This is a genomic window from Kitasatospora sp. RG8, from assembly GCF_017813315.1.
Lineage (GTDB): Bacteria > Actinomycetota > Actinomycetes > Streptomycetales > Streptomycetaceae > Kitasatospora.
This window is the reverse complement of record NZ_JAGIYX010000013.1, coordinates 55,790-113,460: the sequence shown is the minus strand read 5'-3', so window position 1 is coordinate 113,460 and position 57,671 is coordinate 55,790. Positions and strand designations below refer to the sequence as shown.

The window sequence follows — 57,671 nt, the reverse complement described above, 5'->3', positions numbered from 1 at the left end:
GGTCGCCGCGCGCGGCCGGCTGATGCAGGCGCTGCCGGCCGGCGGCGTGATGGTCGCCGTCCGCGCCTCCGAGGCCGATGTGCTGCCGCTGCTGAAGGGCCACGAGGCCCAGGCGGGCATCGCGGCCGTCAACGGGCCTTCCTCCGTGGTGGTTTCGGGCGCAGAGAAGGCGGTCGGCGAGGTGGTCGCGCAGCTCACGGAGCGCGGCATCGCCTCCGTGCAGCTGACCGTCTCGCACGCGTTCCACTCGCCGCTGATGGAGCCGATGCTGGAGGAGTTCCGGGCGGTCGTCACCGGTCTGGAGTTCGCCGAGCCCAAGCTGGCGGTCGTCTCCAACGTGACCGGCCGGATCGCGGCCGGCGAGGAGCTGCGCGACCCCGAGTACTGGGTGCGTCACGTCCGCCAGGCCGTGCGCTTCGCCGACGGCGTCCGCGCCCTCGAAGAGGCGGGCGTGACCCGCTTCCTGGAGCTCGGCCCGGACGGAATCCTCACCGGCATGGCGCTGGGCTCCCTGGCCGAGCCCGACGACGCCCTGCTCGTGCCCGCCCTGCGCAAGGGCCGTGACGAGGTCCCGGCCCTGCTGGCCGCCCTGGCGGGCGTGTTCGAGGCCGGCGCGGACGTCGACTGGACGGCGCTGTTCACCGGCACCGGCGCCCGCCGCGTCGACCTGCCGACCTACGCGTTCCAGCACGAGCGCTTCTGGCTCGACGCCGGCCCCGCGACCGCCGGGGACGCGGCGGCCCACGGTCTGGCGGCGACCACGCACCCGCTGCTCAGCGCCGTGGTCGAACTCCCGGACTCCGACGGCGTGGTGCTCACCGGCCGGCTCGGACTGGACAGCCACCCCTGGCTGGCCGACCACGCGGTGTTCGGCACCGTCCTGCTGCCCGGCTCGGCCTTCGTGGAGATGGCCCTGCGGGGTGCCCAGGAGGTCGGTCGCGGGGTGGTCGAGGAGCTGACGATCGGCGCGCCGCTGGTGATCCCGGAGCGCGGTGGGATGCGGGTCCGGGTGGTCATCGGCGGGTCGGACGAGGCCGGCAAGCACACGCTGTCGGTGTACTCGCAGTCCGAGGACGCCGGGCCCGACTCCGCGTGGACCCGGCACGCCGAGGGCATCGTCGGGGACGAGGTCGAGGAGGGTGAGCTCTACGACCTGACGGCCTGGCCGCCGGAGGGCGCCGAGGAGGTGCCCGTCGAGGGCGCCTACGAGGGCCTGGTCGGCCGGGGCTACGGCTACGGACCGGTCTTCCAGGGCCTGCGGCGCGCCTGGATGCGCAACGGCCGCGAGGTCTTCGCCGAGATCACCCTGCCGCGCCAGTCCCGTGCGGACGGCGAGGTGTTCGGGCTCCACCCGGCGCTGCTGGACGCCTCGTTCCACGCCTCGCTGTTCATCGAGCCGGGCGGTCCGAGCGTGCCCCGGCTGCCGTTCTCCTGGCACGGCATCCGGCTGTTCGCCCCCGGGGTCACCACGATCCGGGTGCGCTGCGACTCCAACGGCCCGGACACCGCCCAGGTCGACATCGCCGACGCGACGGGTGCCCCGATCGCCGCGGTGCACCACCTGCTCGCGCCGCCGATCTCGGACGAGCAGCTGCGCGTCGCCCAGGCCGAGAACGTGGAGAACCTCTTCCGGCTGGGCTGGCAGTCGGCCGTGTTCGGCACCCCCGCCACCGGCGCCGTGCAGAACTGGGCGGTCGCCGGCCAGGTCGGCGACGCCTGGGCGCCGGTGGCCGGGCGGGCCGCCACCGGCTACCCGTCGGTGGCCGCGCTGGCCGCCGCCGTCGAGGACGGCGCGCCCGTCCCGGACGTGGTGCTGCTGCCCTGCCTGCCCGACCCGGCCGCCGAGGCCGGGGACGTGCCGGCCGAGCTGCGGGCCGTGGCCGGGCGGGTCCTGGCCGAGGTGCAGGCCTGGCTGGCCGAGGAGCGCTTCGCCTCCTCCCGCCTGGTCGTGGTGACCTCGGGCGCGGTGAGCGCGGGCGACACCGCGGTGGACGTGGTGACCGGGCCGGTCTGGGGCCTGGTCCGGTCCGTCCAGGCGGAGAGCCCGGACCGGCTGACGCTCATCGACTGGGACGGCCGGCGCGGCACGCTGGCCGCGCTGCGGTCCGCCGTCGAGTCGGGCGAGCCCGAGGCGGCCGTGCGGGCCGGGGCGGTCCTGCTGCCGCGGCTCGGACGCACCCCGGTGCCGGCCGAGGACGCCGGGACCGGCATCTTCGGGCCCGACGGCACGGTGCTGGTCACCGGCGGCACCGGCGGGCTCGGCGCCCTGGTGGCCCGTCACCTCGTGGTGCGGCACGGGGTGCGGCACCTGCTGCTGCTCAGCCGGCGCGGCGCCGCCGCCCCCGGCGCGGAGGAGCTGCGGGCGGCCCTGACCGAGGCGGGCGCCGAGACCGTCGCCATCGAGGCCTGCGACGTCTCGGACCGGGACGCCCTGGCGGCGGTGCTCGCCGCGGCCCCGGCCGGCCGGCCGCCGCTCAGCGGGGTCGTCCACACCGCGGGCATCGCGGACAACGGGACGATCGGCACCCAGACCCCCGAGCGGTTCGACGGGGTGCTGCGGCCGAAGGCCGACGCCGCGTGGCACCTGCACGAGCTGACCCGGGACCTCGGACTGAGCGCGTTCGTCCTGTTCTCCTCCTCGGCCGGGCTGCTGGTCGGCGGCGGGCAGGCCAACTACGCGACGGCGAACGTCTTCCTGGACGCGCTCGCCGAGCACCGGCGGGCGGCCGGACTGCCCGCCGTGTCGCTGGCCTGGGGGCTGTGGGCGTCCACGGACGGCATGGCCGGCCAGATGGGCGACGCCGACCTCCAGCGGATGAACCGGCTGGGCATGCCGCCCCTGGAGACCGAGGACGCGCTGCGCCTGTTCGACGCGGCGATCGCCTCCGGCGACCCGGTCCTGGTCCCGATCCGGCTGGACTTCGCGACCCTCGCCAACCGGACCGACGACCTGCCCACCGCCCTGCGCGGCATGGGCCGGGCCCCGACGCGCCGCCGCAACCGGCGGGCCGCCGCCGCGGTGGCCGCCCCCGACCGGGGCTTCGCCGCACGGCTGGCCGAGCTCTCCGAGGCCGACCGGGCCCGCCAGATCTCGGCGCTGGTGCGCGAGCACGTCGCCGGGGTGCTGGGCCACGCGTCCGCCGACTCGGTGGACCCGGACCGGGCGTTCAAGGACATGGGCTTCGACTCGCTGGCCGCGGTCGAGCTGCGCAACCTGCTGAACAAGGCCACCGGCCTGCGGCTGCCGACCACCCTGGTGTTCGACTTCCCCACGCCGGCCACCCTGGTCCAGCACCTGGGCGCCGCGCTGGCCCCGGCCGACGCCGCCCCCAAGTCGCTGGACGCGCAGCTCGAACTGCTGGAGGTCGCGCTGGCGCAGGCCGGTCCGGACGAGGACCATGCCGCCGTCACCGCCCGGCTCAAGGGCCTGCTGCGCCGCTGGACGGAGCAGCAGCCCGACGGGGACGGGACGGCCCAGCGGTTCGACGAGGCCACCGACGACGAGCTGTTCGACTTCCTCGACAACGAGCTCGGCATCGGCTGACCGGCTCCACCTCCCCTCCGGGCGTCCCCGGCCGCCACCCGGCGGCCGGGGACCCGGTCCGCCGCCCGCACGCCGGGACCCGGCCCGGGCCCCGGCCCCTCCCGTTCGCCCCTCCCGACCCCTCCCAGAAGGCTGAGACAGCGATGGCGCACGACGACAAGCTCCGCGAGTACCTCAGGCGGGCGACGGCAGACCTCCAGGAGACCCGTCGCCGGCTGCGGGAGGCGGAGGACGCCCGGCACGAACCCATAGCGATCATCGGCATGAGCGGCCGCTACCCCGGCGGGGTGACCACCCCCGAGGACCTCTGGCAGCTGGTGTCCGACGGCGCCGACGTGGTGTCCGACTTCCCCACCGACCGCGGCTGGAACACCGAGGCGGTGTACGACCCGGAGCCGGGTAAGCCGGGTCGGACGTACGTCCGCCGCGGCGGCTTCCTGCACGACGCCGCCGAGTTCGACGCCGGCTTCTTCGGGCTCAGCCCGCGCGAGGCGCCGGAGGCCGACCCGCAGCAGCGGCTGCTGCTGGAGGTGTCCTGGGAGGCGCTCGAACGGGCCGGCATCGACCCGCAGACGCTGCGCGGCAGCCGGACGGGCGTCTTCGCCGGGCTGATGCACCACGACTACCCGCGCAGCACCACGGCGGGCAGCATCGTCTCCGGCATCGTCTCCTACACCTTCGGGCTGGAGGGGCCCGCCGTCACCACGGACACCGCCTGCTCGTCCTCGCTGGTGGCGCTGCACCTGGCCTGCCAGTCGCTGCGCGCCGGGGACTCCTCGCTCGCCCTCGCCGGCGGCGTCTGCGTGATGGCGACCCCGCAGCTGTTCATCGAGTTCAGCCGGCAGCGGGCGCTCTCCCCGGACGGCCGCTGCCGGTCCTTCGCCGCCGACGCCGACGGCGCGGGCTGGTCGGAGGGCGCGGGGATGCTCGTCCTGGAGCGGCTCTCGGACGCGCGCCGCAACGGCCACCCCGTCCTCGCGGTGGTGCGCGGCTCCGCGGTGAACCAGGACGGCGCCAGCAACGGCCTGATGGCGCCCAACGGGCCCGCGCAGCAGCGGGTGATCCGGGCCGCGCTGAAGAACGCCGGGCTGGTCGCCGCCGACGTGGACGCGGTGGAGGCGCACGGCACCGGCACGACGCTGGGCGACCCGATCGAGGCGCAGGCGCTGCTCGCCACCTACGGCCAGGACCGGCCGGAGGACCGGCCGCTCTGGCTCGGCTCGATCAAGTCGAACATGGGGCACCCGCAGGCCGCGGCCGGTGTCGCGGGCGTGATGAAGATGGTCCTCGCGCTCCAGCACGAGACCCTGCCGCGGACCATCCACGCCGGGGAGCCGACCCCGCACGTCGACTGGTCGGCCGGCCGGGTGCAGCTGCTGAACGACGAGGTGCCGTGGCCGAGGGGCGAGCGGCCCCGGCGGTTCGGCATCTCCTCCTTCGGGATCAGCGGGACCAACGCGCACGCCATCATCGAGGAGTCCCTCCCCGACGCCGAGGACGCCGCCGACGAGCCGCGGCCCGCCCCCGCGCCGTACCTGGCCTGGCCGGTCTCCGCCCGGGGCGAGGACGCGCTGCGGGCCCAGGCCGCGCGGCTGCACGCCGACCTGCTCGACCGCGCCGGCCTGGACGCCGCCGACGTCGCGTACTCCCTGGCCACCACCCGCTCGCTGTTCGAGAACCGGGCCGTGGCGGCAGGTGCGGACCGCGGCGAACTCCTCGCCGCGCTGGAGCGGATCGCCACCGGCGAGGACGCGGGTGGCGCGGTGCGCGGCGGCGGCCGGACGGCCTTCCTCTTCACCGGCCAGGGGGCCCAGCGCCCCGGCATGGGCCGCGAGGCGTACGAGGCCTTCCCCGTCTTCGCGGAGGCCTTCGACGCGGTCTGCGCCGAGCTGGACGCCCGGCTGCCCAGACCCCTGCGCGAGGTGGTGTTCGCCCCCGAGGGCTCGCCCGAGGCCGCGCTGCTCGACCGCACGGTCTTCACCCAGGCGGCGCTCTTCGCGACCGAGGTCGCCCTCTACCGGCTGGTCGAGTCCTTCGGGGTCCGCCCCGACGTGCTCATCGGCCACTCGGTGGGCGAGATCGCCGCGGCCCACGTCGCCGGGGTGCTCTCGACGGCCGACGCGGCGGCCCTGGTCGCCGCCCGCGGCCGGCTGATGGAGGCCCTGCCCGAGGGCGGTGCGATGACCGCCGTCCAGGCCGCCGAGCAGGACGTGCTGCCGCTGCTGGAGGGCCGCGCGGAGCGGCTCGGCATCGCGGCGGTCAACGGGCCGTCCGCCGTCGTCCTCTCCGGCGACGAGGACGCCGTCGCCGAGGTCGCCGGCCTGCTGGCCGACCGCGGCGCCCGCACCCGCCGGTTGCGGGTCAGCCACGCCTTCCACTCCCCGCGGATGGACGGCATGCTGGCCGACTTCGCCGGGGTGCTGGCCGGGCTGACCTTCCGTGAGCCCGCCGTGCCCGTCGTCTCCAACGTGACCGGCGCGCTCGCCGAGGGCGAGGACCTGCGCACCCCCGACTACTGGCTGCGCCACGTCCGCGGCACCGTCCGCTTCCACGACGGGCTGCGCGCACTGGCCGCCCTGGGCGTCTCCACCTGCCTGGAGATCGGCCCCGGCGCCACCCTCACCGCGATGGCGGGCGAGACCCTCGACGAGGACGTCCTCACCGTCCCGCTGCTGCGCGCCGGGACCCCCGAGCCGCGCGCCCTGACCGCGGCGCTCACCGCCCTGCACCTGCGCGGCGTCGACGTGGACTGGGCTGCGCCGCTCGCCGGCACCGGGCGGCGCCGGGTCGGCCTGCCCACCTACCCGTTCCAGCGCCGGCGGTACTGGGCCGAGCCCGAGGACGGCGCCGACGGCGCCCGCCCGGGCCCGGGGGCGGGCGACGGCGCCTTCTGGTCCGCCGTCGAGCACCGGGACCTCGACCACCTCGCCACCGTCCTCGACGCGGACGGCGACAGCCGCTCCTCCCTGGAGACGCTGCTGCCGTTGCTCGCCGACTGGCGCACCCGCAGCGTCGAGCACGCCACCGTCGAGGGCTGGCGCTACCGGATCGGCTGGCGGCCCCACACCGGCGGCACCGGTGGCGCGCTCACCGGCGGCTGGCTGCTCGTCCTGCCCGCCGAGGGCGTGGACGAGGAGTGGGCCGGCGCCGTCGCGCGGACCCTTGAGGCGCGTGGCGCCCGGCTCCTGACGCTGCGCGTCGCCGGGGCCGGCGCCGACCGGGAGGCGCTGACCGCGCAGCTCACCGGGGTACTCGCCGGTGCGGCGCCGCTGAACGGCGTGGTGTCGCTGCTCGGCCAGGACGCGGAGCCGGACGCCGGCGCCCCCGCCGCCCCGCGCGGCCTCACCACCACCGTGGCGCTCGTCCAGGCCCTCGCCGACCTGGACACGGCCGCGCCGGTGTGGAGCGTGACGCGCGGCGCCGTCGCGGCGGGCCGCTCCGAGCAGCTGCCGAACCCCGGGCAGGCCCTGGTCTGGGGCCTCGGCCGGGTCGTCGCCCTGGAGAACCCCGGCCTCTGGGGCGGTCTGGTCGACCTCCCCGCCACCGGGGCCCCCGACGCCGCGCTGCTGGCCCGCCTCGCCGACGTCCTCGCCGACCCGGCGGGCGAGGACCAGCTCGCGGTACGGGCCTCCGGCACCTTCGTCCGCCGCCTGGAGCGGGCCACCGCCGACACCAGCCCGCCGCGCGTCGCCTGGCGGCCCACCGGCACGGTGCTCGTGACCGGCGGCACCGGCGCCGTCGGCGCGCACGTCGCCCGCTGGCTGGCCCGGGCCGGTGCCGAGCACCTGCTGCTCACCAGCCGGCGCGGCATCGAGGCCCCCGGCGCCGGCGAGCTCGCCCAGGAGCTCACCCGCCTGGGTGCCCGCGTCACGGTGGCCGCCTGCGACGCCGCCGACCGCGACTCCCTCGCCGTGCTGCTGAAGGAGCTGCCCGCCGACGCCCCGCTGACCGCCGTCATGCACGCGGCCGGCGTGCTCGACGACGGGACGGTCGGTTCGCTCACCCCGGAGCGGATCGCCGGGGTGCTGCGGCCCAAGATCGAGGCCGCCCGCAACCTGCACGACCTCACGCGGGACCTCGACCTGACCGCCTTCGTGTCGTTCTCCTCGATCGCCGGCCTGCTCGGCGGCGCCGGCCAGGCCTCGTACGCCGCGGCCAACGCCTACCTCGACGCGCTGGCGGAGCACCGCAGGGCGCAGGGCCTGCCGGCGGCCTCCGTCGCCTGGGGCCCGTGGGGCGGCGGCGGCATGGCCACCCAGGAGGAGATCCAGGAGCGCGCCTGGTGGCGCGGCCTGACCGAGCTGGACCCGGAGCTCGCCGTGAACGCCCTGCACGAGGTGCTGGAGCGCGGCGAGGCCGTCATCGGCGTGGTCGACGCCGACTGGGCGGAACTGGCACCCGCCTTCACCGCCGGCCGGCCCAGCCCGCTGATCGGCGCGCTGCCCGAGGTCAAGGCCGCGACGGCCGGTCCGGCGGGCGGCCCGGCGGCGGGCGGCCCGGCCGACGCCTCCGCGCTGGCCCGCGAGCTGGCCGCGCTCACCGGCGGCGAGCAGCGCAGCACCATCCTCGGGCTGGTCCGCGGCCAGGTGGCCACGGTGCTCGGCCACGACGGCCCCGACGCCGTCCAACCGGGCCGCGCCTTCAAGGACATGGGATTCGACTCGCTGACCGCCGTCGAGTTCCGCAACCGGATGAACGCGGCCACCGGGCTGAAACTCCCGGCGACGCTGCTCTTCGACTACGCCAACCCCACCACCCTGGCCGAGCACCTGCACGGCGAGCTGGCACCGGCGGGCAGCGGCGGCGGAGCCGGCGTCGCGGCGGAACTCGACCGGCTGGAGGCCGTGGTGGCCTCCCTCGCCCCGGAGGAGATCGAGCGGACGCAGGTCCTCTCCCGCCTCCAGGCCCTGGTGGCCCGGGTGAACGAGGCCCAGGGCACCCGAGGGGCCGGCACGGTCGCGGACCAGCTGGAGGACGCCTCGGCCGACGAACTCTTCGACTTCATCGACAAAGAACTCGGGATCGCGTGACCAGGTTCCTGGACTCTTTCTCAACAGAATTGGTGAGGCCCTGATGGGGAACGAAAAGAAGCTGCTCGACTACCTCAAGCGGACGACCGCCGACCTCGCCCAGACGCGGGAGCGGCTGCGCGACATCGAGGCGGAGCCGATCGCGATCGTGGGGATGGCCTGCCGCTTCCCGGGTGACACGCGTTCCCCGGAAGACCTCTGGGACCTGGTCCTCAACGAGACGGACGCCATCGGCGGGTTCCCCCAGGACCGTGGCTGGGACGTCGGCGGCATGTACGACGCGGACGCCGAGCAGGCGGCCAGCGGTTACACCCGAAGCGGCGGCTTCCTGCACGGTGCCGCCCGGTTCGACGCCGAGTTCTTCGGCATCAGCCCGCGTGAGGCCATTGCCATGGACCCGCAGCAGCGGCTGCTGCTGGAGGCGTCCTGGGAGGCGTTCGAGCGGGCCGGGATCTCGCCGGACTCGCTCAAGGGCGGCCCGGTCGGTGTGTACGTCGGGACCAACGGCCAGTCCTACTTCGGCATGAAGCTGCCGGAGGAGTCGGCGGCCTACATGACCACCGGGACCAACGGCGCGGTGCTGTCCGGCCGGGTCTCCTACGCGTTCGGCTTCGAGGGCCCGGCGGTGTCGGTGGACACCGCGTGCTCGTCCTCGCTGGTCGCACTGCACCTGGCCGTGCAGGCGCTGCGCCGGGGCGAGTGCACGATCGCGCTCGCGGGCGGTGTCACCGTGATGGCGACCCCCGACCCGTTCATCGCCTTCGGCAAGGCGCGCGGGCTGGCGGCCGACGGCCGCTGCAAGGCGTTCGCCGACGCCGCCGACGGCACCGGCTGGAGCGAGGGTGCCGGCGTCCTGCTGGTGGAGCGGCTCTCGGCCGCCCGCCGCAACGGCCACCCCGTCCTCGCCGTGGTGCGGGGCTCGGCGGTGAACCAGGACGGTGCGAGCAACGGCATCACCGCCCCGAACGGCCCGTCGCAGCAGCGGGTGATCCGGGCGGCGCTGGCCAACGCGGGCCTGTCCACGGCGGACGTGGACGTGGTGGAGGCGCACGGCACGGGCACCACGCTGGGCGACCCGATCGAGGCGCAGGCGCTGCTGGCCACCTACGGCCAGGGCCGTACCGCCGAACACCCGCTCCGGCTGGGCTCGGTGAAGTCGAACCTGGGCCACACCCAGGCCGCCGCCGGCGTCGCCGGGATCATCAAGATGGTGCAGGCGCTGCAGCACGAGGTGCTGCCGAAGACCCTGCACGTCGACACCCCGTCCACGCACGTCGACTGGTCGGCCGGGCACGTGGAGCTGCTGCTGGCCCGCACCCCCTGGGAGCGCGGCGAGCGGCCGCGCCGGGCGGGTGTCTCCTCCTTCGGCCTGAGCGGCACCAATGCGCACGTGATCATCGAGGAGGCCCCGGCGGCGGAGGACGTCGTCGAGGAGCCGGGTACGGGCTGGCCGTCGGGTGTGCCGGTGCCGTGGGTGGTGTCGGGCCGCACGGAGGCCGCGCTGCGGGCGCAGGCCGAGCGCCTGCGGGAGTTCGCGGCGGCCGGTTCGGCGTCGGTGCTGGACACCGGGTTCTCGCTGGCGTCTTCGCGGGCGGTGTTCGACCGCCGGGCGGTGGTGCTGGGCTCGAGCCTGGAGGAGCTGACGGCCGCCCTGGAGGGCGTGCAGGCCGGGCGCCGGCTGGAGGGCAAGACGGCGTTCCTGTTCACCGGCCAGGGTGCGCAGCGCGTCGGCATGGGCGCCGAGTTGGCGTCGGTGTTCCCGGTGTTCGCGTCCGCGCTGGACGAGGTGTGCGGGCTGCTGGACGCCGAGTTGGGTGTTTCGCTGCGCGGGGTGATCGCGGGCGAGGGCGGTTCGCTGGACGACACGGTGTACACGCAGTCGGCGTTGTTCGCCGTCGAGGTGGCGCTGTACCGCCTGGTCGAGTCGCTGGGGGTGCGGGCGGACTTCCTGGCCGGGCACTCGGTGGGTGAGATCGCGGCCGCGCATGTGGCCGGGGTGTTGTCGCTGGCCGACGCCTGCAAGCTGGTCGCCGCGCGCGGCCGGTTGATGCAGGCGCTGCCGGCCGGCGGCGTGATGGTCGCCGTCCGTGCGTCCGAGGCCGAGGTGCTGCCGCTGCTGAAGGGCCACGAGGCCCAGGCGGGCATCGCGGCCGTCAACGGCCCCGCCTCCGTGGTGGTTTCGGGTGCCGAGGCGGCGGTGCGCGAGGTCGTGGCGAAGCTGGAGGCGGCGGGTACCGGCGTCAAGCAGCTCACGGTGTCGCACGCGTTCCACTCGCCGTTGATGGAGCCGATGCTGGAGGAGTTCCGGGCGGTCGTCACCGGTCTGGAGTTCGCCGAGCCCAAGCTGGCGGTCGTCTCCAACGTGACCGGCCGGATCGCGGCCGGCGAGGAGCTGCGCGACCCGGAGTACTGGGTGCGTCACGTCCGCCAGGCCGTGCGCTTCGCCGACGGCGTCCGCGCCCTCGAAGAGGCGGGCGTGACCCGGTTCCTGGAGCTGGGCCCGGACGGTGTGCTGACCGGCATGGCCCAGGCCTGCCTGGCCAAGGCCGACGACGCCCTGCTCGTGCCCGCCCTGCGCAAGGGCCGTGACGAGGTCCCGGCCCTGCTGGCCGCCCTGGCGGGCGTGTTCGAGGCCGGCGCGGACGTCGACTGGACGGCGCTGTTCACCGGCACCGGCGCCCGCCGCGTCGACCTGCCGACCTACGCCTTCCAGCACGAGCACTACTGGCTCAGCGCCACGCAGGACACGGGCGACGTGTCGGCGTTCGGGCTCGTCGCCACCGAGCACCCGCTGCTCGGTGCGGCCGTCGAACTGCCCGACTCCGGCGGCACCGTGCTGAGCGGCCGGCTCTCCCTCGACACCCACGGCTGGCTGGCCGACCACGTGGTGTCCGGCTCCGTCGTGGTCCCGGGCACGGCACTGATCGAGATGGTGCTCCGCGCGGGCCGGCAGGCCGGCTGCGACCGGGTGGAGGAGCTGGTCCTCGAAGCGCCGCTGGTGCTCGCGGAGCGCGGCGCCGTCCAGGTGCTCGTCCTGCTCGCAGCGGCGGGCGACGGCGGCGTCCGGAACGTGCGGATCTACTCCCGCGACGCCGACGCCGACACCGAGACGGCCTGGACCGGCCACGCCACCGGCGTCCTCGCCCCCGGCCGGGGCACCGCCGCCTTCGACTTCGCGGCGTGGCCGCCCAAGGGCGCCGAGCCGGTCGCGATCGACTCCGTCTACGACGACTTCGCCGCCGGCGGCCTGGCCTACGGGCCGCTGTTCCGGGGGCTGACGGCCGCCTGGAGCCGCGACGGCGAGGTGTTCGCCGAGGTCGTCCTCCCGGACGGCGCGCAGGCCGACGCCGAACTGTTCGCCCTCCACCCGGCCGCCTTCGACGCGGCCCTGCACGCGGTGAGCGTCTCCGACGCGGTCTCGGAGGGCGGCCTGCCGTTCGCCTGGTCCGAGGTCGAGGTCTTCGCGACCGGTGCGACGCACCTGCGGGTCCGGGTCCGGCAGGTGCCGGGCCGGGACGCGGCGGCCCTGGACCTCGCGGACGCCACCGGCAGCCCCGTCGCCTCGGTCGGTTCGCTCGCCGTCCGGCCGGTCTCGGCCGCGCAGATCAAGGCCGCGGCGGCCGCGCACCACGACTCGCTCTTCCGGGTCTCCTGGACGCCCGTCACGGGCGGCGCCGCCCGGGGCACCTGGGCGGTGTCCGGGGCGGACGCGGCGGACTGGGCCGGGCGCCTCGGCGTCGTCCCGGTGCCGGACGGCGAGCAGGCCGACCAGGTACTGCTCCCGGCCGGCTGGACCGTCGCATCCGACGAGGACCCGGTGGGTGCCGTGCACGCCGAGACGGAGCGGGTGCTCGCCGCCGTCCAGGCCAGGCTCGCCGAGGCCGGGGCGGAGGGGTCGCGGCTGGTCGTGGTGGTCCCCGGGGCCGGTGCGTCCAACGGTGTCCTCCCGCTGGTCGGGGCCGCCGTCAGCGGGATGATCCGCTCGGCCCAGGCGGAGAACCCGGGCCGGATCGTCCTCGTCGAGCTCGACGAGGACGCGGCGTCGGCCCGTGCCCTGCCGGCCGCGGTGGCCGCCGGGGAGGACCACCTGGCGATCCGCGGCGGCGAGGTCACCACCGCCCGGCTCGCCCGCGTCGCCGTCCCCGCGGTCTCCTCCGGGGAGTCCGCCGAGGGCTCCACCGGGACGGCCGGGCAGGGCTGGGACACGACGGGCACCGTGCTGCTCACGGGCGCGACCGGCGGGCTCGGCGCCCTTCTCGCCCGCCACCTCGTCACCGAGCACGGCGTCCGGCACCTGCTGCTGGTCAGCCGGCGCGGCGCCGCCGCCCCCGGGGCGGAAGAACTGCGCGCGTCCCTGACCGAGGCCGGCGCCGAGAGCGTCACCGTCGAGGCCTGCGACGTCTCGGACCGGGACGCCCTGGCGGCGCTGCTCGCCACCGTCCCGGCCGACCGGCCGCTGCGCGCGGTCGTGCACGCGGCCGGATACCTGGACGACGCCACCATCGCGTCGCTGACCCCCGAGCGGCTGCACGCCGTGCTCCGCCCCAAGGTCGACGCCGCCTGGCACCTCCACGAGCTGACCGCCGGACTCGGCCTGACCGCGTTCGTCCTCTTCTCCTCGGCCGCCGGTGTCCTCGGCGTCCCCGGCCAGGGCAACTACGCGGCGGCCAACGCCTTCCTGGACGCGCTCGCCGGGCGGCGCGCCGCGGCCGGTCTGCCCGCCACCTCGCTCGCCTGGGGCCCCTGGGCCGAGGGCGGCGGCATGGTCGGCACCCTGAGCGAGGCCGACCGCGCCCGCATGGCGCGCGGTGGCATCGTGCCGCTCGGCGCGGAGGAGGGCCTCGCGCTCTTCGACGCCGCCCGCGCGACCGGCGAGGCCGCGCTCACCCCGATCCGGATCGACACGGCGGCCCTGCGCGCCCAGGGCGAGGACCTCGACGCGCTGTTCCGCGGCGTCGTCCCGGTGGCCCGGCGCACGGCCGCACGCGGTGGGCCGGCGGGCGGCGCCGACACCCTCGCCGGCCGGCTCGCCGGCCTCGACCGGGAGGAGCGCGAGCGCCTGCTGCTCCAGGTCGTCCGGGCCCAGGTCGCGGGCGTGCTCGGCCACAGCTCGCCGGACGCGATCGAACCCGAGCGCGCGTTCAGCGAGTTGGGCTTCGACTCGCTCTCCGCCGTCGAGCTGCGCAACGGGCTCAACACCGCCACCGGCCTCCGGCTCCCGGCGACCCTGGTGTTCGACTACCCGTCGTCCTCGGCGCTCGCGGGGCACCTCTACGAGTCGCTGGTCGGCTCGGCCGACGACGCCGCGGACCAGCGGTCCGCCGTCGCGGCCGCCGCCTCGTCCGACGACCCGATCGTCATCGTCGGCATGTCCGCCCGCTACCCCGGCGGCGTCACCACGCCCGACGAGCTCTGGGACCTGGTCGTGGAGGGCCGGGAGGCGGTCTCCGAGTTCCCCGAGGACCGTGGCTGGGACACCGGGCGCCTGCACGACCCGACGCGGGAACGCCCCGACACCACCTACGTCAACCAGGGCGGGTTCCTGCACGACGCGGCGGAGTTCGACGCGGCCTTCTTCCGGGTCAGCCCGAACGAGGCGCTGGCCCTCGACCCGCAGCAGCGGCTGCTGCTGGAGGCGTCCTGGGAGGCGATCGAGCGGGCGGGCATCGACCCGGCCTCGCTCAAGGGCAGCCGGACCGGCGTCTTCACCGGCGTGATGTACCACGACTACCCGACCAGCCACGCGATGGGCAGTGCGGTCTCCGGCCGGGTCTCCTACACCTTCGGCCTTGAGGGCCCGGCGGTGTCGGTCGACACCGCGTGCTCGTCCTCGCTGGTCGCGCTGCACTGGGCGATCCAGGCCCTCCAGCGGAACGAGTGCGAACTCGCCCTGGTCGGCGGCGTGGCGGTGATGGCGACGCCCGAGGTGTTCGTGGAGTTCAGCCGCCAGCGGGGCCTGGCCCCGGACGGCCGGATCAAGGCCTTCTCGGAGGAGGCCGACGGCACGGCCTGGGGCGAGGGCGCCGGCGTGCTCCTGGTGGAGCGGCTGTCGGACGCGCGCCGGCTCGGGCACGAGGTGCTGGCCGTGGTCCGCGGTTCGGCGATCAACCAGGACGGTGCGAGCAACGGCATCACCGCGCCGAACGGCCCGTCGCAGCAGCGGGTGATCCGGGCGGCGCTGGCCAACGCGGGCCTGTCCACGGCGGACGTGGACGTGGTGGAGGCGCACGGCACGGGCACCACGCTGGGCGACCCGATCGAGGCGCAGGCGCTGATCGCCACCTACGGCCAGGACCGGCCGGAGGGCCGGCCGCTCTGGCTCGGGTCCATCAAGTCGAACCTGGGCCACACCCAGGCCGCCGCCGGCGTCGCGGCGATCATCAAGATGGTGCAGGCGATGCGCCACGAGGTGATGCCGAAGACCCTGCACGTCGACACCCCGTCCACGCACGTGGACTGGGAGGCGGGCGACGTCGAGCTGCTGGCCGAGTCCCGGCCGTGGGAGAAGACGGACGGCGTGCTCCGGCGGGCCGGCATCTCCTCGTTCGGCATCTCCGGCACCAATGCGCACGTGATCCTGGAGGAGGCCCCGGCGGCGGAGGACGTCGTCGAGGAGCCGGTTGCGGGCTGGCCGTCGGGTGTGCCGGTGCCGTGGGTGGTGTCGGGCCGGACGGAGGCCGCGCTGCGTGACCAGGCCGAGCGCCTGCGGGAGTTCGCGGCGGCCGGTTCGGCGTCGGTGCTGGACACCGGGTTCTCGCTGGCGTCCTCGCGGGCGGTGTTCGACCGCCGGGCGGTGGTGCTGGGCTCGGACGTGGAGGAGCTGACGGCCGCCCTGGAGGGGGTGCAGGCCGGGCGCCGGCTGGAGGGCAAGACGGCGTTCCTGTTCACCGGGCAGGGTGCGCAGCGCGTCGGCATGGGGCGTGAACTCGCCGAGGTGTTCCCGGTGTTCGCGTCCGCGTTGGACGAGGTGTGCGGGCTGCTGGACGCCGAGTTGGGTGTTTCGCTGCGTGGGGTGATCGCGGGCGAGGGCGGTTCGCTGGACGACACGGTGTACACGCAGTCGGCGCTGTTCGCCGTCGAGGTGGCGCTGTACCGCCTGGTCGAGTCGCTGGGGGTGCGGGCGGACTTCCTGGCCGGCCACTCGGTCGGTGAGATCGCGGCCGCGCATGTGGCCGGGGTGCTGTCGCTGGCCGACGCCTGCAAGCTGGTCGCCGCGCGCGGCCGGTTGATGCAGGCGCTGCCGGCCGGCGGCGTGATGGTCGCCGTCCGCGCCTCCGAGGCCGAGGTGCTGCCGCTGCTGAAGGGCCACGAGGCCCAGGCGGGCATCGCGGCGGTCAACGGCCCCGCCTCCGTGGTGGTTTCGGGCGCCGAGGCGGCGGTTCGCAAGATCGTGGCGAAGCTGGAGGCGGCGGGTACCGGCGTCAAGCAGCTCACGGTGTCGCACGCGTTCCACTCGCCGTTGATGGAGCCGATGCTGGAGGAGTTCCGGGCGGTCGTCACCGGTCTGGAGTTCGCCGAGCCCAAGCTGGCGGTCGTCTCCAACGTGACCGGCCGCATCGCCACCGGCGAGGAGCTGCGCGACCCCGAGTACTGGGTGCGCCACGTCCGCCAGGCCGTGCGCTTCGCCGACGGCGTCCGCGCCCTCGAAGAGGCGGGCGTGACCCGCTTCCTGGAGCTGGGCCCGGACGGGGTGCTGACCGGCATGGCCCAGGCCTGCCTGGCCAAGGCCGACGACGCCCTGCTCGTGCCCGCCCTGCGCAAGGGCCGTGACGAGGTCCCGGCCCTGCTGGCCGCCCTGGCGGGCGTGTTCGAGGCCGGCGCGGACGTCGACTGGACGGCGCTGTTCACCGGCACCGGCGCCCACCGCGTCGACCTGCCGACCTACGCCTTCCAGCGCGAGCACTACTGGCTCGACGCCGGCCCGGTCGCCGCCGGATTCGTCTCCCCGGAGCACCCCTTCCTGGTCTCCTCGGTCGAACTGGCCGGGGACGAGGGCGGGTTGTTCACCGGCCGGCTCTCCGTCCAGGCCACGCCGTGGCTGGCCGACCACGCCTTCGGCGGGGCGACGCTCTTCCCCGGCACGGGCTTCGTCGACCTGGCCCTGCACGCCGGCGACCGCGTCGGCTGCGGGCGCGTCGCCGACCTGGTGCTGGAAGCGCCGCTGGTCCTGCCGGAGAAGGGCGCGGCCGACATCCAACTGTCGGTCGCCGGCCCGGACGCGGACGGCTCGCGCCGCTTCACCGTGCACGCGCGCCAGGTGGGTGCGCCGGCCGAGGTGCCGTGGACGCGGCACGCGACGGGCGCCCTCGCGGCGGCGGCCACCCGGCCGTCGTTCGACCTGGCGGCGTGGCCCCCGGCCGGCGCCGAGCCGATCGAACTGGCCGGCATGTACGAGACGTTCGCGGACGGCGGGCTGCTCTACGGCCCGGCGTTCCAGGGTCTGACGGCCGCCTGGCGGCACGGGGACGACGTCCTGGCCGAGGTGGCGCTGCCGCAGGAGCCTACGGCGGGCGCGGACGGGTTCGGCCTGCACCCGGCCGCACTCGACGCGGCCCTGCACGCGATCGGACTGGCGCGGGAGTCGGAGCGGGCGGAGCTGCCGTTCGCCTGGTCCGACGTGGAGCTGTTCGCCACCGGGGCGACCCTGCTGCGGGTGCGGCTGCGCCCGGTGGCCGGCCAGGGCGCGGTGGCCCTCGACGTCGCCGACGCCCAGGGGCTGCCGGTGGCCTCGGTCGGCTCGCTGGCCCTGCGGCCGGTGTCCGCCGGCGAGGTCGGCACGGGGGCGTTCCACGACTCCCTCTACCGGGTCGCCTGGACCCCCGCCCCGGCCGGCACCGTCCGGCGGACGGGCACCTGGGCGCTGCTGGCCGACCGGCCGGACGAGCTGGCGGGCCGCCTGGACGCCGTCCCCGCGAAGGAGGCGGCCGCCGCGGTCGGCGCCGATGTGGTGCTGCTGCCGGCGGGCGCGCTGGCCGCCGGTCCGGACGCCCCGGCCACGGCCTCGCCGGAGGCCGTGCGCGCCGAGACGCACCGCGTCCTGGAGGTGCTCCAGGAGTGGTTCGCGGACGAGCGTTTCGCCGCCGCCAAGCTGGTCGTCCTGACCGGCGGCGCGGCGGGCCCGATCGAGGGCGACGGCCCGGGGGCCGACCCCTCGGGCGCGGCCGTCGGCGGTCTGGTCCGCTCCGCCCAGGCGGAGAACCCCGGCCGGATCGTCCTGGTCGACGTGGACGGCGACGAGGCGTCGCTGCGGGCGCTGCCCGCCGTGCTCGCCTCCGGTGAGGAGCAGGCCGCCGTCCGGGCCGGCACCGCCCTGGTGCCGCGCCTGGTCCGGGTGGCCGAGGAGCCGGCCGGTACGGAGCCGCAGTCGCCGTGGGACGGCGAGGGCACCGTCCTGATCACCGGGGCGACCGGCGGGCTGGGGCCCGTCTTCGCCCGTCACCTGGTGGCCGAGCACGGCGTCCGGCACCTGCTGCTGCTCAGCCGCCGGGGCGCGGACGCGCCGTCCGCGCCGGAGCTGCGGCGCGAGCTGGAGGCGCTGGGCGCCGAGTCGGTCCGCTTCGCGGCCGCCGACGTCGCCGACCGGGCCGCCCTGGCCGGGGCGCTCGACGGCATCCCCGCCGGGCACCCGCTCACCGCGGTGGTGCACGCGGCCGGTGTGCTGGACGACGCGACCGTCGCCTCCCTCACCCCGGAGCGCCTGGACGCCGTCCTGCGACCCAAGGCGGACGCGGCCTGGCACCTGCACGAGCTGACCCGGGACCTCGGCCTGAAGGCCTTCGTCCTGTTCTCGTCGGTCGGCGGGGTCCTCGGCGGCCCCGGCCAGGGCAACTACGCCGCCGCCAACGCCTTCCTGGACGCCCTCGCCCAGCACCGGGCCGCGGCCGGACTCCCCGCCACCTCGCTCGCCTGGGGCCTCTGGGGCACCGGCGGCATGGGCGGCGGCCTCTCCGACGCCGACGTTCGGCGCGCCGCCCGCTCCGGCGTCGCGGCGCTGACCGAGGAGCAGGGCACGCGGCTCTTCGACGCGGCGCTCGGGACCGGCCTGCCGGCCCTCGTCCCGGTGGCCCTGGACCTCAGGACGCTCGGCCGCGCGGGCGCCGACCAGTTGCCGCCCCTGTTCCAGGGGCTGGTGCGCCCGGCCGTCGCCCGGCGCACGGCGGGGACCACCGCCTCCGGTGCCGACGCTCTGCGGGGCCGACTCGCCGCGGCCTCGTCCGACGACGAGCGCGAGGCGGTCCTCGTCGAGCTGGTGCGCGGTCAGGCCGCGCTGGTGCTCGGCCACAAGGACACGGACTCGATCGAGGTCGAGCGCGCCTTCGGCGAGCTGGGCTTCGACTCGCTGACGTCGGTGGAGTTCCGCAACCGCATGGGGGAGGAGACCGGTCTGCGGCTGCCCGCCGGCCTGATCTTCGACTACCCGAGCATCCGGGTCCTCGCCCGGCACCTGCGGGAGCAGCTCGCCCCGCAGACTCCGGTGGCCGCCGCCGACGGGCTGCCCGCCGACCCGGAGGCACGGGTGCGGCTCGCCCTCCAGTCGATCCCGCTGGCACGGCTGCGGGAGACCGGGCTGATGGAGAGCCTGCTCGAACTGGCCGGGCTCGGCGAGCCCGCCGGGGAAACGGCGGAGGACCGGGGCGGCGACGCCGAGGACATTGACGACATGGACGCCGAGAGCCTCATCTCGATGGCGCTCAACGACACGACGCGGGAGGCGTGAGGCCGACATGGGCCAGAACGATTCGAAGCTGGTCGAGGCACTGCGGTCCTCGCTGAAGGAGACCGAGCGCCTGCGGGAGCAGAACCGCAAGCTCGTGACGGCCACGCGTGAGCCGATCGCGATCGTCGGCATGGCCTGCCGCTTCCCCGGCGGCGCGGCCGGCCCGGACGAGCTCTGGGAGTTCGTCCGGGACGGCCGGGACGGCATCAGCCGCTTCCCCGCCGACCGCGGCTGGGACCTCGAACGGCTCCACGACCCGCGGAGCGAGCGGGCCAACACCAGTTACAGCGACCAGGGCGGCTTCCTGCACGACGCGGGGGAGTTCGACGCCAGGTTCTTCGGCATCGGCCTGCGCGAGGTGGCGGGCCTGGACCCGCAGCAGCGGCTGATGCTGGAGACCTCCTGGGAGGCGATGGAGCACGCCCGGATCCGTCCGGCCACGCTCCAGGGCACCCGGACGGGCGTCTTCACCGGCGTGATGTACCACGACTACCCGAACAGCTTCGGCAGCGGGAACATCGTCTCCGGCCGGGTCGCCTACGCCTTCGGCCTGGAGGGGCCGGCGGTGTCGGTGGACACCGCGTGCTCGTCCTCGCTGGTCGCCCTGCACCTGGCCGTGCAGGCGCTGCGCCGGGGCGAGTGCGACCTCGCGCTGGCCGGCGGTGTCACCGTGATGGCGACCCCGGGCACCTTCGTGGAGTTCAGCCGCCAGCGCGGGCTGGCACCCGACGGGCGCTGCAAGGCGTTCGCCGAGGCGGCGGACGGCACCGGCTTCGCCGAGGGCGTCGGCGTGCTCCTGGTGGAGCGCCTCTCGGACGCCCGGCGCAACGGCCACCGCATCCTGGCGGTGGTCCGCGGCTCGGCGGTGAACCAGGACGGTGCGAGCAACGGCCTGACGGCGCCGAACGGCCCCTCGCAGCAGCGGGTGATCCGGGCGGCACTGGCCGACGCCGCGGTGGCGCCGGCCGACGTCGACGTGGTGGAGGCGCACGGGACGGGTACGACGCTGGGCGACCCGATCGAGGCGGACGCCCTGCTCGCGACGTACGGTCAGGGCCGGCCGGAGGGCAGCCCGCTCTGGCTGGGTTCGGTGAAGTCGAACCTGGGGCACACGCAGGCCGCGGCGGGCGTCGCCGGGGTCATCAAGATGGTCCAGGCGCTGCGGCACGAGGTGCTGCCGAGGACGCTGCACGTGGACGCGCCCTCCTCGCACGTGGACTGGACGGCGGGCGACGTCGAGCTGCTGACGCGGGAACAGCCGTGGGAGCGGAAGGACGGCGTGCCGCGCCGGGCGGGTGTCTCCTCGTTCGGCATCAGCGGGACCAACGCGCACGTGATCCTGGAGGAGGCGCCGGCGGCCGAGGAGGCCGCCGAGGAGCCGGGTACGGGCTGGCCGTCGGGTGTGCCGGTGCCGTTCGCGCTCTCCGGCCGCACGGAGGAGGCCCTGCGGGCCCAGGCGGACCGCCTGCACGCGTTCGTCGCCGCCGACGCCCCCTGCCTGCCGGACGTCGGCCTCTCGCTGGCGTCCTCGCGGACGGTGTTCGACCGGCGCGCGGTGGTGCTGGGTTCGACGCGCGAGGAGCTGCTGGCCGCCCTGGCCGCGGTGGCCGAGGGCGGCTCCCCGGAGCTGCGGAGCGGCCGCACGGCGTTCCTGTTCACCGGGCAGGGTTCGCAGCGCGTCGGCATGGGGCGTGAACTGGCCGGGGCCTTCCCGGTGTTCGCGTCCGCGCTGGACGAGGTGTGCGCGCTGCTGGACGCCGAGCTGGGCGTCTCGCTGCGCGAGGTGATCGCCGGCGACGGCGGTTCGCTGGACGACACCGTCTACACGCAGACGGCGCTGTTCGCCGTCGAGGTGGCGCTGTACCGCCTGGTCGAGTCGCTGGGTGTCCGTGCGGACTTCCTGGCCGGCCACTCGGTCGGCGAGGTCGCCGCCGCGCACGTCGCCGGGGTGCTGTCGCTGGCCGACGCCTGCAAGCTGGTCGCCGCGCGCGGCCGGCTGATGCAGGCGCTGCCGGCCGGCGGCGTGATGGTCGCCGTCCGCGCCTCTGAGGCCGAGGTGCTCCCGCTGCTGGAGGGCCGGGAGGCCGAGATCGGCATCGGGGCCGTCAACGGTCCCGACTCCGTCATGATCTCGGGTGCCGGGAAGGCGGTCCGGGAGGTGGTGGAGCGGCTGGAGGCGAAGGGTGTCGCCGTCAGGCAGCTGCCCGTCTCGCACGCCTTCCACTCGCCGCTGATGGAGCCGATGCTGGAGGACTTCCGGGCCGTGGTCCGGAGCCTCTCCTTCGCCGAGCCCAGGGCCGCCGTGGTCTCCAACGTCACCGGCCGGATCGCCGCCGGCGAGGAGCTGTGCGACCCGGACTACTGGGTGCGCCACGTCCGCCAGGCCGTCCGCTTCGCCGACAGCGTCCGGGCGTTGGAGGAGGCCGGCGTCACCCGCTACCTGGAGCTCGGCCCCGACGGAATCCTGTCCGGCATGGCCCCCGCCTGCCTGGACAGGCCCGGCGACGCCCTGATCGTGCCCGCCCTGCGCAAGGGCCGCGGCGAGGCCCCGGTCCTGCTGGCCGCCCTCGCCGCCCTGTTCGAGGCCGGCGTGGACGTCGACTGGACGGCCCTCTTCGACGGCACCGGCGCCCGCCGCACCGACCTGCCGACCTACGCCTTCCAGCACGAGCGCTTCTGGCTCGACGCGGCGGCCGACCTGAGCGACGCGGCCGCGTTCGGACAGGTCGATGCCGGGCACCCGTTCCTGCGGGCCGGTGTCGAACTCCCCGACTCCGACGGGCTGGTCCTGACCGGGCGGATCGGGCTGGACACCCACCGCTGGCTCGCCGACCACACGGTCGCGGGCACGGTCCTGCTGCCGGGGGCGGCCGTGGCCGACCTGGTGCTCAGGGCGGGCCGGCAGGTCGGCTGCGAGCGGATCCGGGACCTGACCCTGACCGCCCCGCTGGTGCTGCCCGAGAGCGGCGCCGTCGTGCTCCAGGTGGTGCTCACCGGCGCGGACGAGGACGGCGAGCGCGAGGCCCGGGTGTACGCACGGGCCGGCGACGCGGAGGACGGCGCCGAGTGGACGCGGCACGCCACCGGTGTGGTGGCGGCGGCCCACGGCGCGCCGGCCGCCGACGGCGCCGCGTGGCCGCCGCCGGGTGCGCAGCCCGCCGACGTGGCGCAGCTGTACGCGGACCTGGCGGAGAGCGGTCTGGTCTACGGGCCGGTCTTCCAGGGGCTGCGCACCGCCTGGACGCTGGCCGACGAGGTGTTCGCCGAGGTCGTCCTGCCGGACGGCGCGCAGGCCGACGCCGAGTCGTTCTCCCTGCACCCGGCCGCCTTCGACGCGGCCCTGCACGCGGTGGGCCTGTCCCCGGCCGTGGGCGACGGCGGCCTGCCGTTCGCCTGGTCCGACGTCGAGGTCTTCGCGACCGGCGCGACCGCCCTTCGGGTGCGGGTCCGGGCGGCGGACGAGCCGGGCGCCGTGACGCTCGACCTGGCCGACGGCGAGGGCCGCCCGGTGGCCTCGATCGGCTCCCTGGCCGTGCGTCCGGTGCCGGCCGGCGGGCTGAGGCCGTCCGGCACCGGCGACGCGCTGTTCCAGCTGGACTGGCTGGTCGTCCCCACGCCCAAGTCCGTTGCCGGTACGGCGGGCTGGGCCGTGCTGGGCGGCGACGTGCCCGCGCTCGGGGCCGGCACGCCGGTGCATCCGGACTTCGACGCGCTGGCCGCGTCGCTGGACGCGGGTGACGCCGTTCCCGAGGTGGTCGTCCTGCGGCAGCCGCCGGCGGCCGGCGCGGGCACCGCGGAGCACGCGCACGCGACGGCCCGGTACACCCTGGAGGTCCTCCGGCGCTGGGTCGTGGACCCGCGCCTCGACGCCTCCCGCCTGCTGGTCCTCACCGAGGGCGCGGTGGCGGTCTCCGCCGACGAGGCCGTGCCGGGGCTCGCCGAGACCCCGGTCTGGGGCCTGCTGCGCTCCGTGCACCAGGAGTACCCGGGCCGCTTCACCACGGTCGACGCCGAGATCGCCGGGACCGCGCCGCGCCTGCTGGCGGCCGCGGTGGCCCTGGACGAGCCCGAGCTCGCGGTCCGCGCAGGCCGGCTGCTGGCCCCCCGCCTGCGCCGGGCGTCGCAGATCGACGCGGACGGCGGGACGCCCGTGTTCGACCCCGAGGGCACCGTGCTGATCACCGGCGGCACCGGCGGGCTCGGCCGGGTCGTCGCCCGGCACCTGGTGACGGCGCACGGCGTGCGGCACCTGCTGCTGGTCAGCCGCCGCGGCGAACACGCCTCGGGCGCCGTGGAGTTCCGCGACGAGCTGCTCGAGGCGGGCGCCGCGGGCGTCACCCTCGCCGCCTGCGACGTCGCCGACCGTTCGGCCCTGGCCGGGCTGCTCGCCGCGGTGCCGGCCGCGCACCCGCTGACCGCCGTGGTGCACTCGGCCGGCGTGCTGGAGGACGGCACCATCGCCACGCTGTCCCCCGAGCGGCTGGAGCGGGTGATGCGTCCGAAGGTGGACGCCGCCGTGCACCTCGACGAGCTGACCCGGGACGCCGGCCTGGCCGCGTTCGTCCTGTTCTCCTCGCTGGCCGGCACCATGGGCAGCGCGGGGCAGGCCAACTACGCCGCGGCCAACGCCTTCCTGGACGCCCTGGCGCAGCGGCGCAGGGCCGCCGGCCTGGCCGCCGTCTCGCTCGGCTGGGGCCTGTGGAGCGCGACCCTCGGCATGGCCGAGTCGATCAGCGAGGCCGACCGGCAGCGCCTCGCGGCCTCGGGCATCCTGCCGCTCTCCACCGACGAGAGCCTGGAGCTCTTCGACGCGGCGCTCCGCGCCGACCGGGCCGCACTGATGCCGGTGCGGCTCGACACGGCGCCGATCAGGGCCATGGCGTCCGTGATCGACGTGCCGGCGGTGCTGCGCGAGCTGGTGCGGGTGCCGGTGCGCCGGTCCCAGGGGGCGGGCGCCACGGGCGGTCTGCCGGCCGACTTCGCCGCTCTGGACGCCGCCGAGCAGGAGCGGATCCTGCTGGGCATCGTGCTGAGCCGCACGGCCGTCGTCCTCGGCTACGCCTCGGCGGACGAGGTGGAGCCGGAGCGGGACTTCCTGGAGGCCGGCGTGGACTCGCTGTCCGCGACGGAGATCCGCAACGTGGTGAACAAGGCGACCGGTGCGGACCTGACCACCAGCGCCCTGTTCGACCACCGCAACCCGGTGGCGCTCGCCGCCCACCTGCGCGAGCGGCTGGCCGCCGTCGGCGAGCGGGCCGCGCGGCCCGGCCCGGCCGCGGCGGCCGCGGAGAGCCCGGGGGAGGACCCGGAGTCCTTCCGCGGCCTGTTCCGCCAGGCGGTCCTCAACGAGAACCTGCCGGGCGGCATCCGGCTGCTGAAGGCGGCCGGGCACATCCGGCCCTGGTTCCACTCGCTGGCCGACCTGGAGAAGGCGGCCGCCGAGGGCGGCCAGGGGCCGGCGCTCCCGGAGCCGGTGCGGCTGGCGCGTGGGCCGCAGGGCCCGGCGCTGGTCTGCCTGCCGTCGCCGATGGCGATGGGCGGCGCCCAGCAGTACGCCAGGTTCGCGGCGGGCTTCCGCGACGTGCGGGACGTGGTCGCCCTGCCCGTGATCGGCTTCCACGCCGACGACCGGCTGCCGGCGACCGCGGCGGCGGCCGTGGAGGCCTTCGCCGCGCAGATCCTCCAGGCGGCCGACGGGCAGCCGTTCGTGATCGTCGGCTACTCGTCCGGCGGGCAGTTCGCGCACGCCGCGGCGGAACACCTGGAGGCCGCGGGGACCCCCGCGGCCGGGGTGGTGCTCCTCGACTCCTACCTGCCGAACACCGGCGACGACGACAACCAGTCGCACGGGTTCTGGGGGCAGATGATGGTCGGCATGTTCGACCGGGAGGACGACTTCGGGGGGTTCAACGTGACCCGCCTGGGCGCCATGGGCCGCTACGTCGAACTGATCGGCGGTCTGCGGCCCGCCGAGATGAAGACCCCGGTGCTGTTCGTACGGCCCACGGAGTCCTTCGTGGCCGTACCCAAGGCCGGTGAGGAGGAGTGGCGGGCGGTCTGGCCGACCACGCACACCCTCACCGAGATTCCGGGTACGCACTTCACCATCATCGAGGCCTATGCGGCGGACGCTGCCGCGGTCGTCGAGGACTGGGTGTCGGTGACGTGCCGTCAGTTTGCGTCCGGCCGTTGAGGAATTGCCGGGCTCTGGGGTTCGTAGGGGCTGCTTAGGGGTCTGTCCGGGGAAGGCGGCTCGTATAGCGTGCGTCCACAGGACACAGGTCCCGTGACGCCGTCAGTACGGGCACGTCCTCCCCGGTGGACCCAGGCAGTTCAGCCCGGAGGTGGGTAATTTCGCCGGACAAATCGGAGAGGAATACAACGATGTCTAGACCGCCGAGTGCCAAGGGTGTTGTTTCCTTCGGGAAATACAAGACCTGGTACCGCGTGACCGGGGACCTGACTTCCGGCAGGCCCCCGGTGGTGGTGCTGCACGGGGGCCCCGGCAGTACCCATGATTACCTGCTGGCGCTCACCGAACTCGCCGACGCCGGCTGGCCGGTCATCCATTACGACCAGATCGGCAATGGCGGTTCCACCCATCTCCCTGACCGGGGGAAGGACTTCTGGACCGTCCAGCTCTTCAAGGACGAACTGGACAACCTGCTCAACACGTTGAACGTGGCGGACGACTACATCCTGTTCGGCCAGTCCTGGGGCGGCATCCTCGGTGCCTCCCACGCGGCCGAGCAGCCGGCCGGCCTGCGGGGGCTGGTCATCGCCAACTCCCCCGCCTCCTACGTCCTGTGGCTTCAGGAGATGGAGGTGCTGCGGGCCGCCCTGCCCGCGGACATCCAGGAGACGCTGCGCCACCACGAGGCGGCCGGCACGACGGACAACGAGGAGTACTTCGCGGCGATGCGGGTCTTCTACGACCGCCACGTCTGCCGGGTCGTGCCCTGGCCACGGGACTTCGTCGCCTCCTTCATGGAGATCTACGACGACCCGACCGTCTACTACACCATGAACGGGCCCAACGAGTTCCACGTGGTGGGGACGCTCAAGGACTGGTCCGTCGAGGACGAGCTGGACCGCATCAAGGTGCCGACCCTGCTGGTCACGGGTCGGCACGACGAGGCCACGCCGGCCACGGTGCAGCCGTACTTCGACCGGATCCCCGAGGTCCGCTGGGAGATCCTGGAGGACTCCAGCCACCTCCCCCACCTGGAGGAGCCCGAGCGGTTCAAGGAGATCCTGCTCGGCTACCTCGAAGGACTGCTCCCCGGCGCCGGGCTGCCCCCCGGCGACGAGATACCACCCGGAGGTCGTGGATGACGGCGAGCACATCACGGGTACACGCGTACCCGTTCAGTCCTGCCCGGGCCCTTGAGCTCGACCCCGCCTACGCGCAGCTGCGCGCCGAGGAGTCGCTGAGCCGGGTGCGGATGCCGTTCGGCGAGCCCGGCTGGCTCGTCACCCGGGCCGCGGACGTGCGACTGGTGATGAGCGACCCCCGGTTCAGCCGGGAGCTCGCGAACGCCGGCGACCCGCCCCGGCTGCGCGAGGTCGACGTCTCGGGCACCGGTCTGCTCGGCATGGACCCGCCCGACCACGCCCGCGTCCGCAAGATCATGGCGAAGGTGTTCACCGCCCGCCGGGTCGAGACGATGCGCGAGGCGACCCAGCAGACCGTCGACGGGCTGCTCGACGACCTGGTCACCGGCTCCGGGGACCGCGTCTTCGACGTGGTCGAGTCGCTGGCCTTCCAGATCCCCTCGGCGGTCATCGGCAAGCTGATGGGCCTGGAGGACAAGGACCAGCAGAACATCAAGGAGTGGTCCCAGGCCATCATGTCCACGGCCGAGGGCAGCGAGGACTCCGTCCGCGAGGGCTTCGAGGCGCTGTTCGGGTACGTCGCCGAGCTGGTGGCGACCCGCCGGGCCAACCCCACCGACGACCTGGTCGGCATCATGGTCGACGCCCGGGACGAGGGGCAGCGCCTCAGCGAGGAGGAACTCGCCACCCACATCGTCGGGTTGATCACCACCGGCGCCGAGACCACCTCCTCGCAGATCCCGAACTTCCTGTACGCGATCCTCACCCACCCCGACCAGCTCGCCCTTCTGCGCGAGGACCCGGCGCTGGTGCCGCGGGCGGTCGAGGAGCTGCTGCGCTGGATCCCGTTCAACTCCGCCGCGCTCTTCCCCCGTCGCGCGAGGGAGGACGTGGAGCTGCGGGGCACGACCGTCCGCGCGGGCGAGTACCTGCTGCCGTCGCTGTCGGCGGCCAACCGCGACCCGGCGGTCTTCGCCGACCCGGACCGGCTGGACATCACCCGTGAACACAACCCGCACATCGCCTTCGGGCACGGCGCGCACCACTGCGTGGGCGCCCAACTCGCCCGGCTGGAACTTCAGGTGATGCTCGGCACGATGGTGCGGCGCTTCCCGGAGCTGGCCCTGGCCGACGAGCCGGAGAGTGTCCCCTGGAAGCAGGGCCTGGTGCGCGGCCCGCTCGGTCTGCGGGTGACCTGGTGAGCGAACTGCCCGGAACACGCTGGAACATCACCGTCGACACGGTCGCCTGCATCGGCTCGTCGATGTGTGTGGCCGCGGCGCCGCGTCACTTCGTCATGAACGAAGCCGACAAGGCCGTCGCGCTGGCCGGCACGGTCGGCCCCGACCAGGCGGTGCTCGACGCGGCCGAGACCTGTCCGGCCCTCGCCATCACGGTCACCGACGCAGAGACCGGCCGTCAACTGGCCCCAGAGGCCTGAGAGGTACCTCCATGAACACCGTGACCAGAGCGGACACCGCGATCAGAGCGGAGACCGCGATCGTCTTCCCCGGCATGAGCGCCTCCCCCTTCACCGAGGTCGGCAAGTTCATGCTGATCAACCCGGCCGCCCGCGAGCTCGTCGCGCGGGCGGACGAGGCGCTCGGCTACGACCTGCTCGACCGGTTCCGGGACGACCAGGACGGCGGCGACTACTCGGAGGCCTCCCAGGTGGCCTTCCTGGTGAACTGCCTGGCCTCCGCGGAGTGGGCGGCCGGACAGCTCGGCTTCGTGCCCGAGGTGTGCACCGGCCCCAGCTTCGGCGAGAAGGTCCTCGCCGCGTACTCGGGCGCGCTCTCCTTCGAGGACGCCGTCGTGATGACGGCCGAGGTCGCCCGCTGCATGGAGGACTGGTTCCGCACCGAGCACCAGGACGTCGTGACGCACTCCTTCCTGCGCACCCCGCAGGAGCAACTGAAGGAGCTGTTCGCCGAGTTCGACGAGCGCGGCGAGTTCCACGAGGTGTCGTGCTACGTCGACCACGACTTCCACATGGTGTCGATGCGCGAGCCGAGCCTGGAGTGGTTCCTGCCGAGGCTGCGCTCGCTGGGCGGCATGTCGCTCTACACGATGCGGCCCCCGGTGCACTGCACGGCCTTCGGCGCGCTCCGGGACCGGGTCGAGCAGGAGGTCTTCGGCCGGCTCGCGTTCCAGGACCCGAAGCTCCCGGTGGTCGCGGACCAGGACGGCCGGGTCCTGACGACCGCCGCGGAGGTGCGCGCCATGCTGCTCGACAGCTTCGTCACGCCGATGCGGTGGCCGGCGGTCGTCGCCTCGCTGAAGGACCTGGGCGTGAGCAGGGTCTGCGTGTCGGGGCCCGACTCGCTGTTCGGCCGAGTCCCGGTGACCCGCGACAACTTCGAGGTCGTCGCGGCCTCGCCCGCCGCCGCCATGCGTCCGCGCTCCCGCGCCCGCCGGGCGGCGGCGGACGCGGCCTGAGCCCGTTCCACCCGGGCACCGCCCGGCACCCCCCTCATCCGCCTCCACCTCACCGACCAGGGAGACCACCCATGTGGGACGAGACCTTCGAAGAGATCCTGCTCACCTACCTGCCGTTCCTCGACGAGGACGAGAAGCTGGAGGCCGACACGCCGCTGCGTGACCTCGGCCTCGACTCCCTCGGCACCGTCGAGCTGCTGGCCTCGCTGGAGAACGCCTACGACGTGCGCTTCCAGGACGACGCGCTGAGCCTGGAGACCTTCCGGTCGCCGGGCGTCCTGTGGGCGGCGCTCTCCTCGCTGCTCCAGCCGGCCGCGTGATGGCCGGGCCGTCTGCGCACACACTCGCCGGGCGGTTCCTGCGCGGTCTGGCCCTCTCGCCGCAGCGCGCGGCGTTCCGGGCCGGGGCCGAGACGCGCACGTACGAGCAGACCCACGAGCTGGCCCTGCGCTGGGCCGGCTCGCTGCTCGCCGCGACGGACGGGCGGCCCGCGGCCGTCGGCGTCCTCGCGGGCAAGGGCGTCACCGCCTACACCGGCATCCTGGCGGCGCTCTACGCGGGCGCCGCCGTGGTGCCGCTGCGGCCCGACTTCCCGCAGGCCCGGACCAGGGCGATGCTGGACGCGGCGCCGCTGTCGGCGGTCATCGCGGACGGTCCGGGCAGCGCCGCGCTGCCCGGACTGCTCGGGCCCGGGAGCGACGTCCCGGTGCTCGTCCCGGACGACGCGGTGCTGGGCACCGGCCTGCGCCGGGTCGACGTCCAGGGCCGGCACGCGCTCGACGCGCCCGTCGCCGTCGCCCCGGAGGACCGCGCCTACCTGCTGTTCACCTCGGGCTCGACCGGGCGGCCCAAGGGCGTGCCGCTCACCCACGGCAACACCGCGCACTACTTCGACCTGCTCGACCGGCGCTACGACTTCAGCCCGGACGACGTGTTCTCCCAGACGTTCGACCTGAACTTCGACTGCTCGCTGTTCGACCTGTTCTGCGCCTGGGGAGCCGGGGCGACCGCCCACTGGGTGCCGCCCCAGGGCTACCGGGACCTGCCCGGCTACCTGGCCGAGCACCGGATGACGGTGTGGTTCTCCACCCCCAGCGGCATCTCGCTGGCCCGCCGCACCGGCGCCCTCACCCCGGGCGCGCTGTCCGGCCTGCGCTGGAGCTTCTTCGCCGGCGAGGCGCTGAAGTGCCAGGACACGGCCGACTGGCAGCAGGCGGCACCCGGCTCGGTCGTCGAGAACCTGTACGGCCCCACCGAGTTCACCGTCACCATCGCCGCCCACCGCTGGGACCCGCAGCTCTCGCCGGGCCTGGCCGTCAACGGCGTGGTGCCGATCGGGGCCGTCCACGAGGGCCACGAGTACGCCCTGCTGGACGCGGACGGCCGGGTGGTGCCCGACGAGGGCGAACTCTGCATCTCCGGACCGCAGATGGCCCCCGGCTACCTCGACCCCTCCGACGCCGCCGGCCGCTTCGTCGAGCGCGACGGCCGGACCTGGTACCTCACCGGCGACCGGGTCCGGCGGGTCGGTGATCCGGCCGCCGGCCAGCTCGCCTACCTCGGCCGGATGGACGCGCAGGTCCAGCTCCAGGGCTGGCGGGTCGAGCTCGCCGAGATCGACCACGCGCTGAGCACCGTCGAGGGCGTCACGGAGGCCGTCACGGTGGACGCGGTGACGGACGACGGCACCCAGCTCGTCGTCTTCTACACCGGCCCCGAGGCGGTCCGCCCCGCCGCGTTCGCGAAACAACTGGGAGAGATCATTCCGCAAGGGCTCCTGCCCAAGCGGTATGTACTGCTCGGTGAATTGCCGCTGAACGCCAACCGGAAAGTCGACCGCAAGGAACTGAGGATTCGCGCGGTCGCCCTGATTGCCGCAGGTAAAGAAGCCGGCGGCAGTAGGGGGAACTAGGGGTGGTGTGTCCGGCCCTCCGCTAAGTAGCGTCGTTGGGGATTGAATCCCCCATTCGAGGTCCGCGCCGGCCGATTTGCCCGGCCGGCGCGGGTCCCGGATTCGGCGACAGGAGAATGGCGTTGGACACCCTTTCCTACGGGGATCGAATAACCGCAGAAATAACCGCTGCGGGGAATTCCGGCCGCACCGGACTCGTTCATGAACTGCTGGCCGAAGCGGTGGCCGACTCGGCCGGCTCGACGGCCGTCAGCGACACCGCCGGCAGCTGGACGTACGAGCAGCTGGACACCCACGCCCAGGCGTTCTCCGCCTGGCTGGCCGACCAGGGCCTGCGCCGCGGCGACCGGCTCGTGGTGCAGGTCCCCACCACCAGGGAACTGGTCGCCATGTTCTTCGGCGCCGCCATGCGCGGCGTCGTCTTCGTCCCGCTCAACCCGGGGATGAAGAACTTCCACCTCGGGCCCGTCCTGGAGAACGCGGAGCCGGCCCTGGTGCTGGTGACCGCGGCCGCCGCGGAGAACGTCGAAACCCTCACCGGGGCCGTCGTCCGCGACCAGGACTCGGTCTGGACCGAGATCGAGAAGTACACCGAGGCCGGCGCCCGCACCGAGCACGCCGCGGTCGAACCGGACGACGTGGCCGTCCTCGTCTACACCTCGGGTTCGACCGCCGCCCCCAAGGCGGTGATCTGCCCGCACGCCCAGATCACCTTCGCGTCCGCGGCCATCGAGCAGGTCATCGGCTACCGCCCGGACGACGTGGTCTTCTGCCGCTTCCCGATCTCCTGGGACTACGGCCTCTACAAGGTCCTGCTCTCCGTCCTCGGCCGCTCCGAGATCGTCCTCGCCGACGGCGCCTCGGACCTGGTGCTGCTGCGCCGCATCCGCGAGTCCGGGGCCACCATCGTGCCGATCGTGCCCTCGCTGGCCGCGATGATCGTGCGCCTCGCCGAGCGCGAGGACGACCCGGCGCCGAAGGTCCGGCTCTTCACCAACACCGGCGCCGCACTGCCGCAGGCCACCATCGACGCGCTGCGGGCCAAGTTCCCCGGCTGCCGGGTGGTCCGCCAGTACGGGCAGACGGAGTGCAAGCGCATCACCGTCATGCCGCCCGAGCAGGAGCGCGAGCGTCCCGACGCGGTCGGCCTGCCGCTGCCCGGCACCGAGGTGCTCATCCTGGACGAGGACGGCCGTGAGCTGCCCCCCGGGGAGACCGGCGAGATCGTCGCCGTGGGCCCCCACGTCATGCCCGGCTACTGGCGCAACCCCGAGCAGACCGCCCGGGCGTTCCGCACCGACCCCGTCACCGGCGACCGCCGCCTGCACACCGGCGACTACGGCCGGCTCGACGAGGACGGCTACCTGTACTTCGACGGCCGGCGCGACGACATGTTCAAGCGCAAGGGCGTGCGGATGAGCACCGTCGAGATCGAGTCCGCCGCCACCGACATCGACGGCGTGCGCGCCGCCGCCGTGCTGCCCCCCGAGGGGGAGCGCGACCTCGTCCTGTTCGTCGAGACCGAGCGCGGCCGGGCCGAGGTCCTGCGCGAGCTCAACGCCCGCCTGGAGGCCCAGAAGGTGCCCTCCACCTGCTACGTCGTCGACGCGATACCGCTCACCCAGAACGGCAAGAACGACAAGAAGAAGCTCGTCGAGCTTCTTGAGGGGACCTCCAAGTGACCCGTTACGCCGACCTCGCGGAGCGCTACGGCACTCCGCTGTACGTCTACGACCTCGACCGGGTCCAGGCGGCCAGGGACGACCTCTTCGCCTCGCTCCCGGAGGGCTTCGAGCTCTTCGCCGCGGTCAAGGCCAACCCGCACCCGGAGGTCCTCCGGGCCCTGCGGGAGGGCTCCGACCACGCCTGCCGCGCGGAGATCAGCTCCACCGGCGAGCTCACCGCCGCCCTGACCGCCGGGTTCGACCCGGCGGAGATCCTCTACACCGGCCCCGGCAAGACCGACGGCGAGCTGGACGAGGCGATCGCCAAGGGCGTGCGGATGTTCTCCGTCGAGTCGGCCACCGACCTGGAGCACATCGGCGCCGTCGCCGTGCGCCACGGTGTCGTCGCCGACGCCCTCCTGCGCATCAACAGCGTCTCGGCGAGCGCCACCACCAGCATCCGGATGACCGGCGCCCCCTCGCAGTTCGGCATCGACAGCGAGACCCTCGTCGAGCTGATGCCGCGGCTGCGCGCCGTCCAGGGCGTCCGCCTCGCCGGCGCCCACTTCTTCCCGCTGAGCAACGCCCGCGACGAGGACTCCCTCATCGGCGAGTTCCGCAACACCGTCGCCGTCGCGGCCAAGACCTTCGCCGACACCGGCATCGAACCGCGGTTCCTGGACATCGGCGGCGGCTTCTCCGCCCCGTACGCGGTGCCGGGCCGGCGCCCCGTCTACACCCGGCTGCGTGCCGCGCTCACCGAGATCCTCGACGAGCACTTCCCGCGCTGGCGGGAGGGGTTCCCCACGGTGGCCTGCGAGTCCGGGCGCTACCTCGTCGGCGACGGCGGCACCCTGCTCGCCGGGGTGGTCAACATCAAGGAGAGCCGCGGCCGTACCTTCGTCATCCTCGACGCGGGCATCAACACCTTCGGCGGCATGTCCGGCCTCGGCCGCCTGCTCCCGGTCGCCGTCAGCCCCGACCCGGAGGACGCGGACACCGCCGAGTGGACCAAGGCCAGCCTGGTCGGCCCGCTCTGCACCCCCGGCGACGTCCTGGGCCGCGACGTGAAGCTGCCGCCGCTGGCCGGCGGCGACGTCATCGAGATCCCCAACGCCGGCGCGTACGGGCCCACGTCGAGCCTGCTGATGTTCCTCGGCCGCCCGGCCCCGACCGAGGTCGTGGTGCGCGGCACCGAGGTCGTCTCCGTCTCCCGCATCGAACACGTCAGGACGTACGCATGAGCGAGCTCACCCTGACCGGTACCTCCGCGGTCGCCGCCGGGCCGAGCACGACCGCCCTGCCCGCCGGCCCCGACCGCCGGGGCGCGACGGTGATCGTCAGCGGGCTCTCCTCGGACGCCCACACCTGGAACCTCGTCTTCCTCCAGCTGCTGATCGAGGAGCTCGGCTACGAGGTCGTCAACCTCGGCCCGACCGTCCCGGACGAGCTGCTGGAGTCGGAGATCCGGGCGCACGACCCGGCCCTCGTGGTGATCAGCAGCGTCAACGGCCACGGCTACCAGGACGGCGTGCGGGTCATCCGCAAGCTCCGCGCCGTCCCCGCCCTGGCCCGTACCCCGATGGTGATCGGCGGCAAGCTGGGCATCTCCGGCGGCAGTGACGAGACCCGCCTCCAGGAGCTGGTGGACGCCGGCTTCAACGCGGTCTTCGAGGACGGCCGCACGGAGCAGGGCTCCTTCGAGCGCTTCCTGGTGACACTGCCGCAGAAAGCGCTCACGTGACCGAGGAGAACGCCAAGGCTCCCGCCGTCCCGGCGGGAGCCCCCGAGGCCCGGACGGAGACCGTCCCCGCGGACTTCGGCCGCTTCGTGCGCGCCGCGCACGAAGCGGGCCGGCTGGTGGTGCAGCCGCGCATGGGGTTCAGCGACCCCGCGCGGATGCGCCGCGGCCTGGCCGCCACCAGGAACGCCCGTGCCACCACCGTCGGCACCCTCACCCTCGACAGCTACACCCGGGTCGGGGACACGGCGGCGGTCGACGAGGCGCTGCGCCTGGGAACCGGCATCAACGGCTACCCGATCGTCAACTACAGCCGCGAGCAGACCCGGGAGGTCCTCGCCGGGCTGCACGGCCCCGGTTTCCCGGTGCAGGTCCGGCACGGCTCCGCGAAGCCGTTCCACATCTTCGAGGCGCTCGTGCGGGCCGGCCTCAGCGCCACCGAGGGCGGCCCCGTCTCCTACTGCCTGCCGTACGGGCGCACCCCGCTCGACCAGTCGGTCCGCGAGTGGGACCGCTCCAGCCGGCTCTTCTCGCAGTTGCGCGAGAGCGGGGTCGAACCGCACCTGGAGTCCTTCGGCGGCTGCATGCTCGGGCAGCTCTGCCCGCCGAGCCTGCTGGTGGCGATCAGCGCCCTGGAAGCGCTCTTCTTCCACCGCTGCGGCATCCGCAGCATCTCGGTCAGCTACGCCCAGCAGACCCACCCGGAGCAGGACGTCGAGGCGGTCGCCGCCCTGCGCGCCCTGTGCGCGCAGCTGCTGCCGGACACCGTCTGGCACGTGGTGATCTACACCTACATGGGGGTGTACCCGACCACCGACGCCGGTTCCTACGCGCTGCTCGGCGAGGCGGCCCGGCTGGCGGCGCGGACCGGCTCGGAACGCATCATCGTGAAGACCGTCGCGGAGTCCCGGCGCATCCCCACCATCGAGGAGAACGTCGCGGCGCTGGAGTACGCCTCGGACGTGGCGGCCGCCGAGGCCGCCGTCCCGGCCCTCGGCGCGGGTGCGGGTGACCGGCAGGGCGGCGGCCCCCGGCCCGACTCCCAGACCTACACCGAGGCCGCGGCCCTCGTCGACGCGGTGCTGAACCTCCACGACGACGTGGGCCAGGCACTCCTGCTCGCCTTCAAGCGCGGGTACCTCGACGTCCCCTACTGCGTGCACCCCGACAACATGGGGCGCACCCGCAGTTTCATCGACGGCACCGGGCGGCTCCGCTGGGCGACCACCGGGGCCCTGCCGATCGGGCGCGTCGCGGAGGCTTCGGGGAACCGGAGGGTGACGTCCCGTGAACTCCTGGAAGCGCTCACGTACATACAGCGCACCTTCGACGACGAGGCCTTCCGGAGCCCGCTGCCCGGATAGCGGTGGCCCTCCGGTCCGGCTCCCGGCATAGGGGCCGTTAGGGGTGTGGCCCGCCTGATACCTGTCGTTAGTTTTGGGGCGTATTGCCGTCCGGAGCGTGGAGGGCCTACCGCCCGGAGCCCGGGGCGTCTGCCGCCCGACCCTTTCGCCTGCCAGCAACTGGATGAGTAGTGGAGTGCGCGGAATGAGCGAGTCCGAAAACTTGGTTCACCAGACGGGTGGCGCGCCGGTGCAGGACTGCAGCGCGCTGGCCCGCCGTCTGTCGGGGCTGAAGCCGGCCGAGCAGCTGCGCGCTGCGGTGGCACTGGTCGGCGAGCAGGTCGTCGAGACGCTGCGGCACGCCGGCGCCGAGGTGCCGCGTGTCGTCGACGAGAACCGCCCCTTCCTGGAACTGGGCTTCGACTCGCTCGCCGCGGTCGACCTCCACGCGCGGCTGGCCGCGGCGACCGGGCTCGACCTGCCGGTCACCCTCGCCTACGACCACCCCTCGACCGCGGCGCTCGCCGCCTTCCTGCGGGGCACCGCGCTCGGCCTGGTCGCGGAGACCGTGGTCGCCGAGCGGATCGGCGACCACGACGACCCGATCGCGATCGTCGGCATCGGCTGCCGCTACCCGGGCGACCTCGGCTCGCCCGAGGACCTCTGGCGCCTGCTGATGGACGAGGCCGAGGTGATCGGCCCGTTCCCCAGGGACCGCGGCTGGGACGTCGACGGCATGTACGACCCCGAGCCCGGTGTGCCCGGCAAGAGCTACGTGCGCGAGGGCGGCTTCCTCTCCGAGGCCACCCTCTTCGACGCCGAGTTCTTCGGGATCAGCCCGCGCGAGGCGGTCGGCATGGAGCCGCAGCAGCGGCTCGTCCTGGAGACCGCCTGGGAGGCCCTGGAGCGGGCCGGCATCGCCCCGCAGACCCTGCGCGGCGGCCGCACCGGCGTCTACGTCGGTGCGGAGGTGCACGACTACGGCACCCGCATCCAGGACGCCCCGGACGGTCTGGCCGGCTACCTGATGACCGGTAACACCCCCAGCGTCATCTCCGGCCGGCTCGCCTACCTGCTCGGCCTCGAAGGCCCGGCGATGACCCTGGACACCGCCTGCTCCGGCTCCCTGGTCGCGCTCCACCTGGCCGCCAACTCGCTGCGCCAGGGGGAGAGTTCGCTCGCCCTGGCGGGTGGTGTCACGGTCATGGGCAGCCCCGGCATGTTCAGCGCCTTCAGTGCGCAGCGCGGCCTCGCCCCCGACGGCCGCTGCAAGCCGTTCGCGGCGGCGGCGGACGGCACCGGCTTCTCCGAGGGCGTCGGCATCTTCGTCCTGGAGCGCCTCTCCGACGCGCGCCGCAACGGCCGCCGGGTCCTCGCGCTGCTCCGCTCCTCCGCGATCAACCAGGACGGTGCCAGCAACGGGCTCACCGCCCCCAGCGGCCCCTCGCAGCAGCGCCTCATCCTCCAGGCCCTGGCCAACGCGGGCCTCACCTCCGCCGACGTCGACGCCATGGAGGCGCACGGCACCGGCACCACCTTGGGCGACCCGATCGAGGCCCAGGCCGTCCTCGCCACCTACGGCCAGGGCCGCCCGGCCGACCGGCCGCTGCTCCTCGGCTCCATCAAGTCCAACCTGGGCCACACCCAGGCCGCCGGCGGCGTCGCCAGCGTCATCAAGATGGTGATGGGCATGCAGCACGGCATGCTGCCCAAGAGCCTCCACGTGGACGCGCCGAGTCCGCACGTCGACTGGTCCACGGGCCGGGTCGAGCTGATCACCGAGACCAGGCCGTGGGTGGCCGCCGAGGGGCAGCCCCGCCGGGCCGGCATCTCCGCGTTCGGCATCAGCGGCACCAACGCGCACGTGATCATCGAGGAGGCCCCGCCGGCCGAGGAGGCGGAGTCCGCGACGCCCGCCGAGCCCGCCGCCGAGTACCCCGGCACCCTCGTCCCGTGGCTCGTCTCCGGCCGCGGCGCCGAGGCCCTGCGGGGCCAGGCCGTCCGCCTCGCGGGCTTCGCCTCCGGCTCCGACGCCTCGCCCGCCGAGGTCGGCCACGCGCTGTCCACCACCCGCGACCACCACGCCGACCGCGCCGTCGTCCTCGCCGCCGACCGGGACTCCTTCGTGGCGGGCCTGACCGCGCTCGCCGAGGGCGTCCAGGTGCCCGGCGTGGTGTCCGGCCACACCGGCCCCGGCCTGCTCGCCTTCCTCTTCACCGGCCAGGGCGCCCAGCGCCTCGGCATGGGCCGTGAACTGTACGACACCTTCCCGGTGTTCGCCGACGCGCTGGACGACGCCGCGGACATCCTGGACCTCCAGCTGGAGACCCCCCTCCTCGACGTGCTGTTCGCCGAGCCCGGCAGCCCCGAGGCCGCGCTCCTGGACCAGACCGCCTACACCCAGACGGCGCTCTTCGCCGTCGAGGTGGCGCTCTTCCGTCTGCTGGAGTCCTTCGGCGTGCGCCCCGACCACCTGGCCGGCCACTCGGTCGGCGAGATCGCCGCCGCGCACGTCGCGGGGGTCTTCTCGCTGGAGGACGCCTGCGTCCTGGTGGCCGCCCGCGGCCGGCTGATGCAGGCGCTGCCGGCCGGCGGCGTCATGGCGGCGGTCCGCGCCGCCGAGGCGGACGTGCTGCCGCTGCTGGCGGGCCGCGAGCACGAGGCCGGGATCGCCGCGGTCAACGGCCCGGCCTCCGTGGTGATCTCGGGTGCCGGAGCCGCGGTGGACGAGATCGTCGCCGCGCTGGCGGACCGGGGCATCAGCGGAAAGCGGCTGACGGTCTCCCACGCGTTCCACTCGCCGCTGATGGAGCCGATGCTGGAGGAGTTCCGGCGGGTGGTGCGGGCCGTGCGCTTCGGCGAGCCGCAGATCTCCGTCGTCTCCAACGTCACCGGCAGGCTCGCGACCGGCGAGGAGCTGCGCGACCCCGAGTACTGGGTGCGCCACGTCCGCGAGGCCGTGCGCTTCGCCGACGGCGTCCGCGCGCTCGAGGAGGCGGGTGTCACCACCTACCTCGAACTCGGCCCCGACGGCGTGCTCACCGCCATGGCGCAGCCCTGCCTCCAGCACCCCGACGAGGCCCTCCTCGCCCCGGTCCTGCGCCGGGACCGCCCGGAGGAGCGCGAGCTGCTCACCGCGCTCGCCCACGTCCACACCCGCGGGAACGCGGTGGACTGGACGCCGTTCTTCCCCGGCGCCGTCTCCCCGGCCCTCGACCTGCCGACGTACGCCTTCCAGCGCCGCCGCTACTGGCTCGACGCGGGCACGTCCCAGACCGACCCGGCCTCCGTCGGCCAGCTCGCCGTCGACCACCCGCTGCTCGGCGCGGGCGTCCAGCTGCCCGGCACCGACGGCGTCGTGCTCACCGGCCGCCTGGACCTGCGCAACACCCCCTGGCTCGCCGACCACGCCATCCGCGGGCAGGTCCTGCTGCCGGGCACGGCCTTCGTGGAGCTGGCCGTCCGAGCCGGTGACCAGGTCGGCTGCCAGGCCCTGGAGGAGCTGACCCTGCAGGCCCCGCTCATCCTCCCGGAGGTCGGCGGCGTCGCGGTCGGCATCGTGGTCGGCGCGGCCGACGACACGGGCCGCCGCACCCTGGCGATCCACTCCCGGGCCGGCGACGACGCCTCCTTCGACGCCTCCTGGACCCAGCACGCCCAGGGCGTCCTCGCCCCGGAGGCCGGCCCGGCCGCCCCGGCGGAGCTCACCGCCTGGCCGCCGCAGGAGGCCACCGCGCTCGACCTCTCCGGCGCCTACGCCCGGATGGCCGAGCAGGGCTACGACTACGGCCCGGTCTTCCAGGGGCTGCGGGCCGCCTGGCGGCGCGGCGACGAGATCTTCGCCGAGATCGCCCTGCCCGAGGGCGAGCAGCCCGTCGCGGCCGCGTTCGGGCTGCACCCGGCGCTCCTCGACGCCGCCCTCCAGGCCGCCGACCTGGCGTTCCCCGAGGCCGGGACCGACGACGACGCCACCCTGCTGCCCTTCGCCTGGAACGACGTCACCCTGCACGCGGTGGGCGCGGACAGGCTCCGGGTGCGCATCGCGGTCGACGGCCGGGAGAAGTCCTCGCTGCTGATCGCCGACGGCACGGGCCGGCCGGTCATGTCGGTCGGCTCGGTGCTGGCCCGACCGGTCTCCTCCGCCCAGCTCTCCTCGACCGGCGCCGGCCCGCTCTACCGCCTCTCCCTCAAGGAGCTCGCGGTGGACGCGGGTGCGGTGCGGGAGGGTCGTTGGGTGGCGTTGGGCGCCGGGGTGTCCGGTGTGGAGCCGGTTGCGGACCTCGGGTCCGCAGCGGGTGCGGACGTGGTGGTGCTGCCGGTGGGCGACGGTGACGTGCGGGAGGCCGTCTCCGGTGTGCTGGCGACGGTTCAGTCCTGGCTGGCGGACGGCGGGTTCGAGTCGTCGCGGCTGGTGGTGCTGACGGAGGCCGGTTCGCTGGCCGGCGGCGCGGTGGCCGGTCTGGTCCGGTCGGCGCAGGCCGAGGAGCCCGGGCGGTTGGTGCTGGTGGAGCTGGCCGGCGGTGACGCGACGCTGTTGGCGGCCGCGGTGGCGTCGGGTGAGCCGGAGCTGGTGCTGCGTGAGGGCGGGGTGTTCGTGCCGAGGTTGGCGCGGGCCGAGGCCGGGTCGGGGTCGCCGTTCGACGGTGCCGGGACGGTGCTGGTGACCGGTGGTACGGGTGGTCTGGGTGCGGTGGTGGCCCGGCATCTGGTGACCGGGCACGGTGTGCGGAGCCTGGTGCTGGTGAGCCGTCGTGGTGAGGCGGCGCCGGGTGCGGTGGAGCTGCGGGACGAGCTGCTGGGTCTGGGTGCGGAGTCGGTGCTGGTGGAGGCGGCGGACGTCGCCGACCGTGCGGCGCTGGCGGATGTGCTGGGCCGGGTTCCGCAGGAGCGTCCGCTGGCCGGTGTGGTGCACACGGCCGGTGTGGTGGACGACGGCACGATCGGCTCGCTGACCCCGGAGCGGGTGGACGCGGTGCTGCGGCCGAAGGCCGACGCGGCCCGGCACCTGCACGAGCTGACGAAGGACCTCGACCTCAAGGCCTTCGTCCTCTTCTCCTCCGCCGCGGGCACGCTGGACGGCGCCGGTCAGGGCAACTACGCCGCGGCCAACGCCTACCTGGACACCCTCGCCCGCCGGCGCCGGTCGGAGGGCCTGCCGGCCCACTCGCTGGCCTGGGGTCTGTGGGACACCGGCACCGGCATGGGCGGCAACCTCAGCCGCGCCGACATCGAGCGCCTCAACTCCTCCGGGATGGTGGGCCTCTCGGCCGAGGACAGCCTCGCCCTGTTCGACGCCGCGCTGGCCACCGACGAGCCCGTGCTCCTTCCCGTCCGCCTCGACCAGGCGGACCTGCGGGCCCGCGCCGACGGCGTCCCGGCCGTCCTGCGCGACCTCGTCCGGACGACGGCCCGCCGCGCCGCCGAGAAGAGCGGCACCGAGCGGGCCGAGTCCCCGATCGCCCAGCGGCTCGCCGGGCTCTCCGCGGACGAGCGCACCCGGGTCCTGCTCGACCTGGTGCGCACGCACGTCGCCGCCGTCCTGCACCACGAGAGCGGCGCGGCCATTGACAGCAAGCGCGCCTTCACCGAGATCGGTTTCGACTCCCTCTCGGCGGTCGATCTGCGCAACCGGCTCAACCAGGAGACCGGCCTGAGGCTGCCCGCCACGCTCGTCTTCGACTACCCGACGCCCCAGGCGCTCGCGGACCACATCAAGGAGACCGTGGTCGGGGCCGACACCCCGGCCGTCGAGGCGGCCCCCGCCGTGGTCCTCAACAACGACGAGCCGATCGCGATCGTCGGCATGAGCTGCCGGTTCCCCGGCGACGTCCGTTCGCCCGAGGAGCTGTGGGAGCTGCTGGCCGCAGGCCGCGACGGCATCACCCGGTTCCCCGAGAACCGCGGCTGGGACAACAAGGGCATCTTCGACCCCGAGCCGGGCAAGCCGGGCAAGACCTACTCCAACGAGGGCGGCTTCCTGCACGACGCCGCCGACTTCGACGCCGAGTTCTTCGGCATCAGCCCGCGCGAGGCGATGGCCACCGACCCGCAGCAGCGACTGCTGCTGGAGGCGTCCTGGGAGGCGATCGAGCGGGCCGGCATCGACCCGTCCTCGCTCAAGGGCAGCCGGACCGGTGTCTTCGCCGGCGTGATGTACCACGACTACGCCTCCCGTCTCGGGGCCGTCCCCGAGGACCTGGAGACGTACCTGGGCAACGGCAGCCTGGGCAGCGTGGTCTCCGGCCGCGTCGCCTACAGCCTGGGCCTGGAGGGTCCGGCGGTCTCCGTCGACACCGCCTGCTCCTCCTCGCTGGTCGCGCTGCACTGGGCGATCCAGGCGCTGCGCCGGGGCGAGTGCACGCTGGCCCTCGCGGGCGGCGTCACCGTCATGGCGACCCCCGAGACCTTCACCGACTTCAGCCGCCAGCGGGGCCTCGCCAAGGACGGCCGCTGCAAGGCGTTCGCGGAGGCCGCGGACGGCACCGGCTGGGGCGAGGGCGTCGGCGTGCTGCTCGTCGAGCGGCTGTCGGACGCGCGCCGGCTCGGGCACGAGGTGCTGGCCGTGGTGCGGGGTTCGGCGATCAACCAGGACGGTGCGAGCAACGGCCTGACGGCGCCGAACGGTCCGTCGCAGCAGCGGGTGATCCGGGCGGCGCTGGCCGACGCGGGTCTCGCGACCACGGACGTGGACGCCGTCGAGGCGCACGGCACGGGCACCACGCTGGGCGACCCGATCGAGGCGCAGGCGCTGATCGCCACCTACGGCCAGGGCCGCCCCGAGGGCAGTCCGCTCTGGCTGGGTTCGGTGAAGTCGAACCTGGGCCACACCCAGGCCGCGGCCGGTGTCGCGGGCATCATCAAGATGGTGCAGGCGATGCGCCACGAGGTGCTGCCGAAGACCCTGCACGTGGACGCGCCGTCCTCGCACGTGGACTGGACGGCGGGCGACGTCGAGCTGCTGGCCGAGGCCCGGGCCTGGGGGCGGACGGACGGCGTGCCGCGCCGTGCGGGTGTCTCCTCGTTCGGCATCTCCGGCACCAACGCGCACGTGATCCTGGAGGAGGCCCCGGCGGCGGAGGACGTCGTCGAGGAGCCGGTTGCGGGCTGGCCGTCGGGTGCACCGGTGCCGCTCGCGGTCTCCGGCCGCACGGAGGCCGCGCTGCGCGCCCAGGCCGAGCGGCTGCACGCGTTCGTCTCCGCCGACGCCTCCCGCCTGCTGGACCTCGGCTACTCGTCGCTGACCACGCGTACCGCGCACGCCCGGCGTGCGGTGGTGTTCGGCTCGACGCGCGAGGAGTTCCTGGGCAGCCTGGCGGAGGTCGCCGCCGGCAACGGCGCCGGGGCCGGAGCTGTCCGCTCCGAGGGCCGGACGGCGTTCCTGTTCACCGGCCAGGGTGCGCAGCGCGTCGGCATGGGGCGTGAACTCGCCGAGGTGTTCCCGGTGTTCGCGTCCGCGCTGGACGAGGTGTGCGCGCTGCTGGACGCCGAGCTCGGCGTCTCGCTGCGCGGGGTGATCGCGGGCCACGGCGGCTCGCTGGACGACACGGTGTACACCCAGTCGGCGTTGTTCGCCGTCGAGGTGGCGCTGTACCGCCTGGTCGAGTCGCTCGGCGTCCGGGCGGACTTCCTGGCCGGCCACTCGGTCGGCGAGATCGCGGCCGCCCACGCGGCCGGGGTGTTGTCGCTGGCCGACGCCTGCAAGTTGGTCGCCGCGCGCGGCCGGCTGATGCAGGCGCTGCCGGCCGGCGGCGTGATGGTCGCCGTCCGTGCGTCCGAGGCCGATGTGCTGCCGCTGCTGAAGGGCCACGAGGCCCAGGCGGGCATCGCGGCCGTCAACGGGCCTTCCTCGGTGGTGGTTTCGGGCGCCGAGAAGGCGGTGCGCAAGATCGTGGCGAAGCTGGAGGAGCGCGCCATCGCCTCCGTCCGGCTGACCGTCTCGCACGCGTTCCACTCGCCGCTGATGGAGCCGATGCTGGAGGAGTTCCGCGCGGTCGTCACCGGTCTGGAGTTCGCCGAGCCCAAGCTGGCGGTCGTCTCCAACGTCACCGGCCGGATCGCCGCCGGCGAGGAGCTGCGCGACCCCGAGTACTGGGTGCGCCACGTCCGCGAGGCGGTCCGCTTCGCCGACGGCGTCCGCGCCCTCGAAGAGGCGGGCGTGACCCGCTTCCTGGAGCTCGGCCCGGACGGGATCCTCACCGGCATGGCCCACGCCTGCCTGGCCGAGGCCGACGACGCCCTGCTCGTGCCCGCCCTGCGCAAGGGCCGCGACGAGGTCCCGGCCCTGCTGGCCGCCCTCGCCGCCGTGTTCGAGGCCGGCGCGGACGTCGACTGGACGGCCGTCTTCCAGGGAACCGGCGCCCGCCGCACCGACCTGCCGACCTACGCCTTCCAGCACGAGCACTACTGGCTCGACGCGGTGGCCGCGGCCGGGGACGCCGCGTCCCTGGGACAGGCCGCGACGGAGCACCCCTTCCTCGGTGCCGCCGTCGAACTCCCCGACTCCGACGGCTACCTGTTCACGGGCCGGGTCGGTCTCGACTCGCACCCGTGGCTGGCCGACCACGCGGTCGCCGGCGCCGTCCTGCTGCCGGGCACCGCGTTCGTCGACCTGGCCGTCCACGCGGGCCTGCACTCCGGTCACGGCTTCCTGGAGGAGCTGACCCTCCAGGCGCCGCTGGTCTTCCCGGAGCGCGCCGGCTGCCAGCTGCGGGTCGTCGTCGGCGACCCGGAGGAGGCGGGCCGACGCCCGTTCTCGGTCTACTCCCGGCCGGAGGAGGCGACGGGTGAGCGCCTGTGGCTGAAGCACGCCACCGGCACGCTGACCAACGCCTCGCCCGAGGCGGGCGCGGGCCTGGGGGTCTGGCCGCCGAAGGGCGCCGAGGCGGTCGACCTGGACGGCCTCTACGCCGAACTGGCCGGCGACGGCCTGGCCTACGGCCCGGTCTTCCAGGGGCTGCGGGCCGCCTGGAAGCGCAACGGCGAGATCTTCGCCGAGATCGCCCTCCCGGAGGAGGCGCACGTGGACGCGGCCGCCTTCGGCCTGCACCCCGCGCTGCTCGACTCCGCACTGCACGCCACCGAGCTGCTCGACAACTCCCCGCGCGGTACTGACGGGGCCTCGCTGCCCTTCGCCTGGTCCGACGTCTCCCTGCTCACGCCGGGCGTCACCGGGCTGCGGGTGAAGGTCTCCTCCTCGGCGCCGAACGAGTCGTCGCTGGTCATCGCCGACAGCGCGGGCCTGCCCGTGATGACGGTGGGCTCGATGGTGGCCCGGCCGGTGTCGGTCGAGCAGATCGAGGCGGCGCGCGGCGGCGACAGCCGCACGGTGTACCGGACGGAGTGGGTGGCCGACCCGCTGGACCCCGCGGTGCCGATGGAGGGCCGCTGGGCCGTGGTCGGTCCCGAGGCGGACGCCTGGGCGTCCCAGTGGGGCCTGGAAGCGGCCCCGGAGCTCGGCGCGGTCACCGGCGCGAAGGTCGTGCTGCTGCCGTCCGGCGGGCCGGACGACAGCCCCGCCGGGGTGCGGGCGGAGACGTCCCGCGTGCTGGAGGTGCTCCGGGCCTGGCTGGCGGACGACCGGTTCGAGTCGTCGCGGCTGGTGGTGCTGACGGACGCCGGTTCGCTGGCCGGCGGCGCGGTGGCCGGTCTGGTCCGGTCGGCGCAGGCCGAGAACCCGGAGCGGTTCGTGCTGGTGGAGCTGGCCGGCGGCGACTCCTCGCTGCGCCTGCTGCCCGCCGCCGTGGCCTCCGGTGAGCCGGAGCTGGCACTGCGTGAGGGCGGGGTGTTCGTGCCGAGGCTGGCGCGGGCCGAGGCCGGGTCGGGGTCGCCGTTCGACGGTGCCGGGACGGTGCTGGTGACCGGTGGTACGGGTGGTCTGGGTGCGGTGGTGGCCCGGCACCTGGTGACCGGGCACGGTGTGCGGAGCCTGGTGCTGGTGAGCCGTCGTGGTGAGGCGGCGCCGGGTGCGGTGGAGCTGCGGGACGAGCTGCTGGGTCTGGGTGCGGAGTCGGTGCTGGTGGAGGCGGCGGACGTCGCCGACCGTGCGGCGCTGGCGGATGTGCTGGGCCGGGTTCCGCAGGAGCGTCCGCTGGCCGGTGTGGTGCACACGGCCGGTGTGGTGGACGACGGCACGATCGGCTCGCTGACCCCGGAGCGGGTGGACGCGGTGCTGCGGCCGAAGGCCGACGCGGCCTGGCACCTGCACGAGCTGACCCGGGACCTCCCGCTGCGCGCGTTCGTGCTGTTCTCGTCGGTGGCGGGCACGCTGGACGGCGCCGGTCAGGGCAACTACGCCGCGGCCAACGCCTACCTGGACGCCCTCGCCCGCCAGCGCTGGCTGGACGGCCTGCCGGCCCTCTCGCTGGCCTGGGGTCTCTGGGACACCGGCACCGGCATGGGCGGCAACCTCAGCCGCACCGACGTCCAGCGGATCAACTCCTCCGGCGTGGTGGGACTTTCGGCCGAGGAGAGCCTCGCCCTGTTCGACGCCTCGGTCGGCGCCGACGAGGCGGTGCTGCTGCCCGTCAAGCTGGACCCGGCGGGTCTGCGGGCCCGCACCGGTGGGGTCCCCGCCATGCTGCGCACCCTGGTCCCGACGGCCGAGCCCCGCGCGCCCCGGGCGGCGAAGGCCGGTCCGGCCGCCGCGCCCGCGGCGGACGAGAGCCTGGAGTCCCAGCTCGCGGGCCTCTCGCAGGACGAACAGCTCCACCTGCTCCAGAACCTGATCTGCGCGCACGTGGCCGCCGTCCTGGGCCACACCAACGCCGCCACGGTGGACCCGGCGCGCTCCTTCCAGGAGGTCGGCTTCGACTCGCTCACGGCCGTGGAACTGCGCAACCGGCTCAACAAGGCCACCGGGCAGCGCCTGCCCGCGACGCTGATCTTCGACTACCCGAGCCCGGTGGCGCTCTCGAAGTACCTGCTCACCGAACTGCTCCCGGACATCCCCGAGGTGGCCGCCGGCTCCGGCACGGAGCTGGACGAGGAGGCCTTCCGCCAGGCGATCGGCACCCTCTCGCTCGCCCGTGTCCGGGAGGCCGGACTGCTCGACTCGCTGCTCGCGCTCGCCGCCCCCGGCGGGACCGCGCAGCAGCAGGACGACGCCGCGCAGGCGGACCAGAGCGAATCGATCATGGCGATGGACGTCGAGGCCCTGTTGGCCGAGGCGGCCCGGCGCAGCGACTCCGAGTGACCGAGGAAGGCATAGGACTGTGAGTACTTCTGTCGAGCAGATAGCCGACGCGCTGCGCAAGTCGTTGCTGGAGAACGAGCGGCTGCGCCGGCGGCACGACCAGGTCACCGCCGCGGCGCAGGAGCCGATCGCCATCGTCGGGATGAGCTGCCGCTTCCCCGGCGGGGTCGAGAACGCGGACGACCTGTGGCGGCTGGTGGCCGAGGGCCGGGACGCCGTCACCGGGTTCCCCGAGGACCGGGGCTGGGACCTCGAAGGCGTCTTCGACACCGACGCCTCGCGGTCGGGCAAGACGTACGCCAAGGAGGGCGGGTTCCTGCACGACGCCCCGCTGTTCGACGCGCCGTTCTTCAGCATGAGCCCGCACGAGGCGTCCGCCACCGACCCGCAGCAGCGGATGGTGCTGGAGGCGTCCTGGGAGGCCTTCGAGCACGCCGGGATCGACGTGCACACGCTGCGCGGCAGCCAGACCTCGGTGTTCGTCGGCGTCATGGCCGCCGACTACCACGCGCGGCCCGGCACGGTCGCCGAGGGCGCGGAGGGCTTCCTGGTCGTCGGCACCGACAGCAGCGTCGTGTCGGGGCGGGTGTCGTACAGCCTGGGCCTGGAGGGCCAGGCCATCTCGATCGACACCGCCTGCTCGTCCTCCCTGGTGGCGGTCCACCTGGCGGCCCAGTCGCTGCGGCAGGGCACCTCCACGCTGGCCCTGGCCGGCGGTGTGACGGTGATGTCGACGCCGCGCACGTTCGTCGAGTTCAGCCGCCAGCGCGGCCTCGCGCCCGACGGCCGCTGCAAGTCCTTCGCCGAGGCCGCCGACGGCACCGGCTGGTCGGAGGGCGTGGGCATGCTCGTCCTGGAGCGCCTCTCCGACGCGCGCCGCAACGGGCACCGGGTGCTGGCCGTGGTGCGCGGCTCCGCCCTCAACCAGGACGGCGCCAGCAACGGTCTCACCGCGCCCAACGGCCCCTCCCAGCAGCGCGTCATCCGCGCCGCGCTGGCCAACGCCCGGCTCTCCGCGGCCGAGGTCGACGTGGTGGAGGCGCACGGCACCGGCACCCGCCTCGGCGACCCGATCGAGGCGCAGGCGCTGCTCGCCACCTACGGCCGGGAGCGGCCGGAGGGCCGGCCGCTCTGGCTCGGCTCGATCAAGTCCAACATGGGCCACACCCAGGCGGCGGCGGGCGCCGCGGGCATCATCAAGATGGTCCAGGCGATGCGCCACGGCGTGCTGCCGAAGACCCTGCACGTCGACGCGCCGACCTCCCAGGTGGAGTGGGAGGCGGGCGCCGTCGAGCTGCTGGCCGAGTCCCGGCCGTGGGAGAAGGCGGACGGCGGGCTCCGCCGGGCCGGCATCTCGTCCTTCGGCATCAGCGGCACCAACGCGCACGTGATCATCGAGGAGGCGCCGGCCGAGGAGGACGCCGCCGTCCAGGACGCCCCGGCCCGCGCCGACGCGGGGGCCGCCGGCACCGACGAGCCCCGGGCCTGGACGGCCGACGGCTCCGCCGCGCTGCCGTTCGTGCTCTCCGCCCGGGACGAACCCGCCCTCCGCGCCCAGGCGGAGCGCCTCCTGCACCACCTGGAGGAGGCGGCCGACACCCGCGCCCTGCCGGACACCGCCTCCTCCCTGGCCCTGTCCCGCGCGGCCCTCGAACACCGGGCCGTGCTGACCGCCGCCGACGACGCGGCCCTGCGGGCCGGCCTGCGCGCCCTCGCCGACGGCGAGGAGTCCGCGGCCCTGACCCGCGGCGTGGCGGGCCGGGAGCCCCGTACCGTCCTCGTGCTGCCCGACCACGCCGGCGCCCCCGGCGCCGGGCCCGCCGCCTGGGCGCCGGTCGCCCGCGCGCTGGCCGCCGCCTCCCCGCTCTTCGCCGAGCGGCTGCGGACGGTGGCCGCCGCGCTGCGCACCCACACCGGCTGGGACCTCACCGCGGTGGTCGCGGGAGCCCGGACGGCGCCGACCCCGGACCGCCCCGACGTCGCCCGGGCCGGTGCCTACGCCGTCCAGGTCGCGCTCGCCGCCCTCTGGCGCGCGCACGGCCTGCGCCCCACCGCCGTGATCGGCCACGGCAGCGGCGCGATCGCCGCCGCCCAGCTGGCCGGTGCGCTCGCGCCGGAGGAGGCGGCGCGGCTCGCCGCGGACGCCACCGCCGAGCCGCCGGCCGCCTCCGGCGGCTCGGCCGCCGTCCAGCTCCACCTCACCCGGACGGACGAGGAGTTCGCCCACGCGGTACGGACCCTGGTGGAGAACGGCCACACGCTCTTCGTCGACGCCGGCCCGGCCCCGCTGTCGGCCGACACCGTCCTGGCGGCGGCCACCGCCGACGTCCCCACCGCCGTGATCGCCCCGCCGGGGCAGGGCGCCCCCGTCGAGGACTTCACCCGGGCGCTCGGCCGGGCCCACACCCTGGGAGTCCCGGTGGACTGGCAGGCGTTCCACGCCGGCCGCGGCGCCCGCCGGGTGGACCTGCCGACCTACGCCTTCCAGCACGAGCGCTACTGGCCCGAGTCCGTGGCCGACACCGGCGACCCGGCCGCGCTCGGCCTGGCGGCGGCCGACCACCCGCTGCTCGGCGCCGCCGTCGCCATCGCCGGCGCGGACGAGGCGCTGCTCACCGGGCTGCTCAGCGTGGAGACCCAGCCGTGGCTCGCCGACCACGCCGCGGGCGGCACGGTGCTGCTGCCCGGCACCGCGTTCGTCGAGATGGCGATCCGGGCCGGCGACCAGGTCGGCTACGGCCTGCTGGACGAACTGACCCTGACCGCGCCGCTGGTCCTGCCCCCGCGCGGCGGCGTGCAGCTCCAGGTGTCCGTCGGCGCCCCCGGCGAGGGCGGCGGCCGGCCCGTCCGCATCCACGCCCGCCCCGACGACCGGTCGGCCGACGGCGCCGCGGGCGAGCGCCCCTGGACCGTCCACGCCACCGGCACGCTGCTGCCGGGCCAGGGCGGGCCGTCCTTCGACCTGACCGCCTGGCCGCCGAAGGGCGCCGTCGAGGTCGACGTGTCGGACGCCTACCAGCGGATGACCGAGCAGGGCTACGGCTACGGGCCCGCCTTCCAGGGCCTGCGGGCCGCCTGGCGGCGCGGCGACGACGTCTTCGCCGAGGTCGCCCTGCCCGAGGAGGTCCGGGACCAGGCCCCCCGCTTCGGCCTGCACCCGGCGCTGCTCGACGCGGCCCTGCACGCCGCGGGCCAGGGCGCCGAGGCGCCGGACACCGAGCTGCGCCTGCCCTTCGCCTGGAGCGGCGTGCGCCTGCACGCCACCGGGGCCGCCGCGCTGCGGGTCCGCCTCACGGCCCGGGGCACGGACGCGCTCTCGCTGGAGCTCGCCGACCCGAGCGGCGCGCCCGTCGCCTCCGTCGACTCCCTCGCCGTACGCGTCGTCACTCCCGAGCAGCTCTCCGCCGCCCCGACCGCCGCGCGCGACGCGCTGTTCCGGCTGGACCGGACGCAGCTCGCGGTCGACGCGGGCGTCGTGCGGGAGGGCCGCTGGGTGGCGTTGGGTGCCGGGGTGTCCGGTGTGGAGCCGGTTGCGGACCTCGGGTCCGCGGCGGGTGCGGACGTGGTGGTGCTGCCGGTGGGCGACGGTGACGTGCGGGAGGCCGTCAACCGTGTCCTGGCGACGCTCCAGTCCTGGCTGGCCGACGACCGCTTCGAGGACTCGAAGCTGGTCGTGCTGACGCAGGCCGGTTCGTCGGCCGGCGGCGCCGTGGCCGGTCTGGTGCGCTCCGCGCAGGCGGAGGAGCCCGGCCGGTTCGTCCTGGTCGAGCCGACCGACGCAGACACGTCCCTGCTGCCCGCCGCCGTCGCCTCCGGCGAGCCCGAACTCGCCCTGAGCGACGGCGCGGTCTTCGCTCCGCGCGTGGTCCGCGCCGAGACCGGTACCGGCTCGCCGTTCGACGGCACCGGAACCGTGCTCGTCACCGGCGGCACCGGCGGCCTCGGCGCCGTCATCGCCCGCCACCTGGTCACCGCGCACGGCGTCCGCCACCTCGTCCTGGTCAGCCGCCGCGGCGGCAGTGCCCCCGGCGCGAGCGGCCTGCGCGACGAACTCCTCACCCTGGGCGCCGAATCCGTCCGGCTGGAAGCCGCCGACGTCGCCGAGCGTGAGGCCCTGGCCGCCGTCCTCGACCGCATCGGCGAGGCCCACCCGCTGAGCGCCGTCATCCACACCGCCGGCATCGTCGACGACGGAACCATCACCTCCCTCACGCCGGAGCGGATGGACGCGGTGCTGCGGCCGAAGGCGGACGCCGCCCGGCACCTGCACGAGCTGACCCGGGACCTCGACCTCAAGGCCTTCGTCCTCTTCTCCTCCGTCGCGGGCACGCTGGACGGCGCCGGTCAGGGCAACTACGCCGCGGCCAACGCCTACCTGGACACCCTCGCCCGCCGGCGCCGGTCGGAGGGCCTGCCGGCCCTCTCGCTGGCCTGGGGTCTGTGGGACACCGGCACCGGCATGGGCGGCAACCTCTCCCAGGCCGACGTCGACCGCATCGCCGCGGCGGGCGTCCTCGCGCTCGGCGAGGACGAGGGCGTGGCGCTCTTCGACGCGGCGCTGTCGTCCGACGAGCCGGTGCTGCTTCCGGTCCACTGGGACTTCGCCGCCGTCCGGCGTTCGGCCGAGCCGGTCCCGGCGATGCTGCGCGGCCTGGTCCCCGTGGCCACCCGCCGGGCCGCCGCCGGAGCCGACGCGTCCGACGGCCTGCGCGGCCGGCTGCTCCGCCTGGCGACGGACGAACGGGACGCCTTCCTGCTCGACCTGGTCCGCGCCGAGGTCGCGGGCGTCCTCGGCCACGGCGGCAAGGACGCCGTGGAGCCGCAGCGCGCCTTCAAGGAGCTCGGCTTCGACTCCCTCGCGGCCGTCAGCCTGCGCAACCGGCTCAACCAGGAGACCGGCCTGCGGCTGCCCGCCACGCTCGTCTTCGACTACCCGGCCTCCGACGTCCTGGCCCGCTTCCTGCGGGACGAACTCGTCGGCGCCGAGGAGGAGTCCGGTCCCGAGGCCGGCCCGGCGGTGGTGCTGAACGACGACGAGCCGATCGCGATCGTCGGCATGAGCTGCCGGTTCCCCGGCGACGTCCGTTCGCCCGAGGAGCTGTGGGAGCTGCTGGCCGCCGGCCGCGACGGCATCGGCGGATTCCCCGAGAACCGCGGCTGGGACACCGACGCCATCTACGACCCCGAGCCGGGAAAGCCCGGCAGGACCATCAGCCGCGAGGGCGGCTTCCTCTACGACGCGGCCGACTTCGACGCCGAGTTCTTCGGCATCAGCCCGCGTGAGGCGCTGGCCCTCGACCCGCAGCAGCGGCTGCTGCTGGAGGCGTCCTGGGAGGCCATCGAGCGGGCCGGCGTCGACCCGTCCTCGCTCAAGGGCAGCCGGACCGGTGTCTTCGCCGGCGTGATGTACCACGACTACGCCACCCGGCTCGGCGCCGTCCCCGAGGACGTCAGCGGCTACCTCGGCAACGGCAGCCTGGGCAGCGTGGTCTCCGGCCGGGTCTCCTACAGCCTGGGCCTGGAGGGCCCGGCGGTCTCGGTCGACACCGCCTGCTCCTCCTCGCTGGTGGCCCTGCACTGGGCGATCCAGGCGCTGCGCCGGGGCGAGTGCGACCTCGCGCTGGCGGGCGGCGTCACCGTGATGGCGACCCCGGACACGTTCATCGACTTCACGCGCCAGCGCGGCCTCGCCGCGAACGGCCGGTGCAAGCCGTTCGCCGAGGCGGCCGACGGCACCGGCTGGGGCGAGGGTGTCGGCGTGCTCCTGGTGGAGCGGCTCTCCGCCGCCCGGCGCAACGGCCACCCCGTCCTCGCGGTGGTGCGGGGCTCGGCGGTGAACCAGGACGGTGCGAGCAACGGCCTGACCGCCCCCAACGGCCCGTCGCAGCAGCGGGTGATCCGGGCGGCACTGGCCGACGCGGGCCTGTCCACCGCGGACGTGGACGCCGTCGAGGCGCACGGCACGGGCACCACGCTGGGCGACCCGATCGAGGCGCAGGCGCTGCTCGCGACGTACGGTCAGGGCCGTCCCGAGGGCAGTCCGCTCTGGCTGGGTTCGGTGAAGTCGAACCTGGGCCACACCCAGGCCGCGGCCGGCGTCGCCGGGATCATCAAGATGGTCCAGGCGATGCGCCACGAGGTGCTGCCGAAGACCCTGCACGTGGACGCGCCCTCCTCGCACGTGGACTGGACGGCGGGCGACGTCGAGCTGCTGACGCAGGCGCAGCCGTGGGAACGGAAGGACGGCGTGCCGCGCCGAGCGGGTGTCTCCTCGTTCGGCATCAGCGGGACCAACGCCCACGTGATCCTGGAGGAGGCCCCGGCCGAGGAGGCCGGGGCCGCCGAGGGGCAGTGGCCCGACGGTGCTCCGGTGCCGCTCGCGGTCTCCGGCCGTACCGAGGAGGCGCTGCGGGCCCAGGCCGAGCGGCTCTGGGCGTTCGTCGCCGCCAACCCCTCGCGGCTGCTGGACCTCGGCTACTCCTCCCTGACCTCGCGCACCACGCACGCCCACCGCGCGGTGGTGCTGGGTTCGACGCGGGCGGAGGTGCTGGCGGGCCTGGCCGCGGTGGGCGAGGGCAAGCCCTCGGACCTGGCGGTCAGGGGCCGGACCGGTGGCGGCCGGACGGCGTTCCTGTTCACCGGCCAGGGTGCGCAGCGCGTCGGCATGGGGCGTGAACTCGCCGAGGTGTTCCCGGTGTTCGCGTCCGCGCTGGACGAGGTGTGCGGGCTGCTGGACGCCGAGTTGGGTGTTTCGCTGCGCGGGGTGATCGCGGGCGAGGGTGGCTCGCTGGACGACACGGTGTACACCCAGTCGGCGTTGTTCGCCGTCGAGGTGGCGCTGTACCGCCTGGTCGAGTCGCTCGGCGTCCGGGGGGACTTCCTGGCCGGCCACTCGGTCGGTGAGATCGCGGCCGCGCACGTGGCCGGGGTGCTGTCGCTGGCGGACGCGTGCAAGCTGGTCGCCGCGCGCGGCCGGTTGATGCAGGCGCTGCCGGCCGGCGGCGTGATGGTCGCCGTCCGTGCGTCCGAGGCCGATGTGCTGCCGCTGCTGAAGGGCCACGAGGCCCAGGCGGGCATCGCGGCCGTCAACGGGCCTTCCTCGGTGGTGGTTTCGGGCGCCGAGGCGGCGGTCCGCAAGATCGTGGCGAAGCTGGAGGAGCGCGGTATCGCCTCCGTCCGGCTGACCGTCTCGCACGCGTTCCACTCGCCGCTGATGGAGCCGATGCTGGAGGAGTTCCGGGCCGTGGTCCGGGGCCTTTCCTTCGCCGAGCCCAAGGTCTCCGTGGTCTCCAACGTCACCGGCCGGATCGCCGCCGGCGAGGAGCTGCGCGACCCCGAGTACTGGGTGCGTCACGTCCGCCAGGCCGTGCGCTTCGCCGACGGCGTCCGCGCCCTCGAAGAGGCGGGCGTGACCCGCTTCCTGGAGCTGGGCCCGGACGGGATCCTCACCGGCATGGCCCAGGCCTGCCTGGCCGAGCCCGACGACGCCCTGCTCGTGCCCGCCCTGCGCAAGGGCCGTGACGAGGTCCGCACCTTCCTCGCCGCCGTCGCGGACGCCTACGTCAGCGGCTGGGGGCTCGACGGCGAAGGCCTCTTCCAGGGGTCCGGCGCCCGCCGCACCGACCTGCCGACGTACGCCTTCCAGCACGAGCGCTACTGGCTCGACGCGGCGCCCGCCGCGGTGGACGCCTCCGCCCTGGGCCTGCGCCCCACCGCGCACCCGTTGCTCGGTGCCGCCGTCGAACTCCCCGACTCCGACGGGGTGGTGCTCACCGGCCGGCTCTCCGTGGCCGCGCAGCCCTGGCTCGCCGACCACGCGGTGGCCGGCACCGTCCTGCTGCCGGGCGCCGCGTTCGTGGAGCTGGCCGTCCGGGCCGGTGACCAGGTCGGCTCCGGCCGCCTGGAGGAGCTGACGCTGACCGCCCCGCTGGTCCTGCCCGAACAGGGCGCGGTCCAGGTCCAGGTGGCCGTCGGCGCGCCGGACGAGGACGGGCAGCGGCCGGTCCGCGTGCACGCGCGGCCCGAGGGCGCCGGCCCGGACGGCGAGTGGACCGTTCACGCGAGCGGCGTCCTGCTGCCCGGCGACCAGTCGGCCGAGGAGGGCGCGGACCTGACGGTCTGGCCGCCCGCGGGGGCCGAGGAGCTCCCCGCGGCGGACGCCTACGACGAACTGGCCGGGCAGGGCTACGGCTACGGCCCGGTCTTCCAGGGCCTGCGCAGGGCCTGGCGCAGCGGCGACGACGTCTTCGCGGAGGTGGAGCTGCCCGAGCAGGCCCACACGGACGGTGCGGCCTTCGGCCTGCACCCGGCCCTGCTCGACGCGGCCCTGCACGCCACGCTGCTGCCGGGTGCCGCCGCGGACGACGACGATCCGGCCTCGGGCCCGCGGCTCCCGTTCTCGTGGAACGGCGTGACGCTGTTCTCGGCGGGTGCCACGGCGCTGCGGGTCCGGCTGCGGGTCTCCGGGCCCGAGGTGGTCGCCGTCGACGCCGCCGACCCGTCCGGCGCGCCGGTCGTCTCGGTGCGCTCCCTGGTGGCCCGCGCCGTTCCGGCCGAGCAGCTCGCCCCGGCCGGGGACGCCGCCGGCGCGATGTACCGGATCTCGTGGCGGACGGCCGCCGCCCCCGCCACCGTCCCGGACCTCCGCTGGGCCGTCCTCGGCGCCGGCGAACCCGGTGCCGGGGCGCTCGGTGCCGGGGCCGGGGTCTGGGCCGACGCCGCCGAGCTGGTCCGGGCACTGGACGAGGGCGCCACCGCACCCGAGGTGATCGTCGTGCACGACCCGGCCACCGCTGCCGGCGAGCCGCGGGCCGTCGTCCGTCGCACCGCCGAGCTGCTCGGCCGGCTCCTCGCCGACGACCGGCTCGACGGCGCCCGCCTGGTCGTCCTCACCGGGGGCGCGGTCGCCGCCGCCGCCGGGGACGCCGTGCCGGACCTCGCCCACGCACCGCTGTGGGGCCTGCTGCGCTCGGTCCAGGAGGAGTACCCGGAGCGGCTGACCATCGTCGACGCCGACCCGGCGGACGGCTTCGGGCCGCTGCCCGCGGCCGTGGCCCTCGGCGCACCGGAGGTGGCGGTCCGCGACGGCTCGCTGCTGGTCCCGCGCCTGGTCCGGGCGGAACCGCCGGCGGCCGACGCGGCCACGGGCGACTCCGAGCCGGCCTTCGACCCCGACGGGACGGTGCTGATCACCGGCGGCACCGGCGGCCTGGGCACCGTCCTGGCCCGCCACCTGGTCTCCGGGCACGGCGTGCGGCACCTGCTGCTGCTCAGCCGACGCGGGGAGCGGGCGGCCGGGGTTCCGGCGCTCCGTGACGAACTGCTGGAGCTGGGCGCCAAGAGCGTCACCGTCCGGGCCTGCGACGTCACCGACCGGGCGGCCCTGGCCGAGGCGCTGGACGCCGTCCCCGACGCGCACCCGCTGTCCGGGGTCCTGCACACGGCGGGCGTCCTGGACGACGGCACCTTCGCGTCCCTGACACCGGAGCGCTACGACGCGGTGCTGCGGCCCAAGCTCGACGCCGCCGCCCTCCTGGACGAGCTGACGGCTGCTCACCCGGTCCGCACCTTCGTCCTCTTCTCCTCGCTGGCCGGCACCGTCGGCAGCGCCGGCCAGGCCAACTACGCCGCGGCCAACGCCTACCTGGACGCCCTCGCGCAGCACCGCAGGGCGGCCGGCCGCCCCGCGGTCTCGCTGGCCTGGGGCCTGTGGGAGTCGGGCGACGGCATGGGCGAGGGCCTGGGCGAGACCGACCGGGCGCGGATGTCGCGCTCGGGGGTCACCGCACTCACGGTGGCGGAGGGCCTCGCGCTCTTCGACGCGGCCCTGCGCTCCGACGACGCCGTGCTGCTCCCGGTCCGCCTCGACACGGCCCCGATCCGGGCGCGGGCCGCGGCGGAGGGCGTTCCGCACCTGCTGCGCGAACTGGTCCGGGTGCCGGTGCGGCGCGACCGCCGGGCGGCCGGGAGCGGCCGGCAGGGCGGGGCGGAGGACCTCGTCCAGCGGCTGTCGGCGCTCGACGGGGAGGAGCAGCTCGCACTGCTGCTCACCCTGGTCCGGACGCACGTCGCCGCGGTCCTCGGCCACGCGGGCCCGGAGGCGGTCGACGCCGAACGCGGCTTCTCCGAGCTGGGCTTCGACTCGCTGGCCGCGGTCGAACTCCGCAACCGCCTCGGGTCGGCCTGCGGGGTGCGGCTCCCGTCCACGCTGATCTACGACCAGCCGACCTCGGCCGCCGTCGCCGCGTACCTCCGTGGCGAACTGGTCGGGACGGCCGGCGCGCCCAGCCTGGAGGACGAGCTGGCCCGCCTGGAAGCCGTGCTCGGCGCCGCCACCCCCGACGGCGCCGAGCACTCCCGGATCGCCGCCCGCCTGCGGGCGCTGAGCGCCCGTTGGGCCGACGGTCCGGGGGCCGAGGAGAACGGGACGGAGCCCGCCGCGGAGGCCGCACTCGAAGCAGCCTCCGCCGAGGACCTGTTCGACATCCTCGACAACGAACTGGGCGTCTGACCGGGCGCCCTGCCGACCGAACCACCCGGGGAGAACGCGGGGGCCACCGGCCCCGGCGGGAACCACGAGGACCAGCCTCCCCGAGGCCGGGCCGGGCCGTCGCCCCCCACCGACGGTCCGACCCGGCCGGCCCGTGCCGCCGGAGCCTTCCCCCTGGGCTCCGGCGGCACGGGCCTTTTCACGTACCCGGGTCCGGTTGCCGGGTCGCCCGGGCCCGGTTGCCGGTTGGCGGGCCCGGGGCGGGA

The 57,671-nt window shown here is 75.2% G+C and carries 15 protein-coding genes and 1 pseudogene (1 of these 16 cut by a window edge); all 16 read left to right on the top strand.

Features of this window, described 5'->3' with window-relative positions; translation table 11 throughout:
* Window positions 1-3,544, top strand: partial view of a type I polyketide synthase gene (locus J5Y04_RS20555; RefSeq protein ID WP_209413542.1) — the 3' portion only. Its footprint begins 2,021 nt before the window's first position; only the last 3,544 of its 5,565 coding nucleotides appear in the window; its start codon lies beyond the left edge, outside the window; its stop codon occupies window positions 3,542-3,544.
* A 143-nt stretch (window positions 3,545-3,687) separates the two neighbouring features.
* Window positions 3,688-8,574, top strand: a complete 4,887-nt coding sequence (locus tag J5Y04_RS20550) for a type I polyketide synthase (RefSeq protein ID WP_209413541.1) — start codon at window positions 3,688-3,690, stop codon at window positions 8,572-8,574.
* A gap of 40 nt (window positions 8,575-8,614) precedes the next feature.
* A complete protein-coding gene (locus J5Y04_RS20545) occupies window positions 8,615-19,291 on the top strand; it encodes a type I polyketide synthase (protein WP_374106064.1) in 10,677 nt (3,558 codons plus the stop codon).
* A 7-nt stretch (window positions 19,292-19,298) separates the two neighbouring features.
* The gene (locus tag J5Y04_RS20540) at window positions 19,299-25,484 is read left to right on the top strand and encodes a type I polyketide synthase (RefSeq protein WP_209413539.1); all 6,186 of its coding nucleotides are present in this window, start codon (window positions 19,299-19,301) and stop codon (window positions 25,482-25,484) included.
* A 191-nt stretch (window positions 25,485-25,675) separates the two neighbouring features.
* Window positions 25,676-26,626, top strand: a complete 951-nt coding sequence (locus J5Y04_RS20535) for a proline iminopeptidase-family hydrolase (protein WP_209413538.1) — start codon at window positions 25,676-25,678, stop codon at window positions 26,624-26,626.
* The gene (locus J5Y04_RS20530) at window positions 26,623-27,828 is read left to right on the top strand and encodes a cytochrome P450 (protein ID WP_209413537.1); all 1,206 of its coding nucleotides are present in this window, start codon (window positions 26,623-26,625) and stop codon (window positions 27,826-27,828) included. The genes J5Y04_RS20535 and J5Y04_RS20530 overlap by 4 nt, the downstream gene beginning before the upstream one ends.
* Window positions 27,825-28,067 carry a ferredoxin gene (locus J5Y04_RS20525; RefSeq protein ID WP_307853212.1) on the top strand — a complete coding sequence of 81 codons (243 nt, stop codon included), beginning with the start codon at window positions 27,825-27,827 and terminating at the stop codon, window positions 28,065-28,067. The genes J5Y04_RS20530 and J5Y04_RS20525 overlap by 4 nt, the downstream gene beginning before the upstream one ends.
* An 11-nt stretch (window positions 28,068-28,078) precedes the next feature.
* On the top strand, window positions 28,079-29,065 hold the full coding sequence (locus J5Y04_RS20520; protein ID WP_245205124.1) for an ACP S-malonyltransferase: 987 nt from the start codon (window positions 28,079-28,081) through the stop codon (window positions 29,063-29,065).
* 71 nt (window positions 29,066-29,136) lie between these two features.
* On the top strand, window positions 29,137-29,385 hold the full coding sequence (locus tag J5Y04_RS20515) for a phosphopantetheine-binding protein (RefSeq protein ID WP_148643474.1): 249 nt from the start codon (window positions 29,137-29,139) through the stop codon (window positions 29,383-29,385).
* Window positions 29,385-30,977, top strand: a complete 1,593-nt coding sequence (locus tag J5Y04_RS20510; RefSeq protein ID WP_209413536.1) for an AMP-binding protein — start codon at window positions 29,385-29,387, stop codon at window positions 30,975-30,977. Before J5Y04_RS20515 ends, J5Y04_RS20510 begins: the two co-directional genes overlap by 1 nt.
* Window positions 30,978-31,183: 206 nt before the next feature.
* Window positions 31,184-32,659, top strand: coding sequence for an AMP-binding protein (locus J5Y04_RS20505; RefSeq protein WP_245205147.1), 1,476 nt, complete (start codon window positions 31,184-31,186; stop codon window positions 32,657-32,659).
* Window positions 32,656-33,885: a type III PLP-dependent enzyme gene (locus J5Y04_RS20500; protein WP_209413534.1), complete on the top strand. Its 1,230-nt coding sequence runs from the start codon at window positions 32,656-32,658 to the stop codon at window positions 33,883-33,885. Before J5Y04_RS20505 ends, J5Y04_RS20500 begins: the two co-directional genes overlap by 4 nt.
* On the top strand, window positions 33,882-34,385 hold the full coding sequence (locus tag J5Y04_RS20495; protein ID WP_209413533.1) for a cobalamin B12-binding domain-containing protein: 504 nt from the start codon (window positions 33,882-33,884) through the stop codon (window positions 34,383-34,385). Before J5Y04_RS20500 ends, J5Y04_RS20495 begins: the two co-directional genes overlap by 4 nt.
* On the top strand, window positions 34,382-35,746 hold the full coding sequence (locus J5Y04_RS20490; protein ID WP_209413532.1) for a methylaspartate mutase: 1,365 nt from the start codon (window positions 34,382-34,384) through the stop codon (window positions 35,744-35,746). Before J5Y04_RS20495 ends, J5Y04_RS20490 begins: the two co-directional genes overlap by 4 nt.
* Before the next feature lie 184 nt (window positions 35,747-35,930).
* A complete protein-coding gene (locus J5Y04_RS20485; protein ID WP_209413531.1) occupies window positions 35,931-46,916 on the top strand; it encodes a type I polyketide synthase in 10,986 nt (3,661 codons plus the stop codon).
* A 40-nt stretch (window positions 46,917-46,956) separates the two neighbouring features.
* Window positions 46,957-57,426 (top strand): annotated as a pseudogene (locus J5Y04_RS20480) (SDR family NAD(P)-dependent oxidoreductase); the annotation flags it as partial.
* Between the last annotated feature and the right edge of the window lie 245 nt (window positions 57,427-57,671).

Bases quoted from the DNA above. Each gene is read 5' to 3' on its own strand.
- J5Y04_RS20515 (WP_148643474.1), top strand. From the start codon at position 29,137: ATGTGGGACGAGACCTTCGAAGAGATCCTGCTCACCTACCTGCCGTTC.
- J5Y04_RS20550 (WP_209413541.1), top strand. From the start codon at position 3,688: ATGGCGCACGACGACAAGCTCCGCGAGTACCTCAGGCGGGCGACGGCA.
- J5Y04_RS20495 (WP_209413533.1), top strand. From the start codon at position 33,882: ATGAGCGAGCTCACCCTGACCGGTACCTCCGCGGTCGCCGCCGGGCCG.
- J5Y04_RS20540 (WP_209413539.1), top strand. From the start codon at position 19,299: ATGGGCCAGAACGATTCGAAGCTGGTCGAGGCACTGCGGTCCTCGCTG.
- J5Y04_RS20535 (WP_209413538.1), top strand. From the start codon at position 25,676: ATGTCTAGACCGCCGAGTGCCAAGGGTGTTGTTTCCTTCGGGAAATAC.
- J5Y04_RS20530 (WP_209413537.1), top strand. From the start codon at position 26,623: ATGACGGCGAGCACATCACGGGTACACGCGTACCCGTTCAGTCCTGCC.
- J5Y04_RS20520 (WP_245205124.1), top strand. From the start codon at position 28,079: ATGAACACCGTGACCAGAGCGGACACCGCGATCAGAGCGGAGACCGCG.
- J5Y04_RS20485 (WP_209413531.1), top strand. From the start codon at position 35,931: ATGAGCGAGTCCGAAAACTTGGTTCACCAGACGGGTGGCGCGCCGGTG.
- J5Y04_RS20510 (WP_209413536.1), top strand. From the start codon at position 29,385: ATGGCCGGGCCGTCTGCGCACACACTCGCCGGGCGGTTCCTGCGCGGT.